At 62.2% G+C, this 57,671-nt stretch carries 39 protein-coding genes, 1 CRISPR repeat array and 1 other annotated feature (1 of these 41 cut by a window edge); of the genes, 34 read left to right on the forward strand and 5 right to left on the reverse strand.

All coding sequences use genetic code 11. The features are described from left to right. Positions 1-51 precede the first annotated feature (51 nt). Positions 52-416: a CRISPR direct-repeat array (repeat unit 32 nt; unit sequence GTTTCAATCCACGCTCCCGCGCGGGGAGCGAC). A gap of 414 nt (positions 417-830) precedes the next feature. The 7 genes from ACFSR7_RS34830 (at position 831) to ACFSR7_RS34860 (ending at position 11,258) form a co-directional block, all read left to right on the forward strand. Then, positions 831-1,772: an ABC transporter permease gene (locus tag ACFSR7_RS34830; RefSeq protein ID WP_378169225.1), complete on the forward strand. Its 942-nt coding sequence runs from the start codon at positions 831-833 to the stop codon at positions 1,770-1,772. Positions 1,773-1,805: 33 nt separating this feature from the next. Continuing rightward, positions 1,806-2,687: a carbohydrate ABC transporter permease gene (locus ACFSR7_RS34835; protein WP_378169226.1), complete on the forward strand. Its 882-nt coding sequence runs from the start codon at positions 1,806-1,808 to the stop codon at positions 2,685-2,687. A 66-nt stretch (positions 2,688-2,753) separates the two neighbouring features. Then, positions 2,754-4,331 (forward strand): extracellular solute-binding protein, encoded by a 1,578-nt coding sequence (locus ACFSR7_RS34840; protein WP_378169227.1) that lies wholly within the window; start codon positions 2,754-2,756, stop codon positions 4,329-4,331. A 25-nt stretch (positions 4,332-4,356) separates the two neighbouring features. Then, entirely contained in the window at positions 4,357-6,132 is a 1,776-nt protein-coding gene (locus ACFSR7_RS34845) for a sensor histidine kinase (protein WP_378169228.1), read from the forward strand. Further along, the gene (locus tag ACFSR7_RS34850; RefSeq protein WP_378169229.1) at positions 6,129-6,857 is read left to right on the forward strand and encodes a response regulator transcription factor; all 729 of its coding nucleotides are present in this window, start codon (positions 6,129-6,131) and stop codon (positions 6,855-6,857) included. Before ACFSR7_RS34845 ends, ACFSR7_RS34850 begins: the two co-directional genes overlap by 4 nt. A 24-nt stretch (positions 6,858-6,881) precedes the next feature. After that, the gene (locus tag ACFSR7_RS34855; RefSeq protein WP_378169230.1) at positions 6,882-9,281 is read left to right on the forward strand and encodes a glycosyl hydrolase family 95 catalytic domain-containing protein; all 2,400 of its coding nucleotides are present in this window, start codon (positions 6,882-6,884) and stop codon (positions 9,279-9,281) included. Between the two features lie 80 nt (positions 9,282-9,361). Next, positions 9,362-9,595 (forward strand) — a binding site (T-box leader). Positions 9,596-9,689: 94 nt separating this feature from the next. Further along, entirely contained in the window at positions 9,690-11,258 is a 1,569-nt protein-coding gene (locus ACFSR7_RS34860; RefSeq protein ID WP_378169231.1) for a 2-isopropylmalate synthase, read from the forward strand. A gap of 642 nt (positions 11,259-11,900) precedes the next feature. Here the strand turns inward: ACFSR7_RS34860 and ACFSR7_RS34865 are convergent. After that, complete coding sequence (locus tag ACFSR7_RS34865; RefSeq protein ID WP_378169232.1) at positions 11,901-12,758, reverse strand: helix-turn-helix domain-containing protein; 858 nt, start codon at positions 12,756-12,758, stop codon at positions 11,901-11,903. 137 nt (positions 12,759-12,895) lie between these two features. On the opposite strand from ACFSR7_RS34865, the gene melA reads away from it, so the two are divergent. The 9 genes from melA to ACFSR7_RS34910 all read left to right on the forward strand — a co-directional run bounded on the left by melA (position 12,896) and on the right by ACFSR7_RS34910 (position 29,864). Beyond that, entirely contained in the window at positions 12,896-14,194 is a 1,299-nt protein-coding gene (melA, locus tag ACFSR7_RS34870) for an alpha-glucosidase/alpha-galactosidase (protein WP_378169233.1), read from the forward strand. A 223-nt stretch (positions 14,195-14,417) separates the two neighbouring features. Continuing rightward, complete coding sequence (locus tag ACFSR7_RS34875) at positions 14,418-15,389, forward strand: ABC transporter permease (protein ID WP_378169234.1); 972 nt, start codon at positions 14,418-14,420, stop codon at positions 15,387-15,389. A 12-nt stretch (positions 15,390-15,401) separates the two neighbouring features. Continuing rightward, positions 15,402-16,289 carry a carbohydrate ABC transporter permease gene (locus tag ACFSR7_RS34880; RefSeq protein ID WP_378169235.1) on the forward strand — a complete coding sequence of 296 codons (888 nt, stop codon included), beginning with the start codon at positions 15,402-15,404 and terminating at the stop codon, positions 16,287-16,289. A 109-nt stretch (positions 16,290-16,398) separates the two neighbouring features. After that, positions 16,399-18,003, forward strand: a complete 1,605-nt coding sequence (locus ACFSR7_RS34885) for an extracellular solute-binding protein (RefSeq protein ID WP_378169236.1) — start codon at positions 16,399-16,401, stop codon at positions 18,001-18,003. Between the two features lie 167 nt (positions 18,004-18,170). After that, entirely contained in the window at positions 18,171-20,072 is a 1,902-nt protein-coding gene (locus ACFSR7_RS34890) for a sensor histidine kinase (RefSeq protein WP_378169237.1), read from the forward strand. Next, positions 20,050-21,690, forward strand: a complete 1,641-nt coding sequence (locus ACFSR7_RS34895) for a response regulator (protein WP_378169239.1) — start codon at positions 20,050-20,052, stop codon at positions 21,688-21,690. Before ACFSR7_RS34890 ends, ACFSR7_RS34895 begins: the two co-directional genes overlap by 23 nt. Before the next feature lie 14 nt (positions 21,691-21,704). After that, on the forward strand, positions 21,705-26,564 hold the full coding sequence (locus tag ACFSR7_RS34900) for a discoidin domain-containing protein (RefSeq protein WP_378169240.1): 4,860 nt from the start codon (positions 21,705-21,707) through the stop codon (positions 26,562-26,564). Positions 26,565-26,784: 220 nt separating this feature from the next. Beyond that, positions 26,785-27,141, forward strand: coding sequence for a metal-sensitive transcriptional regulator (locus tag ACFSR7_RS34905; RefSeq protein WP_378169241.1), 357 nt, complete (start codon positions 26,785-26,787; stop codon positions 27,139-27,141). 86 nt (positions 27,142-27,227) lie between these two features. Further along, positions 27,228-29,864 (forward strand): heavy metal translocating P-type ATPase, encoded by a 2,637-nt coding sequence (locus ACFSR7_RS34910; RefSeq protein WP_378169243.1) that lies wholly within the window; start codon positions 27,228-27,230, stop codon positions 29,862-29,864. Between the two features lie 528 nt (positions 29,865-30,392). On the opposite strand, the gene ACFSR7_RS34915 is transcribed toward ACFSR7_RS34910, so the two are convergent. After that, on the reverse strand, positions 30,393-31,460 hold the full coding sequence (locus ACFSR7_RS34915; RefSeq protein WP_378169244.1) for a LacI family DNA-binding transcriptional regulator: 1,068 nt from the start codon (positions 31,458-31,460) through the stop codon (positions 30,393-30,395). Between the two features lie 372 nt (positions 31,461-31,832). Here ACFSR7_RS34915 and ACFSR7_RS34920 point away from each other — a divergent pair, with 372 nt between their 5' ends. From ACFSR7_RS34920 to ACFSR7_RS34945, 6 genes are all read left to right on the forward strand, one after another. Further along, complete coding sequence (locus ACFSR7_RS34920) at positions 31,833-33,461, forward strand: ABC transporter substrate-binding protein (RefSeq protein ID WP_378169245.1); 1,629 nt, start codon at positions 31,833-31,835, stop codon at positions 33,459-33,461. 87 nt (positions 33,462-33,548) lie between these two features. Beyond that, positions 33,549-34,427, forward strand: coding sequence for a carbohydrate ABC transporter permease (locus ACFSR7_RS34925; RefSeq protein WP_378169246.1), 879 nt, complete (start codon positions 33,549-33,551; stop codon positions 34,425-34,427). An 11-nt stretch (positions 34,428-34,438) separates the two neighbouring features. Further along, positions 34,439-35,254, forward strand: a complete 816-nt coding sequence (locus tag ACFSR7_RS34930; protein WP_378169247.1) for a carbohydrate ABC transporter permease — start codon at positions 34,439-34,441, stop codon at positions 35,252-35,254. A 37-nt stretch (positions 35,255-35,291) separates the two neighbouring features. Continuing rightward, the gene (locus tag ACFSR7_RS34935; RefSeq protein ID WP_378169248.1) at positions 35,292-37,502 is read left to right on the forward strand and encodes an alpha-L-rhamnosidase C-terminal domain-containing protein; all 2,211 of its coding nucleotides are present in this window, start codon (positions 35,292-35,294) and stop codon (positions 37,500-37,502) included. Then, positions 37,499-40,726 (forward strand): glycosyl hydrolase, encoded by a 3,228-nt coding sequence (locus ACFSR7_RS34940; protein WP_378169249.1) that lies wholly within the window; start codon positions 37,499-37,501, stop codon positions 40,724-40,726. Before ACFSR7_RS34935 ends, ACFSR7_RS34940 begins: the two co-directional genes overlap by 4 nt. Positions 40,727-40,744: 18 nt before the next feature. Continuing rightward, on the forward strand, positions 40,745-41,968 hold the full coding sequence (locus ACFSR7_RS34945) for an MFS transporter (RefSeq protein WP_378169251.1): 1,224 nt from the start codon (positions 40,745-40,747) through the stop codon (positions 41,966-41,968). A gap of 731 nt (positions 41,969-42,699) precedes the next feature. On the opposite strand, the gene ACFSR7_RS34950 is transcribed toward ACFSR7_RS34945, so the two are convergent. Beyond that, positions 42,700-43,437, reverse strand: a complete 738-nt coding sequence (locus tag ACFSR7_RS34950) for an IclR family transcriptional regulator (protein ID WP_378169437.1) — start codon at positions 43,435-43,437, stop codon at positions 42,700-42,702. A gap of 284 nt (positions 43,438-43,721) precedes the next feature. Between ACFSR7_RS34950 and pxpB the strand changes: the two genes are divergently transcribed. The 11 genes from pxpB to ACFSR7_RS35005 all read left to right on the forward strand — a co-directional run bounded on the left by pxpB (position 43,722) and on the right by ACFSR7_RS35005 (position 55,177). Further along, on the forward strand, positions 43,722-44,534 hold the full coding sequence (pxpB, locus tag ACFSR7_RS34955; protein WP_378169252.1) for a 5-oxoprolinase subunit PxpB: 813 nt from the start codon (positions 43,722-43,724) through the stop codon (positions 44,532-44,534). Then, the gene (locus ACFSR7_RS34960) at positions 44,531-45,559 is read left to right on the forward strand and encodes a 5-oxoprolinase subunit C family protein (RefSeq protein ID WP_378169253.1); all 1,029 of its coding nucleotides are present in this window, start codon (positions 44,531-44,533) and stop codon (positions 45,557-45,559) included. Before pxpB ends, ACFSR7_RS34960 begins: the two co-directional genes overlap by 4 nt. Positions 45,560-45,563: 4 nt before the next feature. Beyond that, positions 45,564-46,355 (forward strand): ABC transporter ATP-binding protein, encoded by a 792-nt coding sequence (locus ACFSR7_RS34965; RefSeq protein WP_378169254.1) that lies wholly within the window; start codon positions 45,564-45,566, stop codon positions 46,353-46,355. Continuing rightward, positions 46,355-47,152, forward strand: a complete 798-nt coding sequence (locus ACFSR7_RS34970) for an ABC transporter permease (RefSeq protein WP_378169255.1) — start codon at positions 46,355-46,357, stop codon at positions 47,150-47,152. The genes ACFSR7_RS34965 and ACFSR7_RS34970 overlap by 1 nt, the downstream gene beginning before the upstream one ends. A gap of 119 nt (positions 47,153-47,271) precedes the next feature. Then, a complete protein-coding gene (locus tag ACFSR7_RS34975) occupies positions 47,272-48,324 on the forward strand; it encodes an ABC transporter substrate-binding protein (protein WP_378169256.1) in 1,053 nt (350 codons plus the stop codon). A gap of 18 nt (positions 48,325-48,342) precedes the next feature. Then, positions 48,343-49,767, forward strand: a complete 1,425-nt coding sequence (locus ACFSR7_RS34980; RefSeq protein ID WP_378169257.1) for a UbiD family decarboxylase — start codon at positions 48,343-48,345, stop codon at positions 49,765-49,767. Between the two features lie 304 nt (positions 49,768-50,071). Continuing rightward, positions 50,072-50,833, forward strand: coding sequence for a LamB/YcsF family protein (locus tag ACFSR7_RS34985; protein ID WP_378169258.1), 762 nt, complete (start codon positions 50,072-50,074; stop codon positions 50,831-50,833). A gap of 39 nt (positions 50,834-50,872) precedes the next feature. Continuing rightward, complete coding sequence (locus ACFSR7_RS34990) at positions 50,873-52,582, forward strand: FAD-binding protein (RefSeq protein WP_378169259.1); 1,710 nt, start codon at positions 50,873-50,875, stop codon at positions 52,580-52,582. A 35-nt stretch (positions 52,583-52,617) separates the two neighbouring features. Next, positions 52,618-52,929 (forward strand): 2Fe-2S iron-sulfur cluster-binding protein, encoded by a 312-nt coding sequence (locus ACFSR7_RS34995; RefSeq protein ID WP_378169261.1) that lies wholly within the window; start codon positions 52,618-52,620, stop codon positions 52,927-52,929. A gap of 58 nt (positions 52,930-52,987) precedes the next feature. Next, complete coding sequence (locus ACFSR7_RS35000) at positions 52,988-53,947, forward strand: substrate-binding domain-containing protein (protein ID WP_378169262.1); 960 nt, start codon at positions 52,988-52,990, stop codon at positions 53,945-53,947. Between the two features lie 36 nt (positions 53,948-53,983). Further along, entirely contained in the window at positions 53,984-55,177 is a 1,194-nt protein-coding gene (locus tag ACFSR7_RS35005) for an LLM class flavin-dependent oxidoreductase (protein ID WP_378169264.1), read from the forward strand. Positions 55,178-55,274: 97 nt separating this feature from the next. Here ACFSR7_RS35005 and ACFSR7_RS35010 read toward each other — a convergent pair whose 3' ends face one another. Next, a complete protein-coding gene (locus ACFSR7_RS35010) occupies positions 55,275-55,706 on the reverse strand; it encodes a hypothetical protein (protein WP_378169265.1) in 432 nt (143 codons plus the stop codon). A 4-nt stretch (positions 55,707-55,710) separates the two neighbouring features. On the opposite strand from ACFSR7_RS35010, the gene ACFSR7_RS35015 reads away from it, so the two are divergent. Beyond that, a complete protein-coding gene (locus ACFSR7_RS35015) occupies positions 55,711-56,244 on the forward strand; it encodes an ABC transporter substrate-binding protein (protein WP_378169266.1) in 534 nt (177 codons plus the stop codon). A 482-nt stretch (positions 56,245-56,726) separates the two neighbouring features. Here the strand turns inward: ACFSR7_RS35015 and lacZ are convergent, their stop codons facing one another. After that, a protein-coding gene (gene lacZ, locus ACFSR7_RS35020) for a beta-galactosidase, LacZ type (protein ID WP_378169267.1) crosses the window boundary here: on the reverse strand, positions 56,727-57,671 show its 3' portion. It continues 2,208 nt past the right edge of the window; only the last 945 of its 3,153 coding nucleotides appear in the window; its start codon lies beyond the right edge, outside the window; it ends in the stop codon at positions 56,727-56,729.

The raw sequence follows: 57,671 nt of genomic DNA on the forward strand, positions 1-57,671 counted from the left end.
CCGCGCGGGGAGCGACTAGTATTCATAATATGGTGGCACTCGTGCGACAATGTTTCAATCCACGCTCCCGCGCGGGGAGCGACAAGCGCAGGTTGCGGAACAGGCGAGCAAATGGGTGTTTCAATCCACGCTCCCGCGCGGGGAGCGACGTAGACTGGCTCTGTGGTTCGAATCCACGATACGAGTTTCAATCCACGCTCCCGCGCGGGGAGCGACAATGCAAAAGCGCTGCTGGCAGGATATCGCAAAACGTTTCAATCCACGCTCCCGCGCGGGGAGCGACGCGGCAGCAGCCGTGGAAGGCCATAAGCTACTAAGGTTTCAATCCACGCTCCCGCGCGGGGAGCGACGGATACGGACGATGTTGTCCAACTCTCTGCAGATGTTTCAATCCACGCTCCCGCGCGGGGAGCGACAGCACAGCCAAAGAACTCAAGCACAGCAAAGGCTTAGCGACTTTTTTCGCGAACCCGTTTTTTATGAAATTAAAAAAAGGCTCGCCAATCCCTTTCAAAGCTTTAATCCCAGACACATCAAGGTGCGCGAATATCCCGGGATTTCCGTGTACGCTTGGGGTTCGCGCGTGTTTATGGTAATAGAATAACACAATTTAACCTTCCTAAGCCCCCTCCTTCGTTCCCGATAACGAGCCCCTTGTCGGCGCGAAACCCGCAAATACCTTAAGAATGCGCACTCACATGTTAGAAACGAGAATTTCGGCGCGGCATCCGCGGTGATAGAATGAACCCTGCAAGCGATTTAAACCGCTTTCAACAGCATGCCGCCGGCGCCGGCGTCACGCTGCGCGAGCGAAAAAGCAGGTGAACCGCATGACCTTTAAGGAGCTGCGCAGAACCTTCCGGAAGCAGTTGACACTGCAGGGGTTCGTTTGGATCGGAATGTTGTTTCTGCTCGTTTTTGCTTACATTCCGATGGTCGGCATTCTGATCGCGTTTAAGCAATATTCGATTACGGACGGACTGCGCGGCATTTTTTCGAGCCCGTGGGTCGGGCTGGGCCACTTCCGCGAGTTCGTCGGCGACTACAAATTCGGGACGCTCGTGCGCAATACGCTTACGATCAGCGGACTGAAGATCTTGTTTTGTTTTCCGATTCCGATCGTGTTCGCGATCCTGCTCGGTGAGCTTCGAGGAAGGCGATTCAAGCGTTTCGCGCAGACGATCAGCTATTTTCCGCACTTCATCTCCTGGGTAATCGTAGCGGGCCTCTGCGGAGCGTTTCTGTCGGAGACGTCCGGTCTGCTCAACGATTTGCTGCTTCGAGCCGGCCTGACGGACAAGCCGATCGGCTTCCTGACCGATCCCGATTATTACTGGCCTCTTGCGGTGTTGTCGGATATTTGGAAGGAGACCGGGTGGTGGACGATTATTTTTCTCGCCGCGCTCGCGGGCATCGACCCGGGCTTGTACGAGGCGGCGGAGATCGACGGGGCAGGGAGGATTAAGCGAATCCTGCTCATTACGCTGCCGCTGATGAAGGACTCGATCGTGGTGGTACTCATCCTGGCGCTCGGCAGCTTCCTCGGAGGCGGCTTGATCGGCTCCAACTTTGAGCAGAGCTACTTGCTCGGCAATTATCTCAACAACGACAAAGCCGAGATCGTGCAGACCTATGCCTTTAAGGTCGGATTGGCCGACGGCAGGTTCGCGTACGCGGCGTCCGTCGACTTCATCCAATCCTGCCTGTCCGTCTGCCTGGTGCTGGCGAGCAACGCGCTTGCCAAGCGTCTCTCGGGTACGGGGTTGTTCTAAGCAGGGAAGGGGCGTCAGAAAGGAGTCTTGTCCATGACCGCCAGGAGGAGCAGGGAGGACCGATGGTTCGACGGCATCAACGTCCTGCTGATGCTGCTGATCGTCGCGGCCGCGCTGTACCCGTTTTACTTTATTCTGATCCAATCGTTCAACGAAGGCAAAGACGCGAGCCTGGGCGGCATCTACTTGTGGCCCCGCGCGTTTACGACAGACAATTACACGGCTTTTTTCATGGACGCCAAGTGGACCGATGCGCTGCTCGTCAGCGTCGCGCGGCTGCTGGCAGGGTCGGTGTTCAGCGTGCTCGTCACTTGTCTTGCGGCCTACGGGCTGGCGTATCGCGGTCTGCTGTTCAAGCGGCTGTACATCGGGCTCGTGGTCGTATCGATGTATTTTTCCGGCGGCCTGATCACCTACTATATTTTGCTTCGGTCGCTCGGCCTGCTGGACACGTTTTTCGTCTACGTCATCCCAGGCGCGCTTAACGGATTTTTTCTGCTGATCGCAATCTCGTTTTTCAAGGAGATTCCGGAGGAATTGAAGGAGTCGGCCGCCATGGACGGCGCGGGGGACTGGACCGTCTTCGTGCGTATCGTACTGCCGGTATCAATGCCGCTTGTCGCCACGATGCTGCTCTTCGTCGGCGTCAACCAGTGGAACGCGTGGGTGGACTCGGCCTATTTCGTCCGGTCGGAGAGCTTGCGGACGATCAGCTTCCGGATGATGGAGGTCATCAACCAGGCGAACGTTTCCGTCGGCGGACAAGCCGCCAACTATGCGGCAGGCAGCCGTGTCACGCCGCTGTCGCTGCAGATGACCGCGATGGTCATCGCGACGCTGCCGATCATGTGCGTCTATCCGTTTTTGCAAAAGTACTTCGTGAACGGCGTCATGATCGGCGCTGTCAAAGGCTGATCGCCTCCGCTGCTTCCCGCGGCGGATACCGGTTATAATAAAATCAGATATTCGGGGAGGATCTACATGAGCAAGGGTTACGGCAAAAAAATAGTGGGAATCGCGACGGCCACGACGCTTGCGGCCGCGCTGCTGGCGGGCTGCAGCGGCGACAAAGCGGAGGAAGGTTCCGCGGCGCCTTCCGGCGCGAGCGCATCGGCGTCCGCAGGAACGGGCGGCGAGCCCGTCGAGATCGAGATGTTCGTGAATCACAGCTGGTGGCAGTTCAAGGATTGGAGCGGCAAGGTGCCGGAGGAAATCACGAAGCGCACGGGCGTCAAGCTCAAGGTAACTGTCGCTTCGGACGACAAGCAGCTGCCGCTCATGCTCGCGTCGGACAACCTGCCTGAGCTGGTGTTCACGGATAAGGAGCTGACGCGAATGGCGACGCCGGCCGCCAGCCTCGATTGGAACTCGCTCATCGCCCAATACGCGCCCGACTGGAAGGTCGATCCGGCCATCAGCGGCTTGTACACCCAGGCCGACGGCAAATTTTACACGATGCTGAACAACTACTCGACCGAGCAGGAATGGAACGACAATAAGTACGCGCTGCCGAACGGTCCGGCACTGCACGTGCGGTCCGACATTATGGAAGCGCTCGGCAATCCGCAGCTGAATACGCTGGACGACCTGACCGCGCTGCTCGGCAAAGTGAAGGCGCAATATCCGGACATGATTCCGCTTGTCTCCAAGGACGTGTTGCGATTCGGTTATCTGAACGCGCAATTCGGGCTGATGGACTATCCGCTCGAATTTTATGAAGACGGCCAGGGCGGCGTTAAGTATTTCCTGAATCAGCCGGGCAAGCTGGACGCGTACAAATATATCAATTCACTTTACAGGGACGGCTATCTGACCGGCGAAAACTTCTCCTACAAGGAAGGGTCGAGCAATGCCGAAGACCTGGTGAAGAGCGGCAAGGCGTTCGCGATCATCGACATCGCGCAGACGTCCGACCGCGTCAATGCCGAGCTCGAGAGCCTGGGCAAGGAATACCGGATGAAGCCCGTGCCGAAGCCGATCGGAGACAAAGCGGCTTTCTATCAAGGCACGGTCGGCTGGTCCGGCGTCTTCATCACCAAAAACAACAAGCATCCGGCCGAGTCGATTAAGCTGATGCAGTTCCTTTTTAGCGAAGAAGGCCAGCGTCTGGCGCAGTGGGGCATCGAAGGCGAAGACTGGACGATGAACGCGGACGGCTATCCCGAGTTCAAATACAACACGCAGGATGCCGATTATCAGTTGAAGAACGGTAATTTCCTGTGGGGGCTGCTGGGCGGCTCCGCGGTCAACGAGGGCCTCAAAAATTACAATCCGAAGCTGCTCGGCACCGAGGTGTCGCAGGAGATCAAGGCGCATTACGTGCATAGTCCCGCGCTTGGGCTGCTCGATCCGCAGGCGGACAGCGAAGAGCGTACCATCATGACCAAGCTGCGCGACATGATCAACAACGAGCAGGTCAAGGTCTACATGGCGAAGTCGGAAGCGGATGCGGAAGCTGCGTACAAAGATCTTCAGGCCAAAGCGAAGACAATCGGCGTGGACAAGCTGGAAGCGTGGGCGAACGAACGATACAGGACGGTCGTCGCGAACATGAAGTAGCGAGGGTCGGGAGGAGGGCGGCGGAATGCCCGACAAAGGGGCGCGAGCGCCCGGCGCGAGCGGCATGAGAGGGCTCGCGCGCAAGATGATACTCGGCTATTTGCTAGTCGTGCTTCTCCCGATGCTCGTGCTCGGACCGTTCGTCTATCGGCACTTTCAACGCAATCTGATCGAGGAGTACGCTTCGGGCAAGCAGCAGCTCGCAGAGCACGCCTATACGAACTTCAAGGTGCAGCTCGCCCAGGTCGAAGCACTCTACGGCGTCATCCAATACAATGCCAACCTGATCGAGCTGCTGAGCGGCAATTATGGCTCGGAGCTCGATCAAACTTACAATTACCTGAAGTATATCTCTCCGATGTTCAAGTATATTCATTCGGCGAATACCGTCATCGACGACGTGAAAATCTACACGGTCGGCGGCGTCGCGATGCGTCTCAGCGACGAGCTGACGCCGATCGACGAGTCGCCGGAGGAAGCCGCGAGGTTGTCCCGGCTCGGTACCAGGGGCGAGTGGTCGTACGCCGCCGAATCGCCGGACAGATTGGGCGAGTTAGCCTTCCGTCAGAAGATTTACAACGAAGAATACACCCGCGCGCTGGGACTGCTGGTCATACGGTTTAAACCCGCGGGTCTCTCGCCGTTTTTGTCGAGCATGCGCGCGGACAATCCGGCTGTCGGCATCCTGCTGACGGACGGCAATGCACCGGTATTCAGACAGTCCGGAGAAGCGGGCATGGACGCAGAAAGAGAGTCGCGGATCATCGGGCTAGCGAAGGCGGGCGGCGGACAATTTCCTGTGACTGAGGGTAGCTCGAGCTTGAACGGGTTGTATGTGGAGGAACTCGGCTTGTGGGCGGTCGCCTACGGCTCTCCGAGCGAGGATTTCCCGGAGCTGCGCAGCGAGCTGAATACGGTATTTGCCGTCATGTTAGCGCTGCTGGTGCTGCTCTCGGTCATCTATTACTTTTTTGCCGCAAGGGTGACAGGGAGAATTCTGCGTCTGGCGAAGCACATGCGTCGGGTCGGGGAACACAATCTGAAGCCATTCCAGGGCGAGGAGAGCCATGACGAGATCGGCTTTCTCACCCGGTCCTTTAACGCCATGATCAGCCGAATCGACGAGCTGGTGAACGAGGTGCAGCGGGAGCAGATTTTGCGCCGGGAGGCCGCTTACGCGGCGTTGCAGGCGCAGATCAAGCCGCATTTTTTGTACAATACGCTCGAATCGCTGCGCATGCTGGCCGAGGCCGTCAAAGCGCGGGAGGTCGCGGATATGTGCTTCGCCTTCGGCCGCCTCATCCGCTACAGCTTGTCGCATGACGGGGATACGACGCTTGGCGTAGAGCTGAAGCACGTCGCCTACTACCTTCAGATTTATCGCTTGCGGATGGGGGAGGACCGGCTGGCGTATCGCATCGCGTCGGACAAGGCGCTCGAGGCGCAAGCTTCCCCGCGCTTCATTCTCCAGCCGTTGGTAGAGAACTGCATCGTGCACGGCTTCGCCGGCTTAAGGCGGCTGGGGACGGTGGAGATCGTGGTGCGCGCCGATGACGAGGGCGTGACGATCGCGGTGCGGGACGACGGGCACGGAATGACGGAGGACCGGCTGTCCGCGGTGCGCGCATCGCTCTACGGCGGCCGGCAAGACCCGGAGGCGCAATCCGGCATGGGGCTTGCCAACGTGCACGAGCGCATCGGCATTTTCTATGGCGGCGCCTCGGGCCTAAGGCTGAAGAGCGCCCCGGACGAAGGCACGGCCTGCGAGATCCGGATCGAACGGAGGAGGAGTACGCCATGATGCGCATCCTGATCGCGGAGGACGAACCGCTCATTCGCCGCGGCATCGTCGGTATCGTCGAAGAGGCGTGGCCGGGGCGGTTCGAGCTTGTGCAGGCCGCTGACGGCACGGAGGCGCTGGAGCTTCTGGAGCGCTTCGCGCCGGACCTGGTCATCACCGACATCTATATGCCGGGCATGACGGGGCTCGAACTGATCGAAGCTGCGCAGGACCGGGAGCTGCGCGGCCGCTTCGTCATCCTGAGCGGCTACGACGACTTCAATCTCGTGAAAAAAGGACTGCAGCTGCAGGTGCTGGACTATCTGCTCAAGCCCGTCGACCGGGAGGAGCTGACGGAGCTGCTGGAGCGGATCGCCGGCGAGGTCGAACGGGAAGGTCGCGTCGGACTGCCGCTCTCCGGCACGGCCGGGAGCGCCAGCATCGCCGCGGGCATCCGCTTCATCGAGGGGAATTACAACCGCGAGATCGCCTTGGAGCATCTGGCCCAGGCCATTCATCTCCATCCCAACTATGTCAGTCTGCTGTTCAAGCGGGAGACGGGCAAGACGTTCGTGCAATACTTGCAGCAATACCGGATCGCCAAGGCGCAGGAGTTGATCGGCGACCATCCTGATTTGGCGTTCGACAAGGTGGCGTTGCTGGTGGGCTACGACAGTCCGCCGCATTTTTTTAAGTTGTTTAAAAAGATGACGGGCAAGACGCCCGGCCAATACCGAAACGGATGACGGGAACGGAGAGGGGGGAACGCTTTGCATACGGAACCAAAAATGACGGAACCGAAAATTAAGCCGATGGCCCTGCAGGACCGGCCCTCGTGGTCCGCGCATCACGCGTTCGGGATTCGTCCGGCGGAGCGCTGGCAGGATGCGCTCGTCATGGGAAACGGTACGCTGCGCGTTCAGGCGTTCGGCCATCCGTACCGCGAGCGTCTGTACGTCGGCCATGAGCGCATGTATGTGCCCCAGTGGCGCGCCGCACCCGAGCCGCCGGATATCGCGGGCGTGCTGCCGGAGGTGAAGCGCCTGCTGCTGGCAGGCGAGTACGAGGCGGCGTCGATGCTGGCCGTGGAAGAGGCGAAAAAGCGCGGCGGCTCGGACGTCGGCTTCAGCGAGCTGCACAACGCCGCCGCGATTCAACTGGAGCTGGAAGGCCGCGAGGCGGCGGAGGACTATCTGCACGCGCTCGATATGGCGTCCGGCGAGACGCGTCTGGTCTGGCGGGACGATCGCGGCGCCTGGCTGCGCAGCGGGTTCGTCTCGCGGGCCGACGGCGCGATCGTGCAGCGCCTCGTACCGCCGGACGGCGCCGCTGCGGAGCTGACGCTGCGGCTCAGCCCCTATGCCGAGACGGATCACGAGCGCGATCCGCTGCGCTGGCTGGACGCGGGGCCGGACGGGCAGCCGGCCTTCGCCGTCCGGCAGGCCGCGCCGGACACCGTCGCGGCCGAGGCTTCGTACCGGCCGCATGCGGGACGGGCGGGCTATGCGGTCGCGACGCGCGTCGCGGTGCCGGAGGGCGCCGTCATCGAGGCGGTCGAGGCTGCGGACGGCGGTCTCAAGGTCCGATTTCGCGGCGAGGTGATGCTGCTGACCGTCGTCGTCCTCACGGACACGGCGACGTCCGATGCGGCCGACGAAGCCGTGCGCACATTGGCCGAGCTGGAATTCGGCTACGAGGAGCTGCTTACCCGGCACATGCGGCTGCATACGCCGCTGTTCATGCGCTCGTCGATCGACCTGGGCGGCGGCGAGGAACGGCGTCTCAGCGTCGAGGAGCTGCTGGCCGTTCAATTGGAGCGGCCGTGCCTCGTACCCGCCCTGCTCGAGAAATTGTTCGATATGGGACGTTATTTCCTGATCAGTTATACGGGCGAGCTTCCGCCGCTCTATGGCCACGTGAACATCAACACGAACCTCCAGCTGTCGTTTGGCAATACAGGCGGCTTGAAGGAGCTCATGCATGTGTACTTCCGCTGGGTCGAATCCATGCTGGAAGACTCGCGGATCAATGCGAGACGGCTGCTCGGCACCCGCGGCTTTCAGTTCGCCGCGCATCCCGATGCCGAGTCGGGGCTGCTTTACCACTTTTTCAAGGATTACCCGCATCACTATTGGCTGTCAGGCTCGGGCTGGGTGCTGCAGCCGTACCTGGAATACTACGAGACGACGCTGGATGCGGAATTTTTGCACGGGCGGATGCTGCCGTTGTACGCGGAGCTCGCCGAGCTGTACGAGGATCTGTTGACGGAGCGGGACGCCGGCGGACGGGTCGTGTTCGTGCCTTCTTATTCACCGGAAAACAAGCCTGCCGGTTTTGGAAGCCCGCTCGCGATCAATGCGGTCATGGACATCTCCGTCTGCAAGGAAGTGCTCGGCACGCTGCTGCGTTACGGCGGCGAGGACGCGTTCGGCACGGAGCGGGCCGCCAGGTGGCGGGAGCTGTTGGACGCGATGCCGGCCTATGCGACAGGGCCGCACGGCGAGCTGAAGGAGTGGGCCTGGGAAGGGCTGGGGGATCGCTTGGACCACCGGCACGTCTCTCATCTGTACGGCGCATGGCCGGGGCTCGAATTCGACCGGGAGTCGGAGCCAGCCTTGCACCGTGCCGCACGGATCGCGAATCGCAAGCGCGCGCTGGAAGATCAGTCCGCGCACGGCATCGCGCATCGGGCGCTCGTCGCCGCGAGGGTCGGAGACAGGGAGCTCGTGCAGCGGCATCTGGCGCTGCTGCTGGAGACCGGCTTCGTCAACTACAGTCTGATGACGAACCATTACCCTTATCGCTTCAACTTCCCCGATGCCATAGGAGCGATACCGACAATCCTGGCCGAGGCCGCGCTTTACAGTACGACGGATCGGCTCGAGCTGCTGCCCGCGATGCCGCCGGAGCTGGCCGAAGGCGCTCTGTCGGGTCTCCGCACGCGCGCCGGAATCGTCGTGGACCGGCTGGCTTGGCGGTTGCCGGCGGGCGAGATCGACCTGTGCGGTACGCCGCTTAGGGATGGGGCGATCCGCTTGCTGTGCGGGCGGCCGATCCGCAGTCTCGAGCTGGAAGGAGACGGAGCTTCCGTCGATATTCGCAGCGATGGGTTCACGATCCGCTTCGGTCGCGAGCGCTCTTTTCGGATCGCGATTCAGCTTGGCGAATGAAGACGTGGCGGACTGGGCATGATAAATGCCTGTTGACAATCGCTTCTCGGGCGGCCTATAATTACCGATAACTTCATAAGCCAAATGTGTTGATTAGAACCAGTAGATGTGAAGACGCCTTTCAGAGAGCCGTTGGTTGGTGCGAAACGGCAGTGCGGATCACGTTGAACTCCTCTATGAACAGTTGCCTGATATGTAGGGTAAACCGGGATTCCGCCGTTACAAGGATAGATGGTGTTGGCCATCGAACGAGATTGTTTCCGCATGCCGGAGACGAATTAGAGTGGTACCGCGGGTTAAACCCCGTCTCTATAACAGAGACGGGGTTTTTTGTCGTTTAAATTCCGGGTTTAAACGAGCCTGCTTCACATAGATTTCCCAATCAACCACCAATAAGGGGGATTTCCCATGAGCCGCAAAATTATCGTATTGGACACGACGTTAAGAGACGGAGAGCAGGTACCCGGCGCCAAGCTGAACGCCGTGCAGAAGGTCGAGTTCGCCCGCCAGCTGGAGCGTCTGCAGGTCGATATCGTCGAAGCCGGCTTTCCCGCTTCGTCCCGCGGAGACTTCGAGTCCGTGCAAGCCGTCACCCGCGCGGTAGGACGCCAGATGTCGGTGACCGCGCTGGCGCGCGCCGTCAAGAGCGACATCGACGCCGTCTACGAGAGCATCAAGGAAGCGGACCAGCCGCTTATTCATATCGTGCTCGGCACGTCGAACATTCACGTCGAGAAAAAATTCAACCGTTCGAAGGACGCGGTCATGGAGATGGGCGTCGAAGCCGTCCGATACGCCAAAACGCTGCTGCCGCATGTGCAGTACTCCACCGAGGACGCGTCGAGGTCCGACTTCGACTATCTGTGGCGCACGATCGAGGCGGTCGTCAAGGCCGGCGCGACGATGATCAACGTGCCGGATACGGTCGGCTACGCGGAGCCGCATGAATTCGGCGAGCTGATCCGGCGCATCAACGAACGGCTCAAAAACCTCGACGAGCGCGTCATCCTGAGCGTTCACTGCCACAACGATCTCGGCCTCGCGACGGCGAACACGCTGAGCGCGATCCGGGGCGGCGCAGACAAGGTCGAAGTCACGGTGAACGGCCTGGGCGAGCGCGCCGGCAACACTTCTCTCGAAGAGGTCGTCATGGCGCTGAAGGTTCGGGAAGCGCTGTTCGGCTGCTCCACCGGCATCCGCACGACGGAACTGCTCCCGACGTCCAGGCTGCTGACGCATTTGACGGGTCTCGACGTGCAAGTCAACAAGGCGATTACGGGCGAAAACGCGTTCGCGCATTCCTCCGGCATTCACCAGGACGGTCTGCTGAAAGATAAGCGCGTGTACGAGATCATGTCTCCCGAGGAGGTCGGGGCCGAGAGCATGGAGCTCGTGCTGACGGCGCGGTCCGGCCGGCACGCGTTCAAGCACGCTGCGGCGCGCATGGGCTTCGAGCCCAAGGACGACGCAGACTTCGAGGCGCTGTTCGAGAAGTTCCTGGCGCTCGCCGATGCGCGCAAGGAAGTGTACGATCACGACGTGTTCGCGCTCGTGAACGGGCACCGCGAGGCGCAGCCGAAGGACGAAGCGGTCGCCGCGCGCCTGTTCGAGCTGGAGTCGTTCCAGGTCGTCACGAACGAACTGTGCCCGACCGCCACGGTCAAGCTGCGCCGAGGCGCGGAAGCGCTCAAGGGCAGCGCGGTCGGCGACGGCCCGATCGACGCGCTGTACGGCGTCATCCGCGAGCTGGCTGGCTTCGAGGTGCGGCTGAAGCATTACAAGATCAACAGCCTCTCCAGAGGGGAAGAAGCGGTCGGCCGGGTGAACATCCAGCTCGAGTACGACGGCAAGACGTATGCCGGGCGAGCAATGGACACGGACATCATCAAGGCCAGCGCGCTGGCGTTCCTGAACGGCATCAATGCCATCGTGCTCGACTCGGCGCCGGGCGAGGAAACGGCAGTGGCGATCGGTTAAGAGGACAAACGGGCAGTCGCGAAGGTCGTCCGGAGGGATGCGCGGCTGTTCGTATCTCGGACCGCGGCCATTGGGGGACAGATAAGCGCGCTTGTGGCGTGCCGGCACTTTTCGGATGCTTGGCGGGGGCGAAAAGCCTGCATTTGTACATGTATTTTCTGCCGATGCGCGACACTTGATGAAATACCTGCAAATGTGCAGGCAAATGCAGCGAGCAAGCCGGAAATCCGGCTGATGAAGGATATTAACTGCACTTTGACATCTATTCTGTACAAAAGGGTCGAAGTCGGCGAAAAAGGATGTATATTTGCAGGCGTTGCGGCGAGGGAGCGGGGCGGGAGACGTTCGGCCGGCTTATCGAAGCTGCTGTCGGATGAGCCATAGAGCCGCTGCTCTTTTTCGATGCCGATCGGCGGGCAGCGCGCCTTCATCAGCTCCAAGCGAGCAGGACAGGAGGCGGGCTGTCCGCCCGTTGCCGTCTATGAACAACGGAAGAATTTGTGAACGGGTTCGGCTCTGGCAGTCGGATGCAAACCATGCGAGCTGTCATTGGTCTAATGGAGGAACCCGGCCATTTAACGGTTCGCGATGTCGAACATGATCACGCCTTATCCGCGCAATTGCATGCTCAAGAGCTAGCATCTAACCTATGCCCGCACGAACCATTTTCCGATATTCCGAGGGCGTATGCCCGGTCATTTTCTTGAACGACTTGGAAAAGTAGAGCGGGTCGCTGTACCCGACGGACAGGGCGACCTCTTCGACGGAGAGCGGCTCGGCGAGCAGCGAGCTGGCGCGCTCGATGCGCAGCTGCTGCAGGTAGGCGACGGGCGTCATGCCCGTCTCCCGCTTGAACAGCTTCGTCAGATGCGTGCGGTGGTAGCCGAGCTCGGCGGCCATCCGCGCGATCGTGACGGAAGGATCGGACTGCTGCGCCTGCAGCCAGCGCGCGGCCCGGTCCGCCTCGACGGCGGCGAGGCTGCGCGGCTCGGCGCCGGCGGCGGGGCCGGTCGGCCGGTTCGCTTTGGCCCAAGCCGCGAACGCGAGCCGCAGCCAGCCCTCCGCCTCCCAGTCGGCGGTCCAGCTTTTCTTGGCGAATGCGCCATCCACCGCCCGCATCGCGCGCAGCGCTTCTTCGCTGCCGCCCCGCACGATGGGATGCAGCGCGTCGACGCCTGCCGCGGCGAGCCAGCGCTCGGCATCGGGACCGTGGAAGGCGATCCAGCGATACCGCCACGGCCGCTCTTTGTCCGATTCGTAGGCGTACATTTCCCCAGGCAAAATGACGAAGGTATCGCCCTCCTCGAGATCGTAGTGCCGGTCGCGGCACTTGAACCACCCTTTGCCCTCGGCGACCGTATGGATCAGATAGTGGTCCAGCTTCTGCGGTCCCATCCGGTGCTCCGGCTCCGTCTGCGAGTACCCCGCGAACAGGACGGACAGGGTTCCCGACGCGCGGGGATTCGGATGCACGGTCGTGCGGCTGAACGGATTGGACATGGTGATTACCCTCCACATGATAGACTACATTATTCCATAAGTTGAACGTATTGTTCCATATTCCCGGAAGCGCTTTTTATTTATTATAAATCGCAGATAGGCTTAATACTACCGGGAATCAGGGAGGCTATTATCTTATGTCCAAGATTACGTTCCTCGGCGCAGGCAGCACGGTATTCGTCAAAAATGTACTGGGCGACAGCATGCTCGTGCCCTCGCTCCAGGGCTTTGAGTTGGCATTGTTCGATATCAATTCGGAGCGGCTCAAGGAATCCGAGAGCATGCTTCGCAACATCCAGGCTTCCAACGGCAGCAAGTGCCGTATCGTCGCCTATTCCGATCGCAAGGAAGCGCTGCGCGGCGCCAAGTACGTCGTCAACGCCATTCAGGTCGGCGGCTACGATCCGTGCACGATTACCGACTTCGAGGTGCCGAAGAAGTACGGTCTTCGCCAGACGATCGCGGACACGCTGGGCATCGGCGGCATTTTCCGCAATCTGCGCACGATTCCGGTCATGATGGACTTCGCCCGCGACATCCGAGAGGTATGCCCGGACGCCTGGTTCCTGAATTATACGAATCCGATGGCCGTGCTGACCAACGTCATGAATACGCATGGCGGCGTAAAAACGGTCGGCCTGTGCCATAGCGTGCAGGTGTGCGTGGATCATTTGTTCGACGGACTCGGCATGGAGAAGGAAGGCGTGCGTTCGCGCATCGCGGGCATCAACCATATGGCCTGGCTGCTTGAAGTGACCAAGGACGGCGTCGACCTGTATCCGGAGATCAAGCGCCGCGCGGCCGAAAAGCAAAAGGAAAAGCATCACGACATGGTCCGCTACGAGTTGATGCTGAAGTTCGGCTACTATGTCACGGAATCGAGCGAACACAACGCCGAGTACCACCCTTACTTCATCAAGAAAAACTACCCGGAGCTGATCGAACGCTTCAACATCCCGCTCGACGAGTATCCGCGCCGCTGTATCGACCAGATCAAGCGGTGGGGCGAGATGCGCGACAGCATCGTGAACAACGCGAGCCTCTCGCACGAGCGCTCGCATGAGTATGCCTCCTACATTTTCGACGCGATGGAGACGAACGTGCCGTTCAAGATCGGCGGCAACGTCATGAACACCGGCCTCATCACCAACCTGCCGAAGGAAGCTTGCGTCGAGGTGCCGTGCCTGGTGGACGCTTCGGGCGTGACGCCGACGTACGTGGGCGACCTGCCGCCGCAGCTGGCCGCGCTCAACCGGACGAACATCAACACCCAGCTGCTCACGATTGAAGCCGCGGTGACGGGCAAGAAGGAGCACATTTACCACGCCGCCCTGCTTGATCCGCACACGTCCGCCGAACTGTCGATGGACGACATCGTCTCCCTGTGCGACGACCTGATCGAAGCGCACGGCGACTGGCTGCCGAAGTTCCGTTAATTTGCCAAAACAAGAGAGGTCCATGCCGCGGGCATGGGCCTTTTTTTCGTATACCGACACAGCCCCCGCTTCCCTACGAAGTCTCGTCTGAAAATAAACAAGTCGCTGCCGACCGGTCGCGCGAAATTTGGGCAGGATTCGTTCCCTTTTAATAAAACTGCCGACTATTTGTGTAAGCGGTTCCTTGATACGATGATAGGCAGAAGGGAGGCGACAAAGCGCCATGAATCTCAAGCTCGCCCGGAGGCTCACAGGCAACGGCATAGACAACGAAAGAGCCGGAGGCATCAGCAACGGCACCGTCGCCCGGCTGCGAAAATACTGGGGCTTGTACCTGCTGATGCTGGTCGTTATCGTTTATTACGCGTTGTTCCGCTACTATCCGCTCGTGCTGCAGACAGTGCTCAGCTTCAAGCATTACATGCTGCTGCAGGGCGTATGGGGAAGCCGGTGGGTCGGGCTGGACAACTTTCGCACCGCGCTCGAGCATCCCGACATGACTCGCATCCTGGGCAACACGATCGCCATCAGCCTGCTGCGCATTGCGTTCGGATTTTGGCCGCCACTGTTGTTGGCGATTCTGCTGTTCGACCTGTCGTCGGGCAAGCTGCGGCGCATCAGTCAGACGCTCGTATACATCCCGCATTTTTTCTCGTGGGTCATTATATACGGCATGGTGTACGCGTTGTTCGCCAACGGCGGGCTGCTGAACGCAGCGATTTCCTCGCTGGGCGGAGACGTGCAGACATTTCTGCTGTCGTCGGGGTGGTTTCGTCCGATCCTGATCGGGTCGGCCATCTGGAAGGAGCTCGGCTGGGGTACGATCATCTACCTGGCTGCGCTGACGACGATCGATCCGAGCCTGTACGAGGCGGCCAAGATCGACGGCGCCGGGCCGATCTCGCGCATTTTTCGAATCACGATCCCGTCGATCATGCACATTATCGTATTTTTGTTCACGCTGTCGCTCGGCAGCATCCTGTACGCCGGAGGAGAGCAAATTCTGCTTTTCTACAATCCGGCAACTTACAATGTAGGTGATGTCATCGACACATGGATTTACCGGCAGGGCTTCGTCGATTTGCAATATAGTCTGTCTACGGCCGTCTCGTTTTTTCAATCGCTGGTCGGCCTGATTCTGGTGGTGACGGCGCATCGCGTCTCGAAGCGCGTGGCCGGTATCGGCATTTGGTAGGAGGGATCACCGTTGGGTACACGTTTGACCGGCAGCGAGCGGGCGTACCAGATTTTCATCACCGTTCTGATCGTGCTCGTATCTGTCGCCTCTATATTGCCGCTGATTTATGTCGTCTCGACCTCGCTCGTCAGCCAGAAGGAGTACATCGAGCGCGGCGGCTTTATTTTTATCCCGTACGAGCCGACGCTCGAGCCTTACCGTCAGTTGATCTCGCAGCCGAATTTTTTTATCGCGTTCCTGATCAGTACGGCCCGTACGGTTGCGGGCAGCCTGCTCATGCTGGCGCTGACCGTGATCGCGGCCTATACGCTGTCCCGCAAGGACATACCCGGCAAAAAGGTCATGGTCTGGAGCGTGCTCGTTACGATTTTGTTCAGCGCGGGGTTGATCCCGAATTATCTCGTCGTGCAGCAGCTCGGCTTGACTGATACGTTCTGGGCGATGATCGTGCCGGGGGCGATCGACAGTTGGAGCGTGCTCGTGCTGAAACAATTTTATGAAAATGTGCCGCAGGAGGTCGAGGAATCCGCCGTTATGGACGGGGCCTCGCAGCTTCAAATGATCGCCCGCATCATGCTGCCGCTCAGCCTGCCGGTGCTGGCCGCACTCGGGCTGTTCGCCGCCGTCGGCCACTGGAACGCCTGGTTCGACGCCTTCATCTACATTACCGACGCCAGGCTTCACCCGCTGCAATTGTATATTCACAATCTGTTCGTCAGCACCAGCCCGACCGGCCTGGTCGGCGGCAATCTCAGCATTAATCCGGCGTACCGCGTCTCGGACGAGACGATGAAGATGGCCCTCGTCGTTGCGGGTACCGTGCCGATCTTGTGCATTTACCCGTTTCTGCAAAAGTATTTCGTCAAAGGCATGTACCTGGGTGCGGTGAAGGGCTGATCGCGACCCCCGCTCGTACCTCCGGACACATAATCTCCCGTCGGCGGCGACGTTTGGCGGTCGATTAAATACAACGTACACAAAAACGTACACAAAGGGGTTATGCAACATGTTCACACGCAAGCAAGCCGTGCTGACGGCCGTCCTGCTGAGCGCAGCTCTCGCAGCGGCCGGCTGCAGCGGCGGCGGCAATAACGGCGCGCCCTCGGGCGGCGCGGTCGTATCGGACAGCGCCGGGGCTTCGTCCGCGAGCGGCGGAGACGGCGGCGGCAGCGACAAGAAGTACAAGATCAGCATTTTGGAAAATGGCTGGTCGAACACGCCGCTCGGCGACGATCCGTGGAAGCGCTGGGCCGATCGGCGGTACAACATCGATCTGAAGTTTACGGCGATTCCGGCCGGCGACATGGAGCAGAAGCTGACCGTCGCCTTCGCGTCGCAGGACCCGCCCGACCTGATTTTTACCGGCGACAAGACGCTGATCGAGAAGTTTTACAATCAGGGGGTGCTGCTCGATGACTATACGCCGTATCTCGATCGACTGCCGACGCTGACCCGCTACTTCAACGACGGCACCAAGGCGTTCACGACCCGGGACGGCAAAATGATCATGCTGCCGCTCGCACCGGACAAAAATCGCTGGACGGTTCAGATTCGCAAAGACTGGCTCGACAAGCTCGGCATGAAGGAGCCGACGACCGACGAGGAGCTGTTTCAGTACATGAAGGCGGTCACGGAAAAGGATCCCGACGGCAATCACAAAAACGACACCTACGGCACGACGTCGGCCGGTACCGGCAAGGATCTGTCGCTGTTCAGCAACTTCGAGCTGATGTACGGACCGAGCGGCTGGTACGTCGGGGACGACGGCAAGGCCGCCCATTCGATCATCGACGGCACACATCGGAAAATGCTCGACTTCGTCAAGCGGCTGGTTGACGCCAAGCTTGTCGATCCGGACTGGTACCTGCAGGACTGGGGCAAGATGGGCTCCAAGGTGCACGGCAGCAAGGCGGGCATGATCTGGTACCCGTCGCGCGAGCTGATCAACGAAGAATCGACCGGCAAGACGAACGAGGAATTTCTGGGCTTCTGGGAGCCGATCGCGATCCCGAAGGGCGACGAGCGCGGCGGCAAGCTGGCGCCAGATCCGATCGTCGGCGGCGTGTACGCGATCTCTGCGGCGGCCGCATCCGATCCCGGGAAGCTGGAGCGCATCCTGCAGATTCTCGACGACGGGCAGTATCCGAACGAGGGCTATCTCGGCTTCCGCTGGGGCATCGGCGTGCCGGGGGTCGACCAGCAAATCCGCAAGACCGACGACGGCAAGACGTATATCAATATGAAAGACGACTTCCGCGCAATTCAGGGCAACAGCGGCGGCATCGATTACGGCACCTGGCTCAACTTCAACGGGACCGACCCGATTCTGGAAATCTCCGAGGCGACGCCGGGCAAGCTGACGCTGACATGGGCGGCGGCCGAGGAGAAGGTGCGCGGCTTGGACAAGAACCGCAACTATGCCGACCTGCTCAATCTGGACGCGACGACGGTCGCCAACCTGAAGAAGCTGCAGGACGAGTTCGACATCCAGTACGTGCTTGGCCAGACCCGCGACTACGACAAGTTCAAGGATACCTGGCTCAAAAACGGCGGCCAGCAGCTCATGGACGAAGCTACCAAGCAATTCGCGGCGCTCGGCATTCAGCCGTAGGCTGGGCGGCGGAGCCGGCGAGGTCGAGAGTCGGTCGATAGACGACGGCGGACCGGGCGCGGGGAAGCTGTATCGGACGACTCTCGCTTGAACGGCCGGCGAACGGGCGCGGGAAAGTCGGCGGCCCGCGCGGCCGGGCTTCTCCTGCGCGCGGAAGGCGCGGTACAATGGACGAAAAACGGGACAGGATGAGGCCGCAGATGCTCTCGCAAATTCACAGTTGGATGCGCTTCCAGTCATGGCCGCTCGCCCTGAAGCTCACGGTTGTGTTCGCCGCGCTGTTCGCCACGGTCATCGTCAGTCTCGGCGTCAGCTCCTACATTTCCAGCGAGCGGGCCATGCGTCGGGAGATTCAGCAATTCGTGCCGCAGACGCTCGTGCAGGTCAACCTGCATCTTGACACGTATGTCGCGCAGATGATCAGCATCGCCCAGGAAATTTTGAAGACGCCGTACTCCGACTATTTCCACGAATTCGAGTCTGTCTGGGCGCAAGAGGGCCGCAAGCCGACGATCAACAACTCGCTGCTGCTCAATCGGGCGATCCAGTACGTCAGCCGCGGCTATGACAACCGACTGCTTGGCATCATCTACTACAGCAGCGACGGCTACGCCTATATCCGCGGCCGCAACGGCGGGGGAAGCTGGACGGAACGGGACTATCGCCGGGAGCCGTGGTATGCCGACAACGCCAGACTGCGGTTGTGGATCACCGGCACGCGCAGAGAGGTGCTTTTCGAAAAGGAGCGGCCCAATCTGGCGCCTTACGCGTTCACGATTATGCAGCAGGTGCCAGGGCAGAGCAAGGACGAGATCAGCGGCATCGTGCAAATCTCGGGCGATCTCGGCGCGCTGGGCGACATCCTGAGCGGGATGGACATGGGTGCCGGCTCGCAAGTATACGCCATCGACGAGCGCGCCAGCATCGTCTACGCGGACGATGCGTCGCTGCTCGGACAGCGGTGGGACGACGCCTACGGCCTCGCGCTGTCCGACGTATCCGGCGCGTCCGGCTCGCGCGTCGTGAAGCTGCACGGCAGCCGCCGGCTCGTCAGCTACAGTCGCTCCGAGCAGACCGGCTGGACGGTCGTCAGCACCATCCCGCTGCCGAATCTGACGCGCGGCATCCGCGAGATCGGCGAGCGGACGATGCTCGTCGTGCTCTCCGCCCTGCTGCTGTCCGCGGTCGCCGTGCGAACGATCGCTTACGGCATCACGCATCCGCTCCGCTACCTGAGCCGCCAGCTCGACAAGCTCGACGAGGACCATCTGCATGTCATCCGCCGCTCCGACCGGCGTTTCGACCGGCGCGACGAGGTCGGTCTGCTGTGGCAAGCCTACGAGCGGATGGTAACGCGCATCCGGATGCTCGTCCAGGAGCTGCTGAAGGGCAAGCTGCTGAAGCAGGAGTTGGAGATCCGGGCGCTGCGCAGCCAGATCAACCCGCATTTTCTGAACAATGCGCTCGAGAGCATCCGCATGACGATGGTGCGCGGCCGCTATTCGCAGGCCGAGTCGGCGCTCGTCAGCCTGGGAGATCTCATGCGCTATCAGTGCACCCGGCACGACGACAAGGTGCCCGCGGGCAAGGAGATCGAGCTGGTGCGCAACTGGCTGCAGCTGCAGCAGCTCCGGTTCGGCGATCGGCTGGCGGTCGAATGCGAAATCGGCGCGGACGTCGACGGGCTGCTCATCCCGAGCTTCCTTATCCAGCCGCTCGTCGAGAACGCAGTCAAGTACGGCGCTTCGCCTGAAGACGGCTGTATCCGCATCTTTATCTCGATTCGGCGAGAGGGCGAGCTGCTCGTCGGATCCGTAGTCGACGGGGGCGAGGGCATGGAACCTGAGCAGCTCGACCGCGTCGTCGAGCTGATGCGGGATTCGGGCGGCGGCGAGGCCAGGATCGGCCTGTCCAACATTTACGAGCGTCTGCAGTTGCTGTACGGAGATCTGGCGCAACTTCGGATCGACAGCTCGCCCGGCGCCGGGACGCTGGTCGCGTTCAGGCTGCCGGCGGAGCGGGCGGCGGGAGAGGAGGAGAGCGGCGATGAACATCATGATCGTCGATGACGAGGTCGAGATCCGCGAAGGACTGCGCGTCATGCTGGAGCGCAGCGGCTCCTCCTGCCGCGTCGTCGCCGTATGCGCCGGCGGGCAGGAGGCGCTCGAGGCGCTGACTTTGCACCGGGTCGACGCGCTGCTGACCGATATTCGGATGCCGCGGATGGACGGTCTGCAGCTCATCGAGCTGGCGAAGGCGCGCTGCCCGACGCTGCAGACGGCCGTGCTGAGCGGCTATTCGGAATTTCAGTACGTCCAGCGCGCGCTGAAGCTGGACGCATGCGATTACCTGCTGAAGCCGGTGCGCGAGGAGGAGCTCCTGGCGGTGCTGGAGCGGCTGCGAGAGCGCTGCCGGGGGAGCAGGGAGGCGCGGATTTATATGGACGAGGAGCGGTTTCGGCAGGAGCAGCGCGGCTGCGCCGCGATGCTGGCGATCGACGTCAATGCGGCCGACGGGACGGGCTGTCCCGTCGGCGGGGCATGGGATGGCACGGGCGGTCCCGTCCGCGGGGCATGGGACGGCACGGATAAGCCATGGAGTGGACCGGAAGCCGACACCGAGCCGGCAGCGACGACACTGCTCGGTCCGGACCGGGGCGAAGCCTCTGCGGGCGATTGGCCTGCAGCTTCGCAAATGTCCGGCGTCGATGAGCTTGGCGCGGTCTTGCGCGCCATCGCGACCGCGCAGTCCGGAGACGTCTACCTGCTCACCGGCCTTGTCAAGCCGTCCACGGCGGCTATCGTCGGCCTCTACGGCGAGAGCGAGGTGGCTGTTGCGAGCCGGACTGCGGCGATCGCGGAGGCGATTCGTGCGCACGGCCGAGCCGCGGGCCGCGTCTACGGCATCGGCATCTCGGACACGCGCTGCGAGCCGGGGCACGGCCATACGCTGTACCTGCATGCCTGCACCGCGCTGGCGGGCCGGATGCTGACGCCCGGCGAGAGGTTCGCGTACGCCCGGCGGCCGTTCGACGAGCGCGACTACCGGCTCGATCTGTCGCGTATCGATGCGGCGTGGGAGACGCTCGACTTCGAGAGCATCTACGGCGAGCTCGAGCGTCTGCTCGATGCGGCCGCAGAAAGCGGCGACATCGGCTATCTCATCTGGAGCAGCCACACGCTGCTGCTGGCGCTGAGCGAGAAGGTCAAGACGTACAATCATGTCAGCCCGGCCGTGTCCTACGATTTTTCCGCGTTTTTGTTCAAGCTGCTGTGGTGCCGCAGCCTGGCGGAGCTGCGCCGGTTCATGACGGAGCGGGCGAGCGAGCTGTTCCGCCTGCTGTCGACCGGGCGCCGCGAGGGTCAGATCATCCGACGGGCCAAGCAGTACATACGCGAGCGTCTGCACGAGCCGCTGTCGCTGGCCGACATCGGGCGAGAGGTCTGCGTGAGCGTCAGCTATCTGAGCCGGCTGTTCCGCGAGCAGACGGGCGGCACCTTCCTCGAATTTCTGACCGGCCAGCGGATCGAGCGGGCCAAAGAGCTGCTGTCCGGCCCCGGCGTCAAAGTATACGAAGTTGCGGAGCAGGTCGGCTACGGCAGTTGGAAGCACTTCAGTCGCATATTTAAGGAAGCGACAGGCATGACGCCTGCGGAATACAAGCAGCATCTGTCGATTCAACGATAAGAAGGAGGACGATTATGATCAAATTAAACAGAGTCGCCTGTGCGCTGCTGGCCGCATGCCTGGCGGCGGCAGTCTGCATGCCCGCCGGCGAGCGGGCGCATGCGGGCAACGCCAGGCTGCAGGCATCCTCGGTCGCGGCATCCGGCTCGGCCGCAGGTCACGGCGCCGATCAGGCCTACGACGGCAATTATGCAAGCGCTTCAAATTATTGGTCGCCCGCTTCGGCTCCCACCGCTTCCAGCCCGCAGTGGGTTCTGTTCGACCTGGGCGCGTCCCGGCAGGTCGGGGCGCTGGAGCTGTGGCCGCGCGCGGGCCAGGGGCCCAAGAGCTTTGAGGTGCAGACCTCTGCGGACGGCATCTCCTACACGTCGCGGCTGACGGTGTCGGGCGGCAAGGACGGGCATGATTATTATGTATTCGAACCGCATAACGCCCGCTATGTCAAGCTGCTGGTTACCGCGGCTTACGGCAGCGGCGCGATCCAGGAGGCGATGCTGTACCCGGATTTTTTTGACGCCACGATCGATTATGCGGGCACGGCCGGCGATATGCTGAACTTCTCCGCGACGACCGGGCAAGGGTTTGACAAGATCCGGGCTACGGGCGCGCAGGCTGTCAATCTGTTCCTGGCCGCCCAGGGCACGACCGGCGTCATGCCGGCGGGGGGCGATCTGACGGTGGCCGGCAACTACAGCTACGCCAATCTCGATACATTGATCGACCGCTTCGCCACCCGCGGCATCGACGTCCATCTTGGCATCCCGGGTTTGCCGTCCGATCTGTGGCCGGAGCTGTACCCGGCGATGGTGAACGAGGACGGCGCCGCGAGCACGACGACGATCAACCTTTTCAGCGACGACGTCCTGCCCAAGCTCAAGGCATTCATCGCGCACGCCGTCCCTTATTACGACCGCAATCCGTATGTCACGATGTTCGATATTTCCGGTCCCGGCTTTTACGGCGGCGTGGAGGGCTATCCGGGGCCGTCCCTGACCGATCCGAAGCTGTATCTGTACGACGATCTCGCCAAAGGCAAATTCCGGACTTGGCTGCAGAGCCACTATGCCGGGCTGTCTGCGTTGAATGCGGCCTGGGGCACCTCCTATGCATCCTGGCCGGCCGTTCAGCCGCCGCTGCCCAACCGCAGCATGACGACGGACATCGATTTGCGCACGAGCTGGTCCGATCTCATGCAGTTTTACTACGACTCGCTGTCATCCTACATGAACGAGCTGCTGCAGGAGATGCGCAAGTGGACAAGCAAGCCGATCAAGCTGGAGACCGACGGCGGCTTCATTCACAATCCGATGGAGACGGGCGCCTCGATCGGGCTGACGAGCCGACTGCTCAGCGATTACAAGCCGGGCGTGCTTGGCAACAGCATCATGGACGAAAACTTCGGCACCGCGCATCTGCCCGCCTACCAACGGGCATACGGCCTCAAGACGACCAGCGACAATACGAACATTCAGACCGACAAAATGGCGGAGGACGCCTTTTTCAACAAGCTCGTCAGCGGCGTCGACTCGTATCACCGCGTCTACGTCGGCTCCGACTTCGGCGCTTACAACACGACGACGGGTACCTGGAGCGGCACCGACTATGCGGGCAACGATCATTATACGCAGTTCGCGAGCCGCGCTCACCGGCTGACGGACATGATTCCCGAGTACGACAACCAGACGGAGACGGCGATCTTCAATTCGATCCTCACCTCGCATTACCGCAAGGGCTATCGCAACCGGGACTACATGGACATTTACAACGCCGACTATTCGCCCGGCTATGTCACTCCGCGCTGGGGCAACTGGGCCCGGTATTTGTCGCAGCCCGACGTCATCGACGATTATTTCATCGAGGATGGATATTTGAGCAGGTACAAGGCGCTTATCATTCCGAACAGCAGCTACACGGTCACGTCGCGGGCGGCGGCCGATGCGATCAAGAGCTGGGTGGCGGGCGGCGGCATCTTGATCGCTTTCGGCAAGGGCTCGTTGAACTATACGGTCGAAAACGACCGCAGCGTCTCCGGCAGCAACAGCCTGTCGGACTGGCTGGCCGGCATGACGGGAGGGACGACCGCCGTCGCCAGCAGCGGCGGCTATGCGCGCGTCGTATCGGCCAAGCCGTCTTGGCTGGCCTCGCTGGATGCAGGTCAGGCGTTCGCCTTCGCCGCCGATCCCGGTCAGGGCCAGGCATTCGGGGCGCTGGCGTCGACCGCGACGCCGGTGCTGCAGGACGAGGCGGGCCATACGCTGATGGCGGACAATGCCTACGGCGCGGGTCATGTGCTGTTCACGACGATTCCCGTGAACCAGTCCGAGCTGTTCCAGGACCGAGTGATGGGGCATCTGCTCGGCGACTATCTCGACGGCAAGGGCGTCTACCGGCCTGTTCGCTTCGATGCCGACCGCTTCAACGTCGCCTATGCGGGCATCAACAAGGTGACGGGCAAGCCGCTCACCGTCGTCGCCAATACGGCGGACTCGGCCGCCGGCCAGAGCCTGTTCATTGCGCACGACAACCGCTTGAACGGCCGGCAGGCCGAGCTGTTCGCCGTCTCCCCGTGGCGCAATGTCGACGGCGGCTATGCGACGGAGACGTCGCTCGGCGGGGGAGAGCTGCGCGTCGACTATACGATCTCGTCCGGCTCGGACGTCAGCTTGAACTTTTATCCCTATTCGTCGATCCCCGTCAAGACGGCCGCGGCCAACCGGGCCGATCGAACCTATGGCGCCAAGCAGGCTGTCAACGGCAGGAAATCGGCGGGCGACGGCTGGGACGGCGGTCCGGCGAGCGCGGGCGATCCGGCGACGATCACGTTCGACTTCGGCCAAAGTCGGCGCATCGGTGTGCTCGACCTGTTCCCCGAATCGGATATGGAGCCGGGCAGCGCGATCGCGGACGTGAACTTCGAGTTCGGCAGCTATGCGGATCTCGGCTGGACGACGACCGGGACCGCGTTCGGCAGCGGTCCGATGGCGGCGGGGCACGGCTCGCTGAAGGGCTGGCGCGGCGCGAAGTGGGCCGACTCGATCGCGGGCGGCGAGAGCGCGACGGGCACGCTGCGCAGCCCCACATTTACGATCGGCAAAGAGTCGATCACTTTCCGCAAGGCAGGCTGGGACGGCGCGTCGCTCGGTTCAAACAGCTATTACTATTTGATGCGGGCATCCGACGGCGCGGTGCTGCGCTCAGCCCGGCCGCCGCAGAGCGACGCGTTCGTCGTCGAACGTTGGGACGCAGCGGAGCTGGTCGGCGAACAAGCGTACTTCGAGATCAAGGACGGCAACGGCTCCGGCAGCTACGCCTGGCTCGCGGCAGACGATCTGCGCTACGACGACAACTTCGGCTTCGAGCGCGGCAACTATCAGGGCTGGACGGCGACGGGCGACGCGCTGATGGCCTCGCCTTCGTCCCGCTCGACAGATTGGGGACATATCGGCAATCCACAGGGACAATACTTCGCCGACACGCGGGCGCTCGGGGCCAAGCAGAACTCGGCGATCGGCGACGGCGAAGCCCGCACCGGCAAGCTGCGCTCCAAGGCGTTCGTCATTGAAAAGCCGCTGCTCTTATTCGAAAAAGCCGGTTGGGACGGACCGTCCGGGGGCAGCGCCAACAAGTATTATTTGAAGCGGGCGTCCGACGATACGATCCTGCATACCGATTCGCCGCCGCAGAGCGATCACTTCGTCACGCAGCAATGGGACGTGAGCGCTTATATCGGGACCGAGGTGTACTTCGAGCTGCAGGACCAGAATGCGGGGACGGGCTACGCCTGGATGGCGCTCGACCATCTGCGTCAGGCGGATAACCGCGACTTCGAGGCCGGCAGCTATCTCGGCTGGACGACGGGCGGGACGGCGTGGGGCGCCGGACCGACGAGCAGCCGCAGCGGCATCAGCGGACCGCATCTGTCCTGGTGGGCGGACTCTATGGCAGGGGGCGAATCCGCGACGGGCGTGCTGAAGTCGCAGCCGTTTGTCGTCGAAAGCTCGCGGATGTCGTTCCTCGCGGCGGGCTGGGACGGACAGTCGGGCGGCGGCAGCGGCAGCGCGTTCAGACTGCGCCGGGCGTCGGACGATACGATTGTGAAAACGGCCGCGCCGCCGCAGAGCGATACGTTTGTCAGGCAGGAGTGGGACGTTTCGACGCTTGTCGGCGAGCGCGTGTATTTCGAAGCGGCGGATGCGAATACCGGCAGCGCCTATGCCTGGATCGCGCTCGACGATCTGGAGTGGCGAGGCGTCGGTCCGAAGAGCTTTACCGTCTCCACCTCGACCGACGGGGTGACGTTCGGGACGCCGGCGCTTGCTGTGACGAACCAGGGCAACGGATCGCAGCAGTATTCCTTTACGGCGACCGATGCGCGCTATGCGCGGATTCAGGTGACGGAGGGCTACAGCGACATCCGCTCGGCGCTCCGCGAAGCGATCTGGTATTCGCCGTATGTCGAGCTGCCCGTCTCGCAGGCGACGGCCAATTCGCAGCAATCCGGCCATGAAGCGTCCAAGGTCATCAACGGCATCGTCGACGACGACAGCGATCTGTGGGCGCCGTCGGGCAGCCCGAGCGTCGGCAGTCCGAACTGGATCATGCTCGATCTCGGCACAGTCAAGAGCTTTAGGGCGGTGCAGCTATATCCGCGCTGGAATCCGGTCGGCCATGCCGGCGGACTGGGACCCAAACAGTTCGATATTCTGGTGTCGGCGGACGGGACGAACTGGACACGGGTATATTCGGCGCAGAACAACAACGAGAATGCGGCCAAATACCATTTCCCCGCGCAGTCGGCCCGGTACGTCAAGCTGGTCATCTCCAGCGGCTGGGACGGTGCGACGCAAATTCGCGAGTTAAAGGTGCTGCAATAGAGGATAAACGGTGGTTCGAGGGCGAGGCGCGGCTGCAAGCCGAAGGATGAACGTTGCGCCCTCGGACAGGCAAGCGAAGGAGAATCAGTCAGGGGGGCGCGGGTGGAGGATCGCAAGAAATGGACGGCCCGGGTCAAACCGTCCGCCTTTTACGCGATTTGCGCTTGCTTTTATATAGGGTGGGGGAGTATAATTGCTGCAATAGAAGGAGGCTGCGATCATGAGCGATAATCCAGTAGCGTTTACGCCGCTTCCCGACGCCGGCGACGAGGCGGAGTCCTGTCACCATGAGGGCGCGGAGCGCAAAAGCCACCACTCGGACAAGGTCAAGAGCAGTCTGATCAGCAGGCTGAATCGCATCGAAGGACAAGTGAGGGGCATTAAAGGCCTGATCGAGCGGGATACGTATTGCGACGACGTGCTGAATCAGATCGCGTCCGTGCAATCGGCGTTGAACGGCGTCGGCAAGCTGTTGCTCGAGCATCATCTCAAGAGCTGCGTCGTCGAGCGGATCCAGGAGGGCGACACGGACGTGCTGGCCGAGTTGATGACGACGATGAACAAGCTTATCAAGTAAACGGCTTTTTAACTAAATGAACCATCCGCGGCGGATTCGCCGTTTTCTTATGGGTAAAATTATAGGGTTGGGGGGTATTGTACGAAGTGGAGTCGAATTCGAAAAGTACGGAGCAGGCAACATTGGCTATAACGGGCATGACCTGCGCAGCTTGCGCGAATCGCATCGAGAAGGGGCTTGGCAAACTTGAAGGCGTCGACGCGGCCAATGTCAACTTCGCATTGGAAAAGGCGAGCGTCAGCTACGATCCGGCGCGCGTCGGCATCGGCGCAATGGAGGAAACGATCCGCAAGCTGGGCTACGATACTGCGAAGGAGACGGCGGACTTCACGATTGAAGGCATGACCTGCGCAGCCTGCGCCGCCCGGATTGAAAAGGGGCTCGGCAAGCTGCCGGGCGTCAGCGCCGCGTCCGTCAATCTGGCGCTGGAGACGGCCCGGGTCGAATACGTGCAGGGGGCGGTATCGGTCGCCGATATGCAGCATAAGGTGGAGCAACTGGGCTACAAGGCGACGCCGAAACGCGGCGAAGCGGACGACGCAGGGGCGGATCGCCGCGCAGCCGAGCGCAGCCGCCAACTTCGCAAATTGCTGCTATCCGCCACATTATCGTTGCCTCTGCTCTGGAGCATGGTCGGCCACTTTACTTTTACCGCATGGATCTACGTGCCGGAGCTATTCATGAATCCCTGGTTCCAGCTGGCGCTGGCGACGCCTGTGCAGTTTTATATCGGCTGGGCCTTCTACGTCGGCGCCTACAAAGCGCTGCGCAACGGCAGCGCCAACATGGACGTCCTTGTGTCGCTCGGCACCTCCGCCGCTTATTTTTACAGTTTGTACCTGACGATCGACTGGGCTTCCATGGGAATGAGCGTGCACCACGCGCCGCCGATGTACTATGAGACGAGCGCGATCCTGATCACGCTGGTGCTGCTGGGGAAATGGTTCGAGCGAATGGCCAAAGGCCGCACGTCCGAGGCGATCAAATCGCTGATGGGCCTTCAGGCGAAAACGGCGCTTGTAATAAGAGAAGGCGCGGAGCTCGCGATTCCGGTGGAAGAGGTCGTACGCGGCGATGTCGTGCTGGTCCGTCCGGGCGAGAAGGTGCCGGTGGACGGCGAAGTCATCGAGGGCGAGTCTTCCGTCGACGAATCGATGCTGACGGGGGAAAGTTTGCCGGTCGGTAAAAGGGCTGGCGATGCCGTCATCGGCGCGACGATCAATAAAAACGGACGGCTCCGAATTCGCGCGACCAAGGTCGGCAAGGACTCGGCGCTCGCACAGATCGTCAAAGTCGTCGAAGAAGCGCAAGGCTCCAAAGCGCCGATTCAGCGCGTGGCGGACGTGATTTCCGGCATCTTCGTGCCGATCGTGGTCGGCATCGCAGTCGCGGCGTTTCTGATATGGTACTTCTTCGTACAGCCTTGGGACTTCGCGGGGGCGCTGGAGAAGGCGATTGCGATTCTGGTCATCGCATGTCCATGCGCGCTGGGTCTAGCGACACCGACTTCGATTATGGCCGGTTCGGGTCGGGCTGCCGAGTTCGGCATCCTGTTCAAGGGCGGCGAGCATCTGGAGATGACGCAGGGAATCGATACGGTCGTCCTGGATAAAACGGGTACCGTCACACGGGGCAAGCCGGAATTGACGGACGTCATCTTCGCAGATGAAACAGCGGAAGCTGAGGCAGACCTGAGCGAAGGGGATAAGGCCCGGCAGGCGGGAGCAGTCCTGAGCGAAGGGGATAAGGCCCGGCAGGCGGTGGCAGACCTGAGCGAAGGGGATAAGGCCCGGCAGGCGGGAGCAGTCCTGAGCGAAGGGGATAAGGCCCGGCAGACGGTGGCAGACCTGAGCGAAGGGGATAAGGCCTCCCAACTGCTGCGTCTCGTTGGCGCCGCGGAGAAAAATTCCGAGCATCCGCTCGCGGAAGCGATCGTGGCGGGAATCCGGGAGCGCGGCATCGCGATGCCGGATGCCGAGTCGTTCGAGGCGCTGCCCGGCTACGGTGTTCGTGCCGTCGTGGAGGGCAGGCAGGTGCTGGTCGGCACGCGCCGTCTCCTGGAAGGGGAGGGCGTGGCGGTCGGGGTTGCGGCATCGGAGGCGATGACGCGATTCGAGGAAGCGGGCCAAACGGCGATGCTCGCGGCGGTCGACGGAGCTTACGCCGGTATCATAGCGGTAGCGGATACGGTAAAAAATACTTCCGCCGCGGCGGTGGCCCGTCTGCGGTCGATGGGGATCGAGGTTGTCATGATCACCGGGGACAACGCCCGCACGGCCGCGGCGATCGCAGCCCAGGTCGGCATCTCCCGCGTACTGGCGGAGGTGCTGCCGGAGGGCAAGGCTGCAGAAGTGAAAAAGCTGCAGGCGGCGGGCCGGAAGGTCGCGATGGTGGGCGACGGCATTAATGACGCGCCCGCGCTCGCAACGGCCGACGTCGGCATGGCTGTCGGCACGGGGACGGACGTCGCGATGGAAGCGGCGGACGTGACGCTCATGCGCGGCGATCTCGCGAGCATTCCGGACGCGATCGAGATGAGCCGGCTTACCATGCGCAACATCCGTCAAAACCTGTTCTGGGCGCTCGGCTACAACACGATCGGCATCCCGGTCGCGGCGATCGGCCTGCTCGCCCCGTGGGTCGCGGGCGCGGCGATGGCGCTGAGCTCGGTGTCCGTCGTGCTGAACGCGCTGCGGCTGCAGCGGGCGAAGCTGCGTCCGTAACCGTTGTCCTTGGCCGATGCTCCACCTGATGCCCGAACCGCTAACCAACGTCCTTAACCAACATGTACTGCAAAAGAGATGAAACAGAGCGTCGCTCTGTCTCATCTCTTTTTTATAATTCATTAATCAAGCCCGCAAGATCGGCGCGTAGAAAGCCTGCATCTATACATGTATTTTCTGCCGACAAACGGCAGGTGTTGAAATGCCTGCAAATATGCAGTTAATTTTCAAATACGAGCCGGAAATCCGGCTGATGGAGGAAAATAACTGCATTTTCGCATCTTTTCTTTCAAAAAGGGTCGACATCAGCAAAATTAGATGTATATTTGCAGGCTTTGTGGCGAAAGAACGACGCGAGGGAGCGACGGCCTAGCCACCGGAACGGCAGTCAGTCACGCCATCGGAACAGCTCGGCCGCGCCGCCGGAACGACTGACGGCTGCCCAGCGCAAATCCAGTTTCGGATCTCCGCCAAACTAAAATGACCGTCAGGGCGATCGGCGATCTTCCCTGACGGTTCTTACGCGCCTCACTTGTCCTCGTCCGTCTCAGCGTCGCTCTTTAGAGCCTCGGCGCGCCCACCGCAGCTCTCACGCACGACCAGCTCGGAGGGGATGACGACGTTTTGCGGCGCCCGGTCTTTTTTGCGGCCGAGCAGCTTCAGCATGAGACGCGCGCCTTCCTTGCCGATCTCGTACAGGTTGGTCGTGGCGGAGGAGATGCCGTACTTGACGGCTGCGGCGCTGTTCTCGAAGCTAACGATCGCGAGCTCGCCTGGTACTGAGACGCCGTGCGCCCTGGCGTAATCGATGACGCCGACCGCCTGCGCATCCCGCCCCGCGACGAGTGCCGTCGGCGGCTCCTTCAGCGTCAGGAAGCGCTCCGCGGCCTTGTAGCCGCTCTGTTCCTTTTCGTCGCCGATGTACAAATAGTCGTCCCTAAGCCGCAGTCCCGCTTCCTCCATCGCGTCCTTGAAGCCCTCGTACCGGTCCTCGCATACCAGGTAATTAAGCGGTCCGGGACTGATGAAGGCGATCCGGCGATGGCCGAGTCCAAGAAGATGGCGGGTGTTTTTATACGAAATCTCGTAATTGTCCACGTCCACCGAGTTGACGCGGTTCGCTTGGCTGTTGCTGCCTACGATGACGACGGGAAAGTTTTGCTCGGTCAGCTCTTCGATCGTCTGAAAATCGTGCTCGGGCAAGCAGATCAGCACGCCGTCCATCGCCCGTTCGCGCATCAGCTTGACGAGCTTGGGCGTCTTAATCTTATGGCCGAGACTGTCCCAAGCGAGCAGCAGGTTGTAATCCTTGTGGTCGAGCACCTCGCCGATCCCTTGCAGCAGGCCGTTGAAGCCATTATTGCCGGAAAAGGAGAAAAAGTCGGTGGCGGGATGCGGCGTGAACAGGCAGACGCTGTTTGTCTTGCGCGTCACGAGTCCGCGTGCCGCGGAATTCGGCTGGTAGTTAAGCCGTTTGATGACTTCCATGATGCGGGCCTTCGTCTCGGGGGCGACCGGCGCCGTGCCGTTAAACGCGAACGAGACGGTCGAGATGGAGACGCCGGCTTCCCGCGCAATATCTTTGATTGTGACCATCGGCTACAACCTCGCTAAAAACGTTTTTATCAATATAACATATAACCGGCTTTGTTAGGCAGCGAATTCAGCCACACACGCCCAAATTAACACTGTTTTAATTCCTTTTATTCTCGAAAATGCTTATACAGCGCGGTTTTTTGAGTGAATAAAAACGTTTTATTTTAATGTTGAGAACACGTTGCGGAAAATGCTATGCTGAATGTGCAAGGGAATTGAAAGGGCTTACAGCGCGAAAAACGAGCACGGAGGCAATCGTCAACGGAGACGAATTCCGTAATCGCAGCGGTTTTTCTCGAATTTTAGCGCTGTATGGCACCGATTCATAAAAACGTTTTATAAAAAACTCATTTGGAAAGGGGAACTTCACAAATGAATGTTCGTCAAAAAACGGCTCTGCTGCTCGCTTCCTCGCTCGCCGTCGCATCGCTCTCGGCCTGCTCCGGCTCTAACGGCAACGGCAATGCTTCGCCATCGGCTTCGGACGCCGGAACGTCGCCATCTGTATCCGCCTCCGGGTCCGCCTCCGCATCGGCCGGCGAGCCCAAAGCCAAAAAGACGATCGTTTTCTCCACGATCACCAACTACTATACGGCAGGCCTCCAGCTGGCGGCGGCGGACTACCAGAAGCTTCATCCGGAGACGACCGTCAAGATCGACATCGTATCCGACAATACGACCTACCAGACGTCCTTCCAGGCCAAGATGGCGGCAGGCGGCGACGATGCGCCGGATATCGTGCATGCCAACCTGCTCGGCGATACGCCCGCCAACAACGTGAAGAAGGGCTACATCCTGAAGCTGAACGATTTCGTGAAGGCGCCCAATGCCTACAACAATGGCACGACGCTTTACGACGGCATTAACGGCGACTATTGGCCTTACGCGTACACCGCCGACGGCGACATCTTCATGCTGCCGTTCGATCTCGTCGGTACGGGTTTCTATTACAACAAAGACCTGTTCGCAAAGGCGGGCATCACCGAGGTGCCGGCAACCTGGGAGGACCTGTTCGCAGACCTGCAGAAGCTCAAGGACCAGAAGATCATCCCGCTCTCGATGTCGCAAGCGACCGGCTCCGACTACGAAGGCTGGATGGTGGGCGCGTTCGAGGATTGGGCGAACCGTTCGCTGATTCCCGACATTATCGTGCAGCCGGGCGACGCCCGCAATACGCCGGAGGTCGAGGCGATCAACGGCAAGGTCAAATACGACCCGAACGACCCGTTCTTCGACATCGGCGCGGTCGTCGACGCAGAACGGACGATGGCGCTGTGGAAGTCGGGCAAATACGATGCGCAAGGTCCGGCGGAGCAGAAAATATGGTCCACGCTGAAGCAGCTGTCGATGTATTTGCAGCCTGGATACGCGACGATGAAGGACGCCGACGCGTATCAGCTGTTCATCTCGGGCAAGTCTGCCGCCTACTGGAACGGCAGCTGGCAGGTCGGCCAGATCCTCAAGGATCAGCAGGCGCTGGGCGACAAGGGCTTCGAATGGGGCACCTTCAAGTTCCCCGGCTTCAAGGAAGCCGATCCGAACTTCCCGGGCGATCCGCGCGGCATCCTCGTCCCCGGACACCAGATCGCCGTCACCAACAAGAAGGACGCCGACACGGTCGCGCGCGCCGAAGATTTCCTGCAATTCCTGTACTCGCCGGAGGAAGCGCAAAAGGTATTCACGACGACGATCGACGCCGGCCAGTTCGTGCAGGGACCGAGCCTCGTCAAGGGCGTCACGCTGCCGGATGTCGTCAATTCGTACCTGGACGGCTTTAAGGTCGCAGGCAACATGAACAGTTCGATCGGCCAGATCGCCAACGGCAACCCGGCCGCCGAGCCTAACGCGACCGCCGAAGGGAAGTCGCTGGAGCTGCAATACTACAACGACAAGATCACGCTCGAGCAGTTCCTGCAGAAGAAGGCGGAATACACGAAAAAGACGAACGAAAAGTACATCGCGGACAACAAATTCGACCTCGATCCCAAGACGAATCCCTAAACCCGCGCGCAAGCGGTCCGGCGGGCGCCCGATGGCGCTCCCGGACGTTTTGGCCGGCGCGAGTCCCGTTTCAAAGGAGCTGATGCCATGAATACGGCGCGATGGAAAAGATACGGGCTGTCCTATTTGTTTCTCCTGCCCTCCTTTTTGTTTATCGTCGTCTTTCTTTACTATCCCGTCATCCTCGCCTTTTTCCATTCCTTCACCGATTGGAATCTCGTGCAGTCCAAGTGGACCGGGCTGCAAAACTTCCGGACCATGTTCAGCGATTCGAGCTTCCGGACAGGCGCCGTCAACCAGGTTATATACACGCTGACGGACGTCGTCAAAGCGATCGTATTTCCATTGATCGCCGCCGAGCTAATCTTCCTAATCGGCGGGCCGAGAATCAAATACACGTTCCGAACCGGATTCATACTGCCGATGCTGCTGCCCGGCATCGTGACCATTCTGCTGTGGCAGAACATTTACGACCCGAACAACGGCTTGCTGAACCAGCTGCTGACGCTCGCGGGCCTGGAGAGCTGGACGCACGCCTGGCTTGGCGAAGACAGCACTGCCCTATGGGCAATCGTTTTTTACAATTTCCCATTTATCGCCGGCCTCCCGTTCCTGATCTTCTACGCGGCAATCGGCAATATGAGCCAGGAGCAGATCGAGGCGGCCCGGATCGACGGCGCGAACGGCTGGCAGGTTTTCACCCGAATCCATCTGCCGTTTCTCGTGCCCCAATTCAAAGTAGTGACCATTCTTACGATCATCGGCAGCCTGCAAGACTTCGTCAAGATCATGGTCATGACGGGCGGCGGCCCGGGCGTCGCGACGACCAACCCGGCGATGATCATGTACAACGCCGCGTTCGGCAGCTCGCAGTACGGCTACGGCTCTGCGATCGGCGTCTCGTTGTTCCTCGTTATTCTCGCGCTGACGCTATTTAATATGAAGTTTCTCAAAACCGACTACTAGGAGGTCCTGCCATGACCGCGCGCATGTCGAAATGGGCGGGCTCCGCCGTGCTTGTTGCGCTTCTCGTCGCTACGCTCGTGCCCTTTTTTCTGCTCATCTATTTTTCGTTCAAGGACCAGATCGAGATTCTCGTCGATTTCTGGGGTCTGCCGTCCGCGCTCAAATGGGAAAATTATTCGGCCGCCTGGAACGCAGTCAAAGCCAGCATCGGCCATTCGCTATACGTCTGCTTCGTCACCGTGCTGGGCGCCGTGCTGCTCGGTTCGCTGTCCGGCTTCGTTTTCGCCCGGCACCGCTTCCCGTTGCGAGGCTTGCTGTATCTGATGCTGATCGGCGTCATGATGATTCCTTCGCTGCTCAACATCGTACCTCTTTACGCGATTATCAACAATCTGGGTTTCACGAACAGCTATCTGGGACTGATTCTGCCTTACATCGCGGGTACGCAGCTGCTTGGCATCATGCTGTGCCGCACCTTTTACGAATCGCTGCCCCAGGAGCTGTTCGAGGCGGCCCGGATCGACGGCGGCGGCGAATTCTACGTCTACTCCCGGATTGCACTGCCGCTGAGCCTGCCGATCCTCGTCACCGTCGCCATCGTCACTTTCCTCTCGGTATACAGCGATTATTTGTGGCCTTTTATCGTGCTGAGCCAGGAGCACCAGACGTTTACGATGGCCGCGGTCGGGCTCAACCGGTCGGGACGAACGGACATCGGATTGTCCTTCGCCGCCTATATCGTCGGCAGCGTGCCTACGATTTTGCTCATTCTGTTCGGTATGAAGTACTACATCGAAGGCATGGTCACCGGCGCCGTAAAGGCGTGAGCGCGTACCGAATTGCCCGGAAAGAGGCTGACTGACCTTGGACATCGCAAACAACCGCGCGCTTCCCAAGTGGATCTGGCACCGGGAACGCCATCAACAACGCAGCTTGACGCTGACCGCGCATCTGAATGCGGATGCGCCCGTAGAGGGCGCCGCGTTTCGCATGGCGCTTACGGGCGAGGCCGTCGTCCGCTGGAACGGCGACATCGTCGGCCGCATCGCCGAATCTCCGGCAGCGTCCGCAGCGTTTGCGAGCGTCGCCGGGTTCCCCGCGTCGATCCCGGCGGGCCGGCACACGCTGAGCGTTCAGATCGAAGCGCACGAGGTTTATCCGATCGCGGACGTCAATGCCTATCTGCACGCGCGCACGGTCGGTTTTATCGGATTCGTAGAAGGGGAAGGTCTGTGGCTGCCAAGCGGCGAGGACTGGCTCGCGGACGGCGAACGCGCGGACGTTGTCGCCCTGCTGGGCGAGGAGCCGTTCGGCGACCTCGAATCGTCGCCGGATTGGTTCGTGCGCGGCGGCTTCGGCGACATCGTCGCGACGCCGCTGGAGGATCCGACCGTGCCGGAGCGCTCGGGCGTGGACGCTTCGCCGGAGGGCGCCGGCGCTTGGAGCTTCGGCGGCACGCTGGCCGGTACAGGCGGAGCGCCGCTGGAGGAGCCGGTACCGGAGCGACTGGAGTTGTTCTACCATCTCCGCAAGCAGAACGAATGGAAGCTTCGCAGGAAGGCGCAGCAGCGGCTCGACCTGGCCTCGCTCCCCCAGGCGACTATCGATCTGGGACGCGAGCACAATGCGAGAATCCGGCTCGTCAACGAAGGCGCTTCGGCGCTGACCGTGCTCTGGAACGGTGCGGAATCGATACAGGAGCTCGAGCGCTATGACGGCTGCATCACCGAATGGTTTAACGCGGAGCCGGGCGAGTCGCTTCATACGCTGCCGCAAGGCATGCGCTTCGTGCGCCTGTTTTTCCTCGGCGGGGCGGGGGCGGCATTGGCCGCATCGGTCCGCTTCGAGGCGGTGCAGGTCGCGCTGGAGCAGACCGGCTCGTTCGCGTCGGACGCGACCCGGTTGCCGCTCGTCTATGACGTATCCGCCCATACGAGCCGGATTTGCCATCAGATCGGGCTCTGGGACGGCATCAAGCGCGACCGGCTCAACTGGACGTTCGACTTGTACATGGCGGCGCGCTCTTGCTATTTCTTGTGGGACGACACAGCCGTCATCCGGCGCGCGCTCCGCGAGCTGGGAGAGGGCACGCCGCGGGGCAAATGGATGAACGGCATCTGCGAATACACGCTGTGGTGGATTCAGGCCGTGGCCGAATATGTTTTTTATACGGGCGACCGCGCGTTTGCGCTTGAAATGAGCGAACCGCTGCGGCGTCATGCCGGATGGGTGTTCGAAAACACGGATGAATCGACGGGCCGGCTGTCGCCGGAGGGCAGCATCCTGATCGAATGGGTGCCGCTGACCGCGGAGGAACGGGCTTCGGGGCTGCAGGCGATCTACGGCATGACGCTCTCCGCGCTAGGCAGGCTGTCGGCTGATCTGCCTGCGCTCGGTATCGGACAGCTGCCTCCGCAGCCGCTGACGCACGAGGACGAGTTTATGCGGCCGGACAATCGACTGGCGGTCAAAGTGCTCGGCATCTTGGCAGGGATGGTGGGCGAGGAGCGGGCGCGGGCGTTTCTCTCGGGCTACGAGCTGTGCGATCCGGTGACGCCGCTGTCCGCTTATCAGTTCGCCGAATGCTGTTCCAGGTACGGCATGCACGAGCGTGCCTACGGCATCATCGAGCAGGTCTGGGGCGGCATGCTTGACCGCGGCGCCACGACCTTTTGGGAGACCTACACCGATTCGTACGCGGGGGACGACTACCACGACGCGCTGACGACCTACGAATCCTACGGCTCGTACCGGATCAGCCTGTGCCATTCCTGGTCGAGCACGCCGGTCAAGTGGATCTCCGAGACGGCATTGGGCGTCACTTGCCTGTCGCCCGGATTCGCGGCGGTTCGCTTTGAGCCGACGGCTGTCGGCGGAATCTCGCGCTGCTCGGGCACCGTGCACACGCCGCGCGGTACGATCTCCGTCGCGTGGCGGCGCGAGACGGGGGGAGAAATGACGGGCGAGATTCACGTTCCGGCAGGCGTCGAGGTCGTCGTCGCAGGGGTCGCGGCGCTGGTGCGCCGGGGCGGCGAACCGCTGGAGGCGCAATCGGAAAGGAGCGGATCGAGATGAGCGGCCTGCTGCAGGAACAGTTCGAGCGTCCGCCCATCGATTACCGCGGCAAGCCGTTCTGGTCCTGGAACGGCGAGCTTCGGCAGGAGGAGCTGATCCGCCAGATCGGCGTCCTCAAGGAGATGGGCTTCGGGGGCTTCTTCATGCATTCGCGGACGGGGCTGGCGACCGAATACATGGGCGAGGCATGGATGAAGCTGATCAACGCGTGCGCGGACGAGGCTGAGCGGCTTGGCATGGAGGCGTGGCTGTACGACGAGGACCGATGGCCAAGCGGAACCGCCGGCGGCCTCGTTACGCGGGAGCCTGCTTACCGCCGGAATTTCATCCGGCTGCGCGTCAGCGTCGCGGAGGAATTCGTCCCGCCTGAAGAGCCGCCGCTTGCCTTGTTCGAGTGCGCGCTTGACGGAGTCGCCGCGAGCGAGGTGCGGCAGCTTGCGGAAGGAGAGCGGCCCGCGCCAGGCCGGTGGGCGCTTTGTTTTACCGTCGAAGAGCAGGCGAGCGAGAGCTTTTATAACGGCTACACATACGTCGACACGATGAACCGCGAGGCCGTGGACCGCTTTATCGAGCTGACCCATGAAGCCTACAAAAATGCGTGCGGCGATCGGCTGGGGCGCTCCATCAAAGGCATTTTTACCGACGAGCCTCACCGTGGCGCGCTGCTGGACGGCTTCGGGCTCGCCAATCCCGATCCGGAATGGCTCGCGCCCTGGACGGCATCGCTGTTCGACCGCTTCCGCGAGCGGTTCGGCTACGAGCTGGCGCCGCGTCTGCCGGAGCTGTTTCTGCAGGTCGAAGGCCGAGCCGTCTCGCAGGTTAAGTGGCATTACGCCGAGCTGCTGAGCGAGCTGTTCATGGAAAACTTCGCGAAGCCGATCGGCGACTGGTGCGAGGCGAACGGGATCGCATTGACCGGACACACGCTGCACGAGGACAGCCTGACGGCCCAGACCGCGATGGTCGGCTCGGTTATGCGCTTTTACGAGCATATGAGCCATCCCGGCGTTGACGTGCTGACCGAAGGCAACGTCAACTACTGGATCGTCAAGCAGCTCTCGTCCGCGGCGCGCCAGCTCGGGCGGCCCTGGCTCATGTCGGAGCTGTACGGCTGTACGGGCTGGCAGATGACGCTGCAAGGGCACAAGGCGGTGGGCGACTGGCAGGCGCTGCTCGGCATTAACCTCCGCTGTCATCACTTGTCCTGGTACACGATGGCGGGCGAGGCCAAACGAGACTACCCGGCGAGCATTTTCTACCAGTCCGCCTGGTGGCGGCAGTACGAGATCGTGGAATCTTACTACGCACGGCTCGGACTGTTGCTGTCGCAGGGAGAGCCGGCGTGCGAGCTGCTGGTCGTCCATCCGGTCGAGAGCGTCTGGTGCCAGACGTATCCCGGCTGGTCGCGCGGTCTGTCGGCGGTGTCGCCGGCGGTTCAGGAGCTCGAGCGCAAGTTCGAGGCGCTGTACCATCTGCTGGCGGGGGAACGGATCGACTTCGACTACGGCGACGAGGAAATGATGTCAAGGCTGGCATGCGTCGAAACGGGGGAAGACGGGACGCCGCGCCTTCGGGTCGGCCGCGCGGTCTATCGCGCGGTGCTCGTGTCCGGCATGACGACGATCCGGAGCGATACGCTGCACCTGCTCGAGCGGTTCGCCGCGGCTGGCGGCCGGGTCGTGTTCGCCGGCGAAGCGCCGGGCTACGTGGATGCGCTGCCGAGCGAGGCGTGCGCATTAGCCGCCGGCGGGCAGGCGATCCGCTGCGAGACGGCGGAGCTGGCGGGGCTGCTGCGGGCGGGTGCCGGCATCGTATCCGCAACGGGCGCGGACGGTGCGCCGCTGCCGGGTATTCACGCGCAAGTACGCAAGACAGACGGCCGGACGATCGTGGTCCTGATGAACATGGACAGAGCGAACGGGCTGCGCGATGTCACGATTCGGTTGCCGGTCGGAGGGGCCGGGACGAGCGTCGCGGCCGTCGAAGAGTGGAACTGCCTCACGGGCGAGCGCTTTGCGGTGGAGGCCGTGCGCGAGGGCGGCGAGCTGGTGCTGACGACGGATTTTCCGCCGTCGGGCGAACGCGTCTTCATCGTGACCGACGGTCAGGTCGTCTCGGAGGAGGCGCTGCCAGCGGCGGTCCGGCTCGCCGATGCGGCGGAGGTACCGTTTGAGGGACCGTTTGCATACACGCTGGAGGAGCTCAACGTTTGCGTGCTCGACCGGGCCGAATGGCGCCTGGACGACGGCGAATGGCGTCCGGCCGAGGAGGTGCTGCGGATCGACGTCGCGGCGCGCCGCGAGCTCGGACTGCCGCTGCGGGCCGGCGACATGATCCAGCCCTGGTATCGGCGTAAATACCTGGCCGAATCGGCGGGGGAACGTGCGCGGTTGTCGCTGCGCTTTGCATTTGAAGTCGAGGTGCCGCCTCAGGGCGAGCTGTATTTGACGGCGGAAAGGCCTGAGCTGCTTCAGATCAAGCTGAACGGCCGTGTGGTCGATACGTCCGTCTCAGCGGGGTGGTGGATCGATCCTTGCTTCGTCAAGCTGCGCATCGCGCCTGAGCGGTTGCGGCAGGGCGGCAACCTCCTTGAGGTATCGGCGGACTTGCACGCCGAATTCGACCTGGAGAACCTGTACCTGCTCGGCAGCTTCGGCGTCGTCCTGAACGGGACACAGCCTAAGCTGACGCGTTTGCCGGAACGGCTTGAGGCGGGCGATGTCGCCGCGCAGGGACTGCCTTTTTACGGCGGGGCGATCGTGTACAGGATCGGCCGGGAAGAGATGGCGCGCGCGGCGGAGGCGATCGGGAAGGCGCAAGTCGGCGGCGAACTTTACGCCGCGTTCGGCGAAGGCGCGGCCGCGATCGTCATACGGGAAGTTGAAGCGGATGCGGCGACGGCAGCGGAAGTTGAAGAAGAGACGGAAGCGGCGACTGAAGCGGAAGTTAAAGCGGGCGGCGAGGCGCAAACCGTGGTCTGGCATCCGTACGAAGTGCCGGTCTCGGGGGGGAGCGGACTTGAAGTAAAATGGATGCTGACGCGGCGTAACACGTTCGGGCCGCTCCATCAGCTGCCGGTGCTTACTTCCTACTATGCGCCGGGCAATTGGCTCACGACGGGCGAGGCATACAGCGAGGCATACGCGCTCGTGCCGGCAGGGTTGGCAGCGCCTTGTTTGCGATTGAAGCTGCCCGCGCAGTCGCGGAACCCAAGCGGGGCATAGCGGGGAGGAGGAGCCGGCATGAGCGGAGCCGACGAGCAAGCGTCCAAGGCGTTGGCACCGGGCGAGGCGCATGCGCTGCTTCGCAGGAATTGGCGGATCGACATCGCGGCCGCGGTCGTGAACAGCCTTTGCATGGGCATGATCGTTCCTTATCTCGCGGTCATGGCGCTCCGTTTTGGCGGCGGCGCCTGGCATACGGCCGCGATCGCTTCCGCTGCTGCGGCCGCGAATTTGCTGGCGATTTTCTGGGGGAAGCTTACGGCGGGATACGGCAGAGTAAGGCTCGTCTTCTTGTTCCACGGCGCGGCCCGGCTTGCGCTGCTGCCGATGGCTTTCGTAAGCGACCCGCTCTCGCTGGCCTTGCTGACGCTGCTCTTTTTTGCGCTTCAGGGCGTGGCGACGCCCGCGTATGTCGGCCTCATGCGGTCCATCTACCCGGAAGGCAAGCGGGCGACTTACATGTCTATCGTTCGGGTGTCCGCCGGGCTGGCGACGCTTGCGGGGACTTATGTGTCGGGCAAATGGCTGGCGGACGACTTTCGCACGGCAGCGATCGTAGGATTTGTCCTCGGCGTCGTCGGCATTTGCTTGTTCGCGCGCATCCGCGAGCCCGCGGTTGAACAGGAGGCGGCCGCGTCCGGCGGCGCGCGCTGGGCGGAAACAATAAGCGCCCTCCGCGCGGACCGCAGCTTCCAACTTTTGCTCGCAGGCGTGTTTATTTACGAGTTTTTCATGCTGCTGCCGGCATCCGTCTACCCGATCTACCAGGTTGGCAAAATGAACCTCGACAACGGACAGATCGGCTTAATCAGCATGGCGACGACGGCCGCCGCGCTGTTGTTCAATCCGATCTGGGGGCATGTCATCGACAAGCGTACGGCGATCCCGGTGCTTTCCTGGTGCGCTGCAGCGGGTACGCTGCTGCCGCTCGCCTATTGGCTGCTGCCGGGATTCTGGCCCGCCGCGGCCGGCGCTTTCGCGGTGGGCATCGCTTCGGCGGGCATGGACCTGGCGTGGATGAACTATCTATCCCGCACGTCGGGGCGCTACCTGTCTTCCTTCAGCGGAATTTACTTGTCGCTTGTCGGCTTCAGGGGCATCGCCGCGCCGCTCATCGGAGCGGCGTTGGCGGAGGAGGCGGGTCTGCCGACCGTGTTCGCCCTGTCCTTCTTTGCGGGCTGGGCGGCGCTGGTGCCGTTCCTGCTGCTGCTCCCGTCCGTGCGCGGCGGGGGCGGGAAATAGCTCGGGGAACAAGAAGTGGGAGCTGTCCGATCAGTCATGAATATGACTGAGAGGCGGCTTCTTTACTTTTTGGCGGCGATTCGTAGGCAGGTAAGCGGGTACGGGTAAGCAAGTAGACGAGTAAGTGGGTAGACGGGTAGGCGGGTAGACGGGTAAGCGGGTATTCGGCATGCCGGAGCTTTTCGGACGTGCTGCGGGTCGAAAAACCTGCATTTGTGCAGGTATTTTCTTCGGGCCAACGACACCCGATAGAAAAGCTGCAAATATGCAGGTAAATTCGTGGTACAAGCCGGAAATGGGACTGGGGAAGAAAAAAAGATGTATTTTTGCATCTATTTAGTCTAAAAGGGTCGAGATCGGCGAAAAAAGATGTAGATTTGCAGGCTTTGCGGCGAAAGAACGACGCGGGCGGCGATAAGCGGCCAATTGGAACGGCTGTCGGATGGGGGGCGAAACGGTGGGTGGGCATGCCGTCGCGGGAGGCAGATGATGGCGGTGGGGCATCCCGTCTCGCAGGCGGATGGGCGGATGGTGGGGGGGCATCCCGTCGCGGGCGGCAGATGATGGCGGTGGGGCATCCCGTCCGCCGCGGGCGGCAGACGGTGGCGGTGGGGCATGCCGTCGCAGGAGGCAGACGATGGCGGTGAGGCATCCTGTCCGCCGCGGGCGGCGGGCGGACGGTGGCGGCGCGTTCGGGGTTTTGAGTATGCCTCCGATATCGAGCGCCGCCGCTACAACGTGATCGGCGGCCCCGCGTAGCCGAGCTTGCGCGAGATGTCGTGAGCCGTCTGCTTGACGGTGCGGATCAGCTCGGGCAGTCGGTCTTCGCCGAACCGGACCTCCGGTCCGGCGATGCTGAGCCCGGCCGCCATCCGTCCGGCGTGATCGAAGATAGGGGCGCACAATTCCGCCGTGTAGTTCTCCAACTCGGAGCGGCTGAAGCTGTACCCCGTGTTCCGCGTTAAGGCCAGCGTCTCCCGCAGCTTGTCCATGCTGACGATGGTGCCGTCCCCGATCTTCTCGAGCTCGATCTCGCTTAGATAACGTTCCCGCTCGGCATCGGGCATGAAGGCCAGCAAGATTCGCGATGAGGCGCCGGCGTAGAGCGGCGCCTTTCTGCCGATCTTGGTGAACAGCCGTACGGGATGGTCGGTGTCCAGTTTCTCGACGTACATCGAGAAGTCGCCGTCGCGTACGGCGAGATGTACGGCTTCGTCGATGCCCTCCCGCAGCCGCAGCATGTCGGGAGCCGCGACATGGCGAATATCGAGCCGCTCCGCGACCAGGTTGCCGAACTGAAGGAACAGCAGGCCGAGCGCGTACAGGCCGTCCTGATCCTTGATTAGGAAGCCCATGTCCACCAGCGAGCCGATCATGCGGTGGGCGGAAGATTTGGGGACGCCGGACAAGCGAATGATGTCGTTCATGCTGAGTTTGGTATGGTTCAAAAACAAATTCAATAAATCCATAGACTTGATTACCGTCTTGTTTTTACTTTTATTCTCCACGACTTCCTCCTGAATACCGCTCCGATTCGCGCCCGTCCAGCCTGCTTTCTTCGGTAAGTATACCCTGAATGGCCAACGCTTGGATATGCGATTGTTGTCGTCCGACGCCAAGATCGTAATTCCTGCTTGCTATTTTCTCATTACCTACTATAATGATCGTATTATATAGATTTGAAATTTGGGATTAACGTCCCGAAATTCGGGATTCCATAACATAGGCTTTATTATACAAGGTGATGATGAAATTGAAAGGGTTGGCCGAAAATTACGGCAAATACGGTGCGATCGAGGCCAAGCTGCTGCCGCTCGGCGATTCGGCGGTCACGGTACAGCTCGGCGAGACAATCTGCCGGCAGACGCACGACCGGGTGAGGCAGTTGGCCGAGCATCTGGAGCGGCATCGTTTCCCCGGCATGATCGAATATGTTCCTGCCTTCCTGTCCGTGACAGTATACTTCGATCCGTTCGAGGCGCTCGCGGGTCTCGGCAAACTGACCACGACCGATCCGATCTATCCGACCAATTCCGCAGATCCGGCCGATCCGACCGATAACGCCGATCCGCTCGGCCTTGTCGCCAGGTGGCTCGGGGAACAACTGGCCAAGCTGGAGGACGCGGCGAAGACCACGCCCAGAGTGACGGAGATTCCGGTCTGCTACGGCGGCGAGCTGGGACCGGATCTGCCGGAGGTAGCGGCGGCGCACGGATTGTCGGAGCAAGAGGTGATCGAGATTCACGCCTCCGCCGACTATCTCGTCTACATGCTCGGCTTCGCGCCGGGCTTCGCCTACCTGGGCGGGCTGCCGCAGCGCATCGCCACGCCGCGCAGGCCGACGCCGCGGCTGTCGATCCCTGCGGGCACCGTCGGCATCGCCGGGGACCAGACGGGCGTGTATCCGATCGCGACGCCGGGCGGCTGGCAGCTGATCGGCAAGACGCCGGAGCCGCTGTTCCTGCCGGACGCCACGCCGCCGACGCTGCTGCGGGCAGGGGATATCGTGCGGTTCAGACCGATCTCCCGGGAAGAATTCGATCGACGGGAGGCGGCGCGGGGATGAGCATGATTATCGTAAAACCCGGCCTGTTGACGACGGTCCAGGACCTCGGCCGGCACGGTTCGCAGCAGTTCGGCGTGATCGTCGGCGGCGCGATGGACGCTTTTGCGCTGAGAGTCGCCAACCTGCTGGTCGGCAACGACGAGAACGCGGCAGGCCTGGAGATGACGATGCTCGGGCCGGAGATTTACTTTGCGGCGCCGGCGCTCATCTCCGTCTGCGGGGGCGACCTGTCTCCGCGGCTGAACGACAGGGAGTTGCCGCTGTGGAAGACGGTCGTCGCGCCGGAAGGCAGCGTTCTGCGGTTCGGTCCTGCGAGGCTCGGCTGCCGCGCTTATCTGGCGATTGCGGGCGGCGTGGATGCGCCGACGAAGATGAACAGCCGCTCCACCTATCTGCGGGCGGGCATCGGCGGCTGGGAAGGACGGGCGCTGCAAAAAGGCGACCGGCTTCCGGTCGGATCGCCCGCTCCGGCCAGCCGGGCGCTGGCGGCGCTGCTGGCGGACGAAGCGCAGGCGGACGGCGTCGCCTACAGCCGGTGGTCGGTCGCCCCGGATCTGCTGCCCGCTTATGCGGCGAATCCGGAAGTGCGGGCGGTCGCGGGACAGGAGCTGGCGCTGTTCGAGGAGGAGAGTGCGGAGCGATTTTTCGCCGACGCCTTCAAGGTGCGGACGGATTCCGACCGGATGGGCTACAGGCTGTCCGGCGACGGCGACGGCCTGCGTCTAAAGGAAAAGCGGGAGCTCGTCTCCTCGGCGGTGACGTTCGGGACGGTGCAGGTGCCGCCCGACGGCCAGCCGATCGCGCTCATGGCGGACCGGCAGACGACGGGCGGCTATCCGAAGATCGCGCAGGTCGCGTCCGTGGATTGGCCGCTGCTCGCCCAGACCAATCTGGGCGGCACGGTCCGGTTCCGGACCGTTTCCCTCGGCGAGGCGCAGCGGCTTTATCTAACGCGGGAAAACGGAATTCGAACGCTGCGCAGCGGGTTGGAACGCATGCAGGCCAGCGGGAACGGGAGGGTGTAAGCCGATGGCAAACGAAAAGAACCCGAAGCTCTCGATACGGGATTTGGCGGTGGAGTATCACTCGAAAGGACAGCGGACCGTCGCGCTTCAGGGCGTCGATCTGGACGTAAAAGACGGCGAGTTCGTCTCCGTCGTCGGTCCGAGCGGCTGTGGGAAGTCCACGCTGCTCAAGGTGGCGGCCGGTCTGCTGCAGCCGGCGGCGGGAGCCGCTTATATCGACGGCCAGCCGATCGACGACGTTCCCGACGGGGTCGGCATGGTGTTTCAGAACGACGCGCTGCTGCCCTGGAAAACGGTGCTCCACAATGTCCGGCTGCCGCTGGCGATCAAGGGACTGCCCGACAAGGAGCAGGTCGCCGAAGCGAACCGATTGCTGAAAATGGTCGGACTCGAGGGCTTCGCGAACTTTTATCCGAAGCAGCTGTCCGGCGGCATGCGCAAGCGGGTGGCGCTCGCGCGAACCTTCGCCTACGATCCGGACATCTATCTGATGGACGAGCCGTTCGGCCCGCTGGACGCCCAGACGCGCGTCAAGATCGGCGAGCAGTTCCTCCATATCTGGGAGTCCGTCGGCAAGAGCGTGCTGTTCATTACGCACGACATCGAGGAAGCGATCGCGCTGTCCGACCGCGTCATCGTCATGACGGACCGTCCCGGACGGATCAAAGCCGAGTTCGACATCCGGCTCGCGCGGCCTCGGCCGTTTTACGACATCCGGTTCGATCCGGTCTTCAAGGAATTGCAGAGGGAAATCTGGACGCAAATGTCCGGCGGCGGCACGGGAGGGATCGGTTGATGGCTGCAACATCGAAGCGCGCGAACCGCTCCGGGTTCCGCGAACGCGAGTATTCCAAGACATCCGTATGGCTCGGCCGGATCGTCGTGTTCGTGCTGCTGATCGGCGCGTGGGAGCTGCTGTCCGGACGCGCGTTCAACGCGTTCTGGCTGAGCAAGCCTTCGCTCATCGGCCGCCGGATCGTCGAGATGCTCGGAGACGGGGATCTGTGGTATCACATGAGCGCGACGCTGCAGGAGGCGATCGCGGGGCTTGCGATCGGGATGGTCGGCGGTACGCTGCTCGGCATCGGCCTCGCGTTCAGCGGCATTTTCGAACGATGGATTTACCCGTACATGATGGCGCTCTACAGCCTGCCCCGCGTATCGCTGGCGCCGCTGTTCATCGTATGGTTCGGCATTGGGCTTTCCTCCAAGATTCTGATGGTCGTGGCGATGGTCATTTTCGTGGCGTTTTATAACGCGTTCGAAGGGATGCGCAATATCGACAAAGACCTCATGGACATGATGAGCACATACAAAGCCAAGTGGTCGCACAAGCTGCGCTGGGTCGTGTTCCCGTCGATCACCGTCTGGATTCTGACCAGCATCCGGCTCAATATCGGCATGGCGCTGATCGGCTCGGTCATCGCGGAGCTGGTCGGTTCCAACCGGGGGCTCGGCTATTACATCACGTATTCCTCGAACATGCTGGATACGACGGGCATTTTCACCGGACTCGTGCTGATCATGCTGATCGCCGTCTTTCTCGAGCAGTGCGTGCTGCTGCTGGAGCGCGTCCTGCTACGGCACCGTTAAGGGGCCCGACGGGCAAGCTTTTCATTTTTACAAGACCCTACATCACGCTGGACCCGACAAACGGAGCGGCTTGATATACATTCCAAAGCAAGCTCTACAATCCAGAGGAGGTCTATTCCATGAAAAAGCAAAAAACGTTCGCGCTGCTGCTCCTGTCGCTCATGCTGGTCGTGCTGTCCGCGTGCGGCAACGCCAATTCCAACTCGAGCTCCAGCGCAAGCGCCGATGCCGGCGCTACGGCTTCGGCTTCGCCATCCGCTTCGGGCAGCGGCGAAGCGTCTCCCGCGGCGCCTGTCGGCGGCAAGATCCGCCTCGGCCTCGTCGGCGGCGGCATGACGCCGCTGGTCGCCCAGATCGGAATCAACGACGGCTCGTACGCGAATGCCGGCATCGAGATCGAGGAGAAGGACTTCACGGCCGGCTCCGACATGGTGCAGGCGCTCGTCGGCGGCAGCCTCGACGTCGTGCTCGGCTCCTACGAGCACGTGCTCCGTCAGATCCAGAACGGACTCGGCGTCAAGGCGTATGCCGAGATCTTCAACGGCGTCGGCTACTCGCTCGTCGTGAAGAAAGATGCCACTTACCAATCGCTGGCCGATCTGAAGGGCAAGACGCTGGCCGTCACCAAAGTCGGCAGCCTGTCCGACACCGGTCTGCGCGAAGGTTTGAAGGAAGCCGGTCTCGATCCGGAAAAAGACGTGAAGCTCATCAACGGCGGCAGCGGCGCCACGATGCTGGCGGCGATCGAGAGCGGCCAGGCGGCCGGCGGCATGGTGTCGGAGCCGACGCTGTCGCAGATGGTCGCAACGGGCAACTACCGCGTCCTGTACGATCCGCCGTTTGAATTTGCAGGTATCGTCATTATGGCGAAGACGGATTGGGTGGCGAAAAACCAAGATCTCATGAAGCAATTCCTGAAAGTGAGCGGCGAGGTCAATGCGCGTGCGCAACAGGATCCGGACACCGCGGTCGCGGCCGTGCAGAAGCTGTTCGACAAGGTGCCGGCCGACGTGCTGAAGCAAGCCGTTGCCACTCAGCTCACGAAGGTGCCAGAAGGCCTGAAGGTGACCGAGGGCGGCGCGGAATACGTGCAGAAGACGCAGCTTGACCAAGGCATTTTAAAAAAGGAAATTCCGTTCGCCGATGCAGTGGATCTGTCTTTACTTCCCTAACGAACAGGAGATGGCAGCATGGCCCAGGATCTGAGGACGTACCTCCGCCAACTGGCGGAATTCGACAAGCGCAGCGTGCGGCTCGTGGACAAGGAGGTCGATCCCCGCTTCGGGATCACCGGCTACGCCGCGGCGCTCGCGGAGAAGGGCGAATATCCGGCGCTTCTCTTTAACCGGGTAGAGGGCGCGGACTTTGCCTGCGTGTCCAATCTGCTCACGGAATACGAGCGCATCGCGCTGTATCTGGGCTGCGAGGTGCAGGACATCCCGCGGGTGTACGGCGAGAAGCTCCAGAAGCCGGTCGACCCGGTCGTCGTCGAGCGCTCGCAGGCGAAGGTGAAGGAGAACGTCGTTGCGGAGCAGGACGTCGACCTGGGCAAGCTGCCGATCCCGGTCCACAACGAGATGGACGGCGGTCCGTACCTGTCGGCCGGCGTCATGATCATCCGCGATCCCGAATCCGGCCTTATCAACGCGGGTATTTACCGCCATCAGATCTTTAACGCGACCGACATGGGCGTCTGGTTCCTCGGCGCGCATCACGGCGGCCTGATCTACAAGAAGTACAAAAAGATGGACAAGCCGGCGCCGATCGCGATCGCGCTCGGCCATCACCCGGGCTTCGTCATGGGCTCGGTGTCGCGGGTGCAGGGCATCGGCGGCGAGTACGAGGCGGCCGGCGCGCTGATGGGCGAGGCGCTGGAGCTGGTACGGGCGGAGACGTCCGACCTGCTCGTTCCCGCGCATGCGGAGATCATCCTCGAGGGCGAGATTCTGCCGGACGAGGATCATCCGGAAGGGCCGTTCGGCGAGTGGCCGGGTCACTACCTGGGCGGCGGCTCTGTGCCGACGATCCGCATCAAGCGGATCACGCACCGCAACAACGCCATCTTCCAAGATATCGTCGCTTCGAGCCGGGAGCATCTCGTCGTCGGCGGCGTCCCGCGGTCGGGCAGCATTTACCAGACCGTCAAAGAGGTCGTACCGAGCCTGAAGACCGTGCACGTGCCGTTCTACGCACGGATGCACTGCTTCATCTCGCTTCATAAGGAGCGGGAGGCCGACGTGAAAAAGGCGGCGTTTGCAGCCCTCAACACGGAGCAGGAAAATCTGCGGCACATCGTCGTGGTGGACGACGACATCGACGTTTTCAACGGCGAGGAAGTGGCGTGGGCGATCGGCACCCGCTTCGACGCGGAGCGGGATCTCTTGGTCATCCCCAAGTGGAACGGACCCGGCGGCCTGCTGCCGACCAACTGGGAATACAGCAAGGAAGGCAAGAACACGCCGCGCATGTCCGCCGCCGCGATCGTCGACGCGACTAAGCCGGCGCCGCCGATCGTGTTCCCGAAGCGCGCCGTCGTGCCGCGGGAGCATATCGAGCTGGCAGACCTGGACGCGCTGTCCGAGCCGGGGGCGGAAGGGCTCGGCAAATGGCTGTAAGTATAGTACGGCGCAGATTGAAGCGGCTTGAAGCCGTTTGAATTTAAATCGGTTGAAGCAATTTGTATCAGTTAAAGCAGTTTGAATCAGTTGAAGCAATTTGAAGCAGCGCCGTCGGTGCCGCGCTCCGGCCCGCAGGGGCCAGGGGCGCGGCCGCCGTACGGCGGCTCTTCGTCTGCGCGCGACGGATCGGTTTCGCGCGCGGACGAGGGGCCGCGGACAGGCGGCATCATAATCGTCCCGGGTGTCCGGCGCGCCAGAAAGCGACGGATGCGGGACGCAGCGAAAGGAAGGAACGCGTGCGATGAAAACGGTGGACCTGAATTGCGATCTGGGAGAGAGCTTCGGCGCCTACAAGCTGGGGAGGGACGAAGAGATTCTGAAGTACGTGACCTCGGCCAACATCGCTTGCGGATTCCATGCCGGCGACCCGGCCACGATGCGCCGGACGGTCCGGCTGGCGCTGGACAACGGCGTCGCGCTCGGCGCTCACCCGGGACTGCAGGATCTGATCGGCTTCGGCCGCAGGGACATGGACATCAGTCCGAACGAGGCTTACGACCTGATCGTCTACCAGCTCGGCGCGCTGTGGGGCTTCGTGCAGGCGGAGGGGGCGAAGCTTCAGCACGTGAAGGCGCACGGCTCCCTCTACAATATGGCGGCACGCAATGCCGGACTCGCGAATGCGATCGCCGAGGCGGTCTATCGGGTCGATCCGTCGCTCATCCTGTTCGGCCTGGCCGGCAGCGAGCTGATCGCCGCGGGCGAGCGCATCGGGCTGCGGACGGCGAGCGAAGTGTTCTCCGACCGGACGTACCAGTCCGACGGCTCGCTCACGTCCAGACGATTGCCCGACTCGGTGATCACGGACGAGGAACGCTCGCTCGCGCAGGTGGTCCGGATGGTCGCCGAAGGCAAGGTGCTGACGCAGCAGCAGATCGACGTCGCCATCCGGGCGGATACGATCTGCGTGCACGGGGACGGCGTACGCGCCGTCGAGTTCGCCAGCAGAATCAGGAGCAAGCTGTCCGAGTCCGGCATCGAGGTGCGGGCTTTCGGCGGCTAATCGGCTCATACTAACGAAAGACAGAGAGGAGCGGCGCGCGTGGATGCGATTTTGCTGCAAACCGATGTATTGATCGTCGGCTCGGGCGCGGCGGGCATGATGGCCGCCAGAGCCGCGGCGGACGAAGGCGCCGACGTCATCCTGACGGACAAGAGCCTGATCGGCCGCGGAGGCGCTACGATCCTCGCCCAGATGACGGTCGCGGTCGCGCTCGGCGAAGCCGAGGAAGACGACGCGGACGTCCACTTCGAAGATACGATGAAGGGCAGCCGCGGACTGGCCGATCCGGAGATCGTGCGCGCGATCGTCGATCGCGGCGCGGAGGTCATCCTGGAGGCCGAAGGCTACGGCGTAAAATGGGCGCGGACGCCGGACGGCAAGCGCTCGCAGGCGTTTGCGCCGGGCCACTCGCGGGCCCGCTGCGTCTACGTGGATATTTTGAACACGGGCGGCGCGACGTCGAACGGCCTGAAGCGGGCGATCTGGAAGGACGAGAAGGTCCGCCGGCTCAAAAACGTGATGATCACGAAAATCGTCGTCGAGGATGGCAGGGCGGTCGGCGCCGTCGGTTTCGAGATGGAAGGGATGCGTCCCGTCGGTATCTCCGCAGGCTCCGTCATTCTGGCGACCGGCGGGCTGACCGAAGTGTACGAGCGCAACAGCGCCTCGACGAATATGACCGGCGACGGCTACGTGCTGGCCGCCGAGGCGGGCGCGGAGCTGCGGGACATGGAGATGGTGCAGTTTTTCCCGATCGCCCATCTGTTCCCGCCGCTCGTCGGCATCGACCCGATCATGTGGGATCCGTTCCGCTATAAGCTGGGCGGACGCCTGCTGAACGGGGAACGCGAGGAGTTCATGCATAAGTACAACGGCGAAGTCGGCGGCAAATACACCGCGGCGCGCGACCAGACGACACTCGCGATCTTCCGCGAGGTCGAGGCGGGACGCGGCACGCCGCACGGCGGCGCCTACCTGGACTTCACCATGGTGCCTGAGGACAAGCTGAAGGAAGCGTTCGGTCCGGTCATCGACATTCTGCGCAATCAGGGCGTAGACCTGACGCGCGATATGGTCGAGGTCGCGCCGATGGCGCACTTCATGCTGGGCGGCGTGCGAGTGGACGCGCAGATGCGCACCCGCGTGTCGGGTCTGCTGGCCTCGGGCGAGCTGATCTACGGCATGCACGGCGCGAACCGGCTGTCTGGCAACGCGATCACCGAGGCGCTCGTGACCGGGCGAATCGCCGGGGAGACCGCGGCCCGCGCGCGCGAAGGCCGGGCGGCGGATGCCGAGGCGATCGTCGGCCGAGCGCTGGAAGCGGAGCGTGAGCGGCTGGAGTCGTTCTGGCATCCCGCTGTGGTAGAGCGGGACAGCGCTTCGCTGCAGGCGTTCAAGCGCAAGCTGCAGCGGATCATGTGGCACGGCGCGGGACCGCTGCGCACGGAGGAAGGACTCTCGGCCGGGCTGGACGAAGTCCGGGCGCTTCGACCGGAGCTGGACGCGATCGCGCTGGCGCGGCCCGGCAAGCTCGCGCTGCCGCCGGTCGAGAAGCTGGAGGCGGACCACATGCTGAAGGTGGCGGAGGCGATCGTCATCGGCGCCCTACGGCGGAAGGAGTCGCGCGGCGCGCATGTGCGGCTCGATTACGAGGAGACGCTGCCAGTCGCTGAGAGCTACAGCTTGTCGCTCGGCGGCGAAGCGGGCGGCTGGACGCTGACGGAGGCGCAGCCACCGGCGAGCGTATGACGCGTATGTCCGAAACGGAAGGAGAGGAAGCGAACATGTCCGACATCAAGCTGCAGGTGACGCGCGGAGAAGCCGGCTCGGAGCCGGCCGTCGTCTCGTACGACGTGCCCTACCGGGAAGGCATGAGCCTGCTTGACGCGATCTTCTGGATTCGCGAGCACCGCGATCCGTCCCTGACCGTGCGCTATTCCTGTCGCTCTGCCAACGCCTGCAAGGAATGCTCGGCGCTCGTGGACGGCAAAGCCGGCTTCCTGTGCAGCATTCGCGCCAAGGCCGGCAACGAAGTCCGCGTCGAGCCGCTCAAGGGGCGTCCTTGGATCAGGGATCTGGCGACGGATCTGGATTAATCGAATAATTGCCATAGTTGTCATATAAGAAGCGATTTAAGGAAGGAGCGGACGGACCATGACCCAACCCAAGCTGACGGTCGCGATGTCGGAGAGCGACCGCACGCTGAAGCTGTTGTCCGGCGCCCGCCGTCCGGAGGGCTTCGAGATCGAAGCCAAGCGGGAAACGGTGGAGCAGATTTTTATCAACCAAATATCAGAGGCGACCTATGACGTTGCGGAGCTGTCGCTCGCTTCGTATCTGATCGCCAAGGGCGGCGGGGATACCCGTCTGACGGCCATCCCCGTCTTTCTGTCGCGTTCGTTTCGCCATAATGCGCTCTATGTTCGCGCCGACAGCCCGTGGCGCCATCCTTCGGAGCTGAAGGGCAAGCGCTTCGGGTTTCCCGAGTACCAGATGACGGCGGCCGTGTGGGTGCGGGGCATGTTCCGGGAGGAATGGGCGATTCGCGGCGACGAGATGGCGTGGTTCACGTTCCGTCCGGAGCGGGTGCCCGTAGACATCCCGGCTACGCTCACGGAGGGCGACATCTTCGAAGCGCTGGCAGAGGGGCGCGTCGACGCGGTCATGTCGGCGCGCCGTCCGCCGTCCCATCTGTTCCCGACTTCGGGCGAGGGCGGCGTCATCCGCCGGCTCATCCCGGACGTATGGGACGAAGAGCGCGCTTATTACGCACGCACCGGCATTTTTCCGATCATGCATCTGGTGTCGCTGAAGGCCGAGACGGCCCGGCGCTATCCGGAGCTGCCTCGGCAGATGTACGATCTGCTGCAGGGCATCAAGGACGAGGGCATCGCCACGCAGCTCGAGACGATCAAGAATAACAGCTCCGACCCGTGGGGCTGGGAGTCGGTCGAGCGTTCGTCGAAGCTGATGAACGGCGACATCTGGCCCTACGGCACGGCCGCGAACTGGGACCAGATCGTCAAGTTCATGGGCTATCTGAGAGCTGATGGCTTGCTGAAGCGCGAGCTGTCGCCGGAGGAAGTGTTTCACCCGTCGGTCTTGAACGCGTAAATTCAACATTCTTATATGGGATAGGAGAGGGATGCGATGAGCGCCTCCAATCAACTCGATCCGCAGCTCTGGACGCCGGAGGAACCGCAGAATCTGCCGGACAGCCCGCTGTCGCGGGCGTTCTCCCAGCCGCTGATGCTCGGCCTGTTTTTGCCGCTGCAGACGGGGGGCTGGTCCCAATCGACGCTGCCGAGAGGCACGGACTGGTCGTTCGAGTACAATAAGCGGCTGACGCAGCAAGCGGAAAATCTGGGCTTCGACATCGCCTTCGGCCTGTCGCAGTGGCTGCCCAAGGGCGGCTTCGGCGGGGAGACCGGCTACCGGGAAAACTTCCTCGACCCATTCGTGTCGGCGGTCGCGCTCGCGTCCGCGACGCGGCGCATTCTGCTGATGGGCACCATTCACATTTTGTACGGGCCCTGGCATCCGATGCATCTGGCGAAGTTTCTGGCGACCGCCGACCACATCTCGCAGGGCCGCTTCGGGGCGAACATCGTGACGGGCTACGCGGAAAACGAGCCCAAGATGTTCGGCGTAACCCGGGGCGATCACGACAGGCGCTACGCCCAGTCTGCCGAGTTTACGCGCATCTGCAACGCGCTGTGGGCCGGCGTCGACAACCTGACATACAAAGGCGAGTTCTATAACCTCGAGGAGGCGTACGTCTCCCCGCGTCCGCTGTACGGCCGCCCCGTGCTGGCGACGGCTTCGGGTTCGCCTGCGGGCTTCGACTACGCGTCCAAGTATTCCGACGTCGTGTTCGTCTCGAGCCCTGCCGGCGAGAAGCTTGCCGACGCGCTGCCCAAGCTGCCGGCGCACGTGGCGACGGTCAAGAATGCCGCAGCCGCGCTCGGCCGCAAGCTTCGCGTCATCATCAACCCGACGATCATCGTGCGTCCGACCCGCGAGGAGGCGTTCGCCTACTATCAGGCGATCATGGATCACGCCGATCTCGGCGCGATCGGCAGCTTCTCGGCGCGCCACAAAGCCGGCGACAGCCAGTCCTGGCTCGAGCATAGCGCCAGAGGGCGCGCCGTGGGCGGCCATCTGCACGTCGTCGGCTCGCCGGAGGACGTCGCGGAGCAGCTCGGCCAGCTTTACGCGGCGGGCATCGACGGCATCCAGATCACGTTTTACGATTACGAGCCGGAGCTCGCCTACTTTGGCGAGAGCGTCATCCCGCTGCTCGAGCAGGCCGGTCTGCGGCATGCCGTGCAGCCGGAGGCTTGACCTGTTGTTTTGAATGCAGAAAGGGACGAGCAGGAATATGCCTGTCTCGTCCTTTTTTTTGGCGCTTCGAGTCGCAGCCGCGCCGCTTTGTTCTTGGTTAGAAGCCGATCGTAAAAGGAACGAAGCCATGTTCGATAGATCCGTGCCCGCAGCTGCAGGAGCTACCGTTTACCCGCTCGTCATCGACAATTACACGCTGTCGAACGAAGGCGAGGAACAGAAGGCCAAGCAGCAAACCTTCGACAAGGCCCCCGAGCGGGTCGTCGCGAACACGCAGCCGGTCGCCGAGTTGCTGATCAAGCTGGGACTTGGCGACAAGCTGGTGGGCGTCGCCGCGTTGAATGGCGCCTCCGATCCCGAAGTATCGGCGGAAGAATTCAAGAAAGTTCCGGTGCTCGCGCAAGGTTACGTCAGCAAGGAGCCGGTCGTCGGCGCGAATCCGGATCTGGTCATCGGCCGCGCGGGACTGTTCGCGGATGCGGACTGGGGCAACGGGTCGGTAGACAGCCTGAACGGCTTGGGCATTCATACACGTGAACAATGCCAGCCTGCAGGGCGCGACGCTGGACAGCTTGTACAGCGATATCGAAGAGATCGGCAAGATCTTCGATATTCAGGACAAAGCGGCGGAGAATGTCGCCAAGCTGAAGGAGCGCGCGGACGCGTTGAAGGCCAAGTACGAGGGCGAGACCGCGCAGAAGTTCGCCATCGTCAACGATACCGGAGACGGCACGCTCAGCGTGGATAGCGGCTCGCACGATTCGTTCCAGCACGACGCGCTGTCCCTGATCAAGCTGAACAACGCGTTCCACGACGTCGACGGGTACGAGGTCAGCATCGAGCAGCTGGTCGCAGAGAAGCCGGACGTACTGCTGCTGTCCCACTACACCGGCGCGCAGGATCCGGAGTCCACGCTTAAAGCGGCGTATGCCAACCCGGCGCTGCAGGACATTCCCGCAATCAAGAACAAGCGGATCTACGTGATCGACTTCAACGCCTTCTGGGGCTACGGCGATCAGATCATGGCGGCCGCCGAGAAGCTGGGGCAGGAAGTATACGGCAAGTAAACCTTGAAGAGGCGCCGCAGGATGTTTGTCCTGACGGTGTCTTTTTGCGTGTGCGTGTGCGGTGCGTGAGCGTTAGTTGTTAAAAGGCAGTTAATTCCGTGCACGGAAGGCATAGGGGGAGCGATAGTTGTTAGAAGGCAGTTAATTGAGCCGATGGGGGGCAATTTAGGTGTGGAGGGCGGAAATAGCTGCCTTTTAATCTTTATTTTTGATTAAAGCTGGATATTTGGATGAAATAAATGCCTTTTGACAGCTATTCGGCGAACTTTCGAGAGTGGCGAAAATTCGAGAGTGCTGGAGTGGAAGGCGAGCGGGAGGTGAGAGGAGGGCGAGCGGAAGGTGAGAGGAAGGCGAGCGGAAGGTGAGAGGAGGGCGAGCGGAAGGTGCGGGGACTGGCGCCGTGACGGAAGGCGCCAGCCTCCAAAAGGAAAGGCCCGGCGAGCGCATCGCCGGGCCTTTCTCATAAGCGTTGGAGCTGCCAATCAAACCGGCTTAAACGTAAACCGGAACGCGTACGGCCGGTTCGCCGGGAGCGTGTAGGCTTCGTGCGTGGGCGCGCCCCAGCTGTCGTCGCCGCCGACGCCCATCTGCTTGAAGTTCACGCGCACGATGCTGCCGCGGCTCGGCGGCAGCTTGTAAGCATGGTCGCTCGCCTCGAGCTCTGCAGGCGTCCACGGGAGCGCGCTCAGCTCGAACGGCAGCGCGCTCTCGAAGCGCAGGCCGCTGCCGTCGCCGCCGGTCAGCTCGGCGAAGCGCACGTCCGTTTTGTTGCCGCACTCCTGCGGCCGTAGGTACGGCACGAACTGCTCGGCAACCGTGCCGGCATACCGGCCGAGGCGCGCGCTCGTGCGGCGGTCCCAGTGGTTCTCGTGCGGGCCGCGGCCGTACCAGGACACGTTGTCCAAGCCGCCGCCCAGCTCGAACATCAGGCCGAACGCAGGCAACTCCGGCAGCGTGTCGCTGCCCGGGCTGAGCTCCTGCGTAGCCTCGACGGCGCCGTCCGGACGAATCTCGTAGCGCAGCGTGACCACGCTCGACGGATCGTTCGCCAGGCGGTAAGCGGCATTCACGACGTAAGATGAACCGGCCGCGCGCGCGTCGAGGCCGACGAGCTGCAGCGTGCGGCCCGCGTCGCGCCAGATCGCGCAGCGCTCGCCCATTTTGTTGCCGCGGTCATTGTCGGTCTCTGGGCGCCAGAAGTTAGGGCGCAGCGGCGCGATGAGCAGTTCGCGACCGTCTACCGCATAGGAGACCAGCGCGCCGTTCTTGCGGTCGAAGCGCAGCGCGAATCGCTCGCCCGTCACCGTCAGCGCATCGCCGGACTCGGCAGCGACTACCGAAGCTGCTGTGACAGCGGAGCCGTCGCCGGCTGCGGCAACCTGTGCATCGGCAGACGCTCCCGCAATAACGGCCGTTTGCGTCTTCAG

The sequence above is a fragment of the Cohnella sp. GCM10020058 genome, assembly GCF_042683485.1.
Lineage (GTDB): Bacteria > Bacillota > Bacilli > Paenibacillales > Paenibacillaceae > Cohnella.

Excerpts from the sequence above, each read along its gene's own strand:
- ACFSR7_RS34915 (WP_378169244.1), bottom strand. The coding sequence starts at position 31,460 with ATGGTCACAATCAAAGATATTGCGCGGGAAGCCGGCGTCTCCATCTCG.
- ACFSR7_RS34875 (WP_378169234.1), top strand. The coding sequence starts at position 14,418 with ATGAATCTCAAGCTCGCCCGGAGGCTCACAGGCAACGGCATAGACAAC.
- ACFSR7_RS35010 (WP_378169265.1), bottom strand. The coding sequence starts at position 55,706 with ATGAATGCCCAAGCCGTTCAGGCTGTCTACCGACCCGTTGCCCCAGTC.
- ACFSR7_RS34920 (WP_378169245.1), top strand. The coding sequence starts at position 31,833 with ATGAATGTTCGTCAAAAAACGGCTCTGCTGCTCGCTTCCTCGCTCGCC.
- ACFSR7_RS34890 (WP_378169237.1), top strand. The coding sequence starts at position 18,171 with ATGGACGAAAAACGGGACAGGATGAGGCCGCAGATGCTCTCGCAAATT.
- ACFSR7_RS35000 (WP_378169262.1), top strand. The coding sequence starts at position 52,988 with ATGACCCAACCCAAGCTGACGGTCGCGATGTCGGAGAGCGACCGCACG.
- melA (WP_378169233.1), top strand. The coding sequence starts at position 12,896 with ATGTCCAAGATTACGTTCCTCGGCGCAGGCAGCACGGTATTCGTCAAA.
- ACFSR7_RS34860 (WP_378169231.1), top strand. The coding sequence starts at position 9,690 with ATGAGCCGCAAAATTATCGTATTGGACACGACGTTAAGAGACGGAGAG.
- ACFSR7_RS34975 (WP_378169256.1), top strand. The coding sequence starts at position 47,272 with ATGAAAAAGCAAAAAACGTTCGCGCTGCTGCTCCTGTCGCTCATGCTG.
- ACFSR7_RS34970 (WP_378169255.1), top strand. The coding sequence starts at position 46,355 with ATGGCTGCAACATCGAAGCGCGCGAACCGCTCCGGGTTCCGCGAACGC.
- ACFSR7_RS34845 (WP_378169228.1), top strand. The coding sequence starts at position 4,357 with ATGCCCGACAAAGGGGCGCGAGCGCCCGGCGCGAGCGGCATGAGAGGG.
- ACFSR7_RS35005 (WP_378169264.1), top strand. The coding sequence starts at position 53,984 with ATGAGCGCCTCCAATCAACTCGATCCGCAGCTCTGGACGCCGGAGGAA.
- ACFSR7_RS34930 (WP_378169247.1), top strand. The coding sequence starts at position 34,439 with ATGACCGCGCGCATGTCGAAATGGGCGGGCTCCGCCGTGCTTGTTGCG.
- ACFSR7_RS34980 (WP_378169257.1), top strand. The coding sequence starts at position 48,343 with ATGGCCCAGGATCTGAGGACGTACCTCCGCCAACTGGCGGAATTCGAC.
- ACFSR7_RS34905 (WP_378169241.1), top strand. The coding sequence starts at position 26,785 with ATGAGCGATAATCCAGTAGCGTTTACGCCGCTTCCCGACGCCGGCGAC.
- ACFSR7_RS34830 (WP_378169225.1), top strand. The coding sequence starts at position 831 with ATGACCTTTAAGGAGCTGCGCAGAACCTTCCGGAAGCAGTTGACACTG.
- ACFSR7_RS34835 (WP_378169226.1), top strand. The coding sequence starts at position 1,806 with ATGACCGCCAGGAGGAGCAGGGAGGACCGATGGTTCGACGGCATCAAC.
- ACFSR7_RS34940 (WP_378169249.1), top strand. The coding sequence starts at position 37,499 with ATGAGCGGCCTGCTGCAGGAACAGTTCGAGCGTCCGCCCATCGATTAC.
- ACFSR7_RS34985 (WP_378169258.1), top strand. The coding sequence starts at position 50,072 with ATGAAAACGGTGGACCTGAATTGCGATCTGGGAGAGAGCTTCGGCGCC.
- ACFSR7_RS34995 (WP_378169261.1), top strand. The coding sequence starts at position 52,618 with ATGTCCGACATCAAGCTGCAGGTGACGCGCGGAGAAGCCGGCTCGGAG.
- ACFSR7_RS34840 (WP_378169227.1), top strand. The coding sequence starts at position 2,754 with ATGAGCAAGGGTTACGGCAAAAAAATAGTGGGAATCGCGACGGCCACG.
- ACFSR7_RS34895 (WP_378169239.1), top strand. The coding sequence starts at position 20,050 with ATGAACATCATGATCGTCGATGACGAGGTCGAGATCCGCGAAGGACTG.
- ACFSR7_RS34945 (WP_378169251.1), top strand. The coding sequence starts at position 40,745 with ATGAGCGGAGCCGACGAGCAAGCGTCCAAGGCGTTGGCACCGGGCGAG.
- ACFSR7_RS34900 (WP_378169240.1), top strand. The coding sequence starts at position 21,705 with ATGATCAAATTAAACAGAGTCGCCTGTGCGCTGCTGGCCGCATGCCTG.
- ACFSR7_RS34885 (WP_378169236.1), top strand. The coding sequence starts at position 16,399 with ATGTTCACACGCAAGCAAGCCGTGCTGACGGCCGTCCTGCTGAGCGCA.
- ACFSR7_RS34850 (WP_378169229.1), top strand. The coding sequence starts at position 6,129 with ATGATGCGCATCCTGATCGCGGAGGACGAACCGCTCATTCGCCGCGGC.
- ACFSR7_RS34865 (WP_378169232.1), bottom strand. The coding sequence starts at position 12,758 with ATGTCCAATCCGTTCAGCCGCACGACCGTGCATCCGAATCCCCGCGCG.
- ACFSR7_RS34925 (WP_378169246.1), top strand. The coding sequence starts at position 33,549 with ATGAATACGGCGCGATGGAAAAGATACGGGCTGTCCTATTTGTTTCTC.
- ACFSR7_RS34965 (WP_378169254.1), top strand. The coding sequence starts at position 45,564 with ATGGCAAACGAAAAGAACCCGAAGCTCTCGATACGGGATTTGGCGGTG.
- ACFSR7_RS34960 (WP_378169253.1), top strand. The coding sequence starts at position 44,531 with ATGAGCATGATTATCGTAAAACCCGGCCTGTTGACGACGGTCCAGGAC.
- ACFSR7_RS34950 (WP_378169437.1), bottom strand. The coding sequence starts at position 43,437 with ATGGATTTATTGAATTTGTTTTTGAACCATACCAAACTCAGCATGAAC.